This window comes from Sphingomonas sp., assembly GCF_025353885.1.
Classification (GTDB): domain Bacteria; phylum Pseudomonadota; class Alphaproteobacteria; order Sphingomonadales; family Sphingomonadaceae; genus Sphingomonas_O.
The window spans coordinates 1-57,671 of sequence record NZ_JANXNX010000011.1 but is presented as its reverse complement, the minus strand read 5'-3'; the positions used below and the strand labels follow the sequence as shown (position 1 = coordinate 57,671).

Annotated in this window: 51 protein-coding genes and 1 pseudogene (1 of these 52 running past the window's edge); 25 read left to right on the top strand and 27 right to left on the bottom strand. The window is 62.8% G+C overall.

The window, feature by feature from the left end; translation table 11 throughout:
• Window positions 1–901, top strand: partial view of a deoxyhypusine synthase gene (locus Q0R02_RS01605; protein ID WP_293880216.1) — the 3' portion only. Its footprint begins 152 nt before the window's first position; only the last 901 of its 1,053 coding nucleotides appear in the window; the start codon falls outside the window, past its left edge; its stop codon occupies window positions 899–901.
• A 9-nt stretch (window positions 902–910) separates the two neighbouring features.
• Here Q0R02_RS01605 and Q0R02_RS01600 read toward each other — a convergent pair whose 3' ends face one another.
• The 7 genes from Q0R02_RS01600 to Q0R02_RS01570 are packed head-to-tail and all read right to left on the bottom strand — an operon-like array spanning window position 911 to window position 9,553.
• Window positions 911–2,080 (bottom strand): class I SAM-dependent RNA methyltransferase, encoded by a 1,170-nt coding sequence (locus tag Q0R02_RS01600; RefSeq protein WP_293880214.1) that lies wholly within the window; start codon window positions 2,078–2,080, stop codon window positions 911–913.
• On the bottom strand, window positions 2,077–3,417 hold the full coding sequence (locus tag Q0R02_RS01595; protein WP_293880212.1) for an NAD(P)H-hydrate dehydratase: 1,341 nt from the start codon (window positions 3,415–3,417) through the stop codon (window positions 2,077–2,079). Before Q0R02_RS01595 ends, Q0R02_RS01600 begins: the two co-directional genes overlap by 4 nt.
• Window position 3,418: 1 nt before the next feature.
• Complete coding sequence (locus Q0R02_RS01590; RefSeq protein WP_293880210.1) at window positions 3,419–3,754, bottom strand: hypothetical protein; 336 nt, start codon at window positions 3,752–3,754, stop codon at window positions 3,419–3,421.
• Entirely contained in the window at window positions 3,735–5,456 is a 1,722-nt protein-coding gene (ilvD, locus tag Q0R02_RS01585; protein ID WP_293880208.1) for a dihydroxy-acid dehydratase, read from the bottom strand. The genes Q0R02_RS01590 and ilvD overlap by 20 nt, the downstream gene beginning before the upstream one ends.
• 56 nt (window positions 5,457–5,512) lie before the next feature.
• A complete protein-coding gene (locus Q0R02_RS01580) occupies window positions 5,513–6,289 on the bottom strand; it encodes a 4-(cytidine 5'-diphospho)-2-C-methyl-D-erythritol kinase (protein WP_367271406.1) in 777 nt (258 codons plus the stop codon).
• A gap of 2 nt (window positions 6,290–6,291) precedes the next feature.
• Window positions 6,292–7,914: a tetratricopeptide repeat protein gene (locus tag Q0R02_RS01575; protein ID WP_293880206.1), complete on the bottom strand. Its 1,623-nt coding sequence runs from the start codon at window positions 7,912–7,914 to the stop codon at window positions 6,292–6,294.
• Window positions 7,889–9,553 carry an electron transfer flavoprotein-ubiquinone oxidoreductase gene (locus Q0R02_RS01570; protein ID WP_293880204.1) on the bottom strand — a complete coding sequence of 555 codons (1,665 nt, stop codon included), beginning with the start codon at window positions 9,551–9,553 and terminating at the stop codon, window positions 7,889–7,891. Before Q0R02_RS01570 ends, Q0R02_RS01575 begins: the two co-directional genes overlap by 26 nt.
• A 145-nt stretch (window positions 9,554–9,698) precedes the next feature.
• Between Q0R02_RS01570 and Q0R02_RS01565 the strand changes: the two genes are divergently transcribed.
• The 5 genes from Q0R02_RS01565 to Q0R02_RS01545 all read left to right on the top strand — a co-directional run bounded on the left by Q0R02_RS01565 (window position 9,699) and on the right by Q0R02_RS01545 (window position 14,523).
• Window positions 9,699–10,382 (top strand): uracil-DNA glycosylase family protein, encoded by a 684-nt coding sequence (locus Q0R02_RS01565; RefSeq protein ID WP_293880202.1) that lies wholly within the window; start codon window positions 9,699–9,701, stop codon window positions 10,380–10,382.
• Window positions 10,379–12,100 carry a lytic transglycosylase domain-containing protein gene (locus Q0R02_RS01560; protein ID WP_293880200.1) on the top strand — a complete coding sequence of 574 codons (1,722 nt, stop codon included), beginning with the start codon at window positions 10,379–10,381 and terminating at the stop codon, window positions 12,098–12,100. The genes Q0R02_RS01565 and Q0R02_RS01560 overlap by 4 nt, the downstream gene beginning before the upstream one ends.
• Window positions 12,097–12,621 (top strand): molybdenum cofactor biosynthesis protein B, encoded by a 525-nt coding sequence (gene moaB / locus Q0R02_RS01555; RefSeq protein ID WP_293880198.1) that lies wholly within the window; start codon window positions 12,097–12,099, stop codon window positions 12,619–12,621. Before Q0R02_RS01560 ends, moaB begins: the two co-directional genes overlap by 4 nt.
• Before the next feature lie 44 nt (window positions 12,622–12,665).
• Window positions 12,666–13,739, top strand: coding sequence for a PA0069 family radical SAM protein (locus Q0R02_RS01550; protein ID WP_293880197.1), 1,074 nt, complete (start codon window positions 12,666–12,668; stop codon window positions 13,737–13,739).
• Between the two features lie 91 nt (window positions 13,740–13,830).
• A complete protein-coding gene (locus Q0R02_RS01545) occupies window positions 13,831–14,523 on the top strand; it encodes a glutathione binding-like protein (RefSeq protein ID WP_293880196.1) in 693 nt (230 codons plus the stop codon).
• A gap of 16 nt (window positions 14,524–14,539) precedes the next feature.
• Here Q0R02_RS01545 and dnaE read toward each other — a convergent pair whose 3' ends face one another.
• The 4 genes from dnaE to aspS are packed head-to-tail and all read right to left on the bottom strand — an operon-like array spanning window position 14,540 to window position 20,564.
• Window positions 14,540–18,016: a DNA polymerase III subunit alpha gene (gene dnaE, locus Q0R02_RS01540; RefSeq protein ID WP_293880195.1), complete on the bottom strand. Its 3,477-nt coding sequence runs from the start codon at window positions 18,014–18,016 to the stop codon at window positions 14,540–14,542.
• Window positions 18,017–18,045: 29 nt separating this feature from the next.
• On the bottom strand, window positions 18,046–18,282 hold the full coding sequence (locus Q0R02_RS01535; protein ID WP_293880193.1) for a hypothetical protein: 237 nt from the start codon (window positions 18,280–18,282) through the stop codon (window positions 18,046–18,048).
• Entirely contained in the window at window positions 18,279–18,755 is a 477-nt protein-coding gene (locus tag Q0R02_RS01530) for a glutathione peroxidase (RefSeq protein WP_293880191.1), read from the bottom strand. The genes Q0R02_RS01535 and Q0R02_RS01530 overlap by 4 nt, the downstream gene beginning before the upstream one ends.
• A 24-nt stretch (window positions 18,756–18,779) precedes the next feature.
• The gene (gene aspS, locus Q0R02_RS01525; RefSeq protein WP_293880189.1) at window positions 18,780–20,564 is read right to left on the bottom strand and encodes an aspartate--tRNA ligase; all 1,785 of its coding nucleotides are present in this window, start codon (window positions 20,562–20,564) and stop codon (window positions 18,780–18,782) included.
• Between the two features lie 64 nt (window positions 20,565–20,628).
• Between aspS and rnd the strand changes: the two genes are divergently transcribed.
• Window positions 20,629–21,816, top strand: a complete 1,188-nt coding sequence (gene rnd / locus Q0R02_RS01520) for a ribonuclease D (RefSeq protein ID WP_293880187.1) — start codon at window positions 20,629–20,631, stop codon at window positions 21,814–21,816.
• Here rnd and Q0R02_RS01515 read toward each other — a convergent pair.
• Genes Q0R02_RS01515 through Q0R02_RS01500 form a run of 4 tightly spaced genes read right to left on the bottom strand, consistent with a single transcriptional unit; the run spans window position 21,813 to window position 27,273 of the window.
• Window positions 21,813–23,264: a Ppx/GppA family phosphatase gene (locus Q0R02_RS01515; protein WP_293880186.1), complete on the bottom strand. Its 1,452-nt coding sequence runs from the start codon at window positions 23,262–23,264 to the stop codon at window positions 21,813–21,815. The genes rnd and Q0R02_RS01515 overlap by 4 nt on opposite strands.
• Window positions 23,265–25,409: an RNA degradosome polyphosphate kinase gene (locus Q0R02_RS01510; RefSeq protein ID WP_293880185.1), complete on the bottom strand. Its 2,145-nt coding sequence runs from the start codon at window positions 25,407–25,409 to the stop codon at window positions 23,265–23,267. It abuts the gene before it with no gap.
• Between the two features lie 11 nt (window positions 25,410–25,420).
• Window positions 25,421–26,032: a chromosomal replication initiator DnaA gene (locus tag Q0R02_RS01505; RefSeq protein WP_293880184.1), complete on the bottom strand. Its 612-nt coding sequence runs from the start codon at window positions 26,030–26,032 to the stop codon at window positions 25,421–25,423.
• Complete coding sequence (locus Q0R02_RS01500; RefSeq protein WP_293880183.1) at window positions 26,029–27,273, bottom strand: heavy-metal-associated domain-containing protein; 1,245 nt, start codon at window positions 27,271–27,273, stop codon at window positions 26,029–26,031. The genes Q0R02_RS01505 and Q0R02_RS01500 overlap by 4 nt, the downstream gene beginning before the upstream one ends.
• A 61-nt stretch (window positions 27,274–27,334) precedes the next feature.
• On the opposite strand from Q0R02_RS01500, the gene purM reads away from it, so the two are divergent.
• Both purM and purN read left to right on the top strand, forming a co-directional pair.
• Window positions 27,335–28,420: a phosphoribosylformylglycinamidine cyclo-ligase gene (purM, locus tag Q0R02_RS01495; RefSeq protein ID WP_293880182.1), complete on the top strand. Its 1,086-nt coding sequence runs from the start codon at window positions 27,335–27,337 to the stop codon at window positions 28,418–28,420.
• Window positions 28,413–29,018 (top strand): annotated as a pseudogene (gene purN / locus Q0R02_RS01490) (phosphoribosylglycinamide formyltransferase); the annotation flags it as partial. The gene purM and the pseudogene purN, both read left to right, overlap by 8 nt.
• Window positions 29,019–29,079: 61 nt before the next feature.
• Here the strand turns inward: purN and ndk are convergent.
• Together ndk and Q0R02_RS01480 are read right to left on the bottom strand one after the other, a co-directional pair.
• Window positions 29,080–29,502 carry a nucleoside-diphosphate kinase gene (gene ndk, locus Q0R02_RS01485; RefSeq protein WP_293880181.1) on the bottom strand — a complete coding sequence of 141 codons (423 nt, stop codon included), beginning with the start codon at window positions 29,500–29,502 and terminating at the stop codon, window positions 29,080–29,082.
• 77 nt (window positions 29,503–29,579) lie between these two features.
• Window positions 29,580–31,043 (bottom strand): leucyl aminopeptidase, encoded by a 1,464-nt coding sequence (locus Q0R02_RS01480; protein ID WP_293880180.1) that lies wholly within the window; start codon window positions 31,041–31,043, stop codon window positions 29,580–29,582.
• A 175-nt stretch (window positions 31,044–31,218) separates the two neighbouring features.
• Here Q0R02_RS01480 and Q0R02_RS01475 point away from each other — a divergent pair, with 175 nt between their 5' ends.
• The 4 genes from Q0R02_RS01475 to rsmA all read left to right on the top strand — a co-directional run bounded on the left by Q0R02_RS01475 (window position 31,219) and on the right by rsmA (window position 36,722).
• Window positions 31,219–33,468 carry an LPS assembly protein LptD gene (locus Q0R02_RS01475; RefSeq protein ID WP_293880179.1) on the top strand — a complete coding sequence of 750 codons (2,250 nt, stop codon included), beginning with the start codon at window positions 31,219–31,221 and terminating at the stop codon, window positions 33,466–33,468.
• 71 nt (window positions 33,469–33,539) lie between these two features.
• Window positions 33,540–34,886 (top strand): peptidylprolyl isomerase, encoded by a 1,347-nt coding sequence (locus Q0R02_RS01470; RefSeq protein WP_293880178.1) that lies wholly within the window; start codon window positions 33,540–33,542, stop codon window positions 34,884–34,886.
• A gap of 1 nt (window position 34,887) precedes the next feature.
• Window positions 34,888–35,904 carry a 4-hydroxythreonine-4-phosphate dehydrogenase PdxA gene (gene pdxA, locus Q0R02_RS01465; protein WP_293880177.1) on the top strand — a complete coding sequence of 339 codons (1,017 nt, stop codon included), beginning with the start codon at window positions 34,888–34,890 and terminating at the stop codon, window positions 35,902–35,904.
• Window positions 35,901–36,722, top strand: a complete 822-nt coding sequence (gene rsmA, locus Q0R02_RS01460; RefSeq protein ID WP_293880176.1) for a 16S rRNA (adenine(1518)-N(6)/adenine(1519)-N(6))-dimethyltransferase RsmA — start codon at window positions 35,901–35,903, stop codon at window positions 36,720–36,722. The genes pdxA and rsmA overlap by 4 nt, the downstream gene beginning before the upstream one ends.
• Here rsmA and Q0R02_RS01455 read toward each other — a convergent pair.
• The 3 genes from Q0R02_RS01455 to guaB all read right to left on the bottom strand — a co-directional run bounded on the left by Q0R02_RS01455 (window position 36,715) and on the right by guaB (window position 40,042).
• Window positions 36,715–37,218 (bottom strand): hypothetical protein, encoded by a 504-nt coding sequence (locus Q0R02_RS01455; RefSeq protein ID WP_293880175.1) that lies wholly within the window; start codon window positions 37,216–37,218, stop codon window positions 36,715–36,717. The two genes, rsmA and Q0R02_RS01455, sit on opposite strands and share 8 nt — an antisense overlap.
• Before the next feature lie 31 nt (window positions 37,219–37,249).
• On the bottom strand, window positions 37,250–38,413 hold the full coding sequence (locus tag Q0R02_RS01450) for an RsmB/NOP family class I SAM-dependent RNA methyltransferase (RefSeq protein WP_293880174.1): 1,164 nt from the start codon (window positions 38,411–38,413) through the stop codon (window positions 37,250–37,252).
• A gap of 171 nt (window positions 38,414–38,584) precedes the next feature.
• Entirely contained in the window at window positions 38,585–40,042 is a 1,458-nt protein-coding gene (gene guaB, locus Q0R02_RS01445) for an IMP dehydrogenase (protein WP_293880224.1), read from the bottom strand.
• Window positions 40,043–40,206: 164 nt separating this feature from the next.
• Between guaB and Q0R02_RS01440 the strand changes: the two genes are divergently transcribed.
• From Q0R02_RS01440 to Q0R02_RS01430, 3 genes are all read left to right on the top strand, one after another.
• Window positions 40,207–40,671, top strand: coding sequence for a PAS domain-containing protein (locus Q0R02_RS01440; protein ID WP_293880173.1), 465 nt, complete (start codon window positions 40,207–40,209; stop codon window positions 40,669–40,671).
• Between the two features lie 69 nt (window positions 40,672–40,740).
• Window positions 40,741–41,706, top strand: coding sequence for an SPFH domain-containing protein (locus Q0R02_RS01435; RefSeq protein ID WP_293880172.1), 966 nt, complete (start codon window positions 40,741–40,743; stop codon window positions 41,704–41,706).
• Entirely contained in the window at window positions 41,703–42,137 is a 435-nt protein-coding gene (locus Q0R02_RS01430) for an NfeD family protein (RefSeq protein WP_293880171.1), read from the top strand. Before Q0R02_RS01435 ends, Q0R02_RS01430 begins: the two co-directional genes overlap by 4 nt.
• 44 nt (window positions 42,138–42,181) lie before the next feature.
• Here Q0R02_RS01430 and Q0R02_RS01425 read toward each other — a convergent pair whose 3' ends face one another.
• Both Q0R02_RS01425 and Q0R02_RS01420 read right to left on the bottom strand, forming a co-directional pair.
• A complete protein-coding gene (locus Q0R02_RS01425) occupies window positions 42,182–42,499 on the bottom strand; it encodes a hypothetical protein (protein WP_293880170.1) in 318 nt (105 codons plus the stop codon).
• A 24-nt stretch (window positions 42,500–42,523) separates the two neighbouring features.
• Entirely contained in the window at window positions 42,524–44,122 is a 1,599-nt protein-coding gene (locus Q0R02_RS01420) for a phosphoenolpyruvate carboxykinase (protein ID WP_293880169.1), read from the bottom strand.
• 232 nt (window positions 44,123–44,354) lie between these two features.
• On the opposite strand from Q0R02_RS01420, the gene Q0R02_RS01415 reads away from it, so the two are divergent.
• The 7 genes from Q0R02_RS01415 to Q0R02_RS01385 are packed head-to-tail and all read left to right on the top strand — an operon-like array spanning window position 44,355 to window position 49,516.
• The gene (locus Q0R02_RS01415; RefSeq protein ID WP_293880168.1) at window positions 44,355–45,062 is read left to right on the top strand and encodes a response regulator transcription factor; all 708 of its coding nucleotides are present in this window, start codon (window positions 44,355–44,357) and stop codon (window positions 45,060–45,062) included.
• Window positions 45,031–46,599 carry a HAMP domain-containing sensor histidine kinase gene (locus Q0R02_RS01410; RefSeq protein WP_293880167.1) on the top strand — a complete coding sequence of 523 codons (1,569 nt, stop codon included), beginning with the start codon at window positions 45,031–45,033 and terminating at the stop codon, window positions 46,597–46,599. The genes Q0R02_RS01415 and Q0R02_RS01410 overlap by 32 nt, the downstream gene beginning before the upstream one ends.
• Before the next feature lie 19 nt (window positions 46,600–46,618).
• Window positions 46,619–47,068, top strand: a complete 450-nt coding sequence (locus Q0R02_RS01405; RefSeq protein ID WP_293880222.1) for an HPr kinase/phosphorylase — start codon at window positions 46,619–46,621, stop codon at window positions 47,066–47,068.
• Entirely contained in the window at window positions 47,065–48,045 is a 981-nt protein-coding gene (rapZ, locus tag Q0R02_RS01400; protein WP_293880166.1) for an RNase adapter RapZ, read from the top strand. The genes Q0R02_RS01405 and rapZ overlap by 4 nt, the downstream gene beginning before the upstream one ends.
• The gene (locus Q0R02_RS01395) at window positions 48,042–48,449 is read left to right on the top strand and encodes a PTS sugar transporter subunit IIA (protein WP_293880165.1); all 408 of its coding nucleotides are present in this window, start codon (window positions 48,042–48,044) and stop codon (window positions 48,447–48,449) included. Before rapZ ends, Q0R02_RS01395 begins: the two co-directional genes overlap by 4 nt.
• The gene (locus Q0R02_RS01390) at window positions 48,446–48,712 is read left to right on the top strand and encodes an HPr family phosphocarrier protein (protein ID WP_293880164.1); all 267 of its coding nucleotides are present in this window, start codon (window positions 48,446–48,448) and stop codon (window positions 48,710–48,712) included. The genes Q0R02_RS01395 and Q0R02_RS01390 overlap by 4 nt, the downstream gene beginning before the upstream one ends.
• Before the next feature lie 3 nt (window positions 48,713–48,715).
• Window positions 48,716–49,516, top strand: a complete 801-nt coding sequence (locus Q0R02_RS01385; RefSeq protein ID WP_293880163.1) for an RNA methyltransferase — start codon at window positions 48,716–48,718, stop codon at window positions 49,514–49,516.
• Between the two features lie 365 nt (window positions 49,517–49,881).
• On the opposite strand, the gene Q0R02_RS01380 is transcribed toward Q0R02_RS01385, so the two are convergent.
• From Q0R02_RS01380 to recR, 3 genes are all read right to left on the bottom strand, one after another.
• Window positions 49,882–51,258, bottom strand: coding sequence for a DNA recombination protein RmuC (locus Q0R02_RS01380; protein WP_293880162.1), 1,377 nt, complete (start codon window positions 51,256–51,258; stop codon window positions 49,882–49,884).
• A 69-nt stretch (window positions 51,259–51,327) separates the two neighbouring features.
• On the bottom strand, window positions 51,328–51,852 hold the full coding sequence (gene def, locus Q0R02_RS01375; protein ID WP_293880161.1) for a peptide deformylase: 525 nt from the start codon (window positions 51,850–51,852) through the stop codon (window positions 51,328–51,330).
• A gap of 42 nt (window positions 51,853–51,894) precedes the next feature.
• Window positions 51,895–52,491 carry a recombination mediator RecR gene (recR, locus tag Q0R02_RS01370; RefSeq protein ID WP_293880160.1) on the bottom strand — a complete coding sequence of 199 codons (597 nt, stop codon included), beginning with the start codon at window positions 52,489–52,491 and terminating at the stop codon, window positions 51,895–51,897.
• Window positions 52,492–52,544: 53 nt separating this feature from the next.
• Between recR and fmt the strand changes: the two genes are divergently transcribed.
• Both fmt and truA read left to right on the top strand, forming a co-directional pair.
• Window positions 52,545–53,450 carry a methionyl-tRNA formyltransferase gene (fmt, locus tag Q0R02_RS01365; protein ID WP_293880159.1) on the top strand — a complete coding sequence of 302 codons (906 nt, stop codon included), beginning with the start codon at window positions 52,545–52,547 and terminating at the stop codon, window positions 53,448–53,450.
• On the top strand, window positions 53,447–54,220 hold the full coding sequence (truA, locus tag Q0R02_RS01360) for a tRNA pseudouridine(38-40) synthase TruA (protein WP_293880158.1): 774 nt from the start codon (window positions 53,447–53,449) through the stop codon (window positions 54,218–54,220). The genes fmt and truA overlap by 4 nt, the downstream gene beginning before the upstream one ends.
• Here truA and Q0R02_RS01355 read toward each other — a convergent pair.
• Together Q0R02_RS01355 and xrtA are read right to left on the bottom strand one after the other, a co-directional pair.
• Window positions 54,194–56,086: an XrtA/PEP-CTERM system amidotransferase gene (locus Q0R02_RS01355; RefSeq protein ID WP_293880157.1), complete on the bottom strand. Its 1,893-nt coding sequence runs from the start codon at window positions 56,084–56,086 to the stop codon at window positions 54,194–54,196. The genes truA and Q0R02_RS01355 overlap by 27 nt on opposite strands.
• A 2-nt stretch (window positions 56,087–56,088) precedes the next feature.
• Window positions 56,089–57,671, bottom strand: a 1,583-nt coding sequence (gene xrtA / locus Q0R02_RS01350) for an exosortase A (RefSeq protein WP_293880156.1), incomplete at its 5' end; no start/stop codon positions are given.

Genomic DNA, 57,671 nt, shown 5'->3' with positions numbered 1-57,671 from the left:
CATCTATAACCAGATGCTCGAAGATCCCGATTGCACGATCTTCCTGGTCATCGCTGGTTCGACCAGCGCGGGCGGTTGCATGGACCTGTATGCCGAATTGCTGCGGTCGAACATGATCGACGGCGTCGTGGCGACGGGCGCGACCATCGTCGACATGGATTTCTTTGAGGGTCTTGGCCACAAGCATTACCAGGCACTCGATGTTCCAGACGACGACACGCTGCGTTCGCTGCTGATCGACCGGATCTACGACACCTATATCGACGAAGAGCAGTTGCAGGATTGTGATCACACGATCCTCGAGATCGCCAATTCGCTTGAAGCCAAGCCCTATTCGAGCCGCGCGTTCATTCGTGAGATGGGCAAGTATCTGAGCGAGCATGGCAAGAAGGACAACAGTCTGGTCAAGCTGGCTTATGAGCATGACGTGCCGATCTTTTGCCCGGCATTCGTGGATTCCTCCGCAGGCTTCGGCCTGGTCAAGCATCAGGTCGACCGCGCGAAAGAGGGCAAGCCGTACATGGTCCTCGATGCCATCGCCGATTTCCGCGAACTGACCGACATCAAGGTGAAGGCGGGGACCACGGGCTTGCTGATGATCGGTGGCGGCGTTCCCAAGAACTTTGTGCAGGATACGGTAGTTTGTGCCGAAATCCTGGGTCATGACGACGTCGCGGTGCATAAATATGCAGTCCAGATCACCGTCGCCGACGTTCGCGATGGCGCGTGTTCGTCGTCCACGCTTCAGGAAGCCGCAAGCTGGGGCAAGGTCAACACCGGGATCGAGCAGATGGTCTTTGCCGAAGCCGGATCGGTGATGCCGCTGCTAGCGTCGGATGCCTACCACCGTGGCGCGTGGAAAAACCGGGTGAAGCGCAAATGGGGCGCTATTTTCGATTGAGACGGGATTTTACCGCCTGAACGACGCCGCCAGCTCGACGTGAGTCGACCAGCGAAACTGCCCGACAGGCAGGATCCATTCGAGCTCATAACCCCCCGCGATCAGAACGGCGGCGTCGCGGGCGAAGCTGGACGGGTTGCAGGAGACATAGGCGATGTGTGGCACGGCCGATGTCGCCAGGCTGACGACCTGCTCGCGCGCGCCTGCTCGCGGCGGATCCAGGACCACAGCCTCGAACCGGGCCAGTTCGGATACGTCGAGCGGACGGCGGAACAGGTCGCGGTGTTCAACGGTCACGCGGCGGGTGGCGGCGAGTGCGAGAATGGCGTCGCGGGCGCCCTCCACGGCATGGACCGCTCCGGACAGCGACAGTGCGAACGTGCCGAGCCCGCTAAACAGGTCGGCGGTGACGGTCGCTGGTCCAATGATTTCGCGAACGGCGGCAACGAGTGCGGCCTCGCCATCGGCTGTCGCCTGCAGGAACGCGCCATCGGGCAAGCCAACGGGAACGCCCCCGAGCGTGATTGTGACATCACCGGGGATATAACGCGGTGACGGGCCATAGCCCTCGTCGATGGACAGGCGGGCCAGTTTCCGGGCGCGGCCAAAGTCGGTCAAGGCTTCGACGGCTTCGAGGCCCTCGACCGTAACTCCTTCGATCAACAGATCCACGCCCTGGTCGGCGCGCGTCATCGACACTTTGGCGCGGGCCTTGTCGGCCATGATTTTGCCGAGCAGCGTGCGAAGCGGGGCGACGAGCGCGAACAATTCGGGCAGCACGACATGGCATTCGCGCAGGTCGACGATGCGGTGGCTGGAGGCTTCGTTGAAGCCGATGATGACGCTGCGCCCACGCCGTTCGGCTTGGAAGGTCGCACGGCGGCGCGCGCGCGGTGGGGAGAGATGAACGGCGCGCATCTCAGGAATCGCCAGTCCCTGCGTCTGAAGCGCATGCGTGATTCGGTCGCGCAGATAGTCGGCATAGGTTGCATCGTCGGCGTGTTGCAACTGGCAGCCGCCGCAGTGTGGAAAGTGCCGACACGGCGGGGCCTGATGATGCGGCCCTGCGACGATGGTCCCGCCCGCCCCGACGACATCGCCGGGGACGGCGAACGGCGCATGCTGGCCGTCGGCGGTAACGCCCTCCCCCCGTGCTGCGATCCGGACGATGATGCTCACAGGCAGGCGGGCAGTTGCGCGAGCAAGTCGTCGGCGATCAACGCGGGACCGGCGCGGCGCGCAGCCTCGCCATGCAGCCAGACGGCGGCGCAGGCGGCCTGGTGCGGGGCAAGGCCGCGGGCGAGCATGGCACCGGCGATCCCGGCAAGCACGTCGCCAGTGCCAGCGGTGGACAGCCAGGCACTGGCCGGGGGGCAAAGCGTCGCCTGCCCGCCCGGTGAGGCGATGACGGTGTCGGCCCCCTTGAACACAATGGTTGCGCCGGACCGGTTGGCGGCGGCGCGGGCCTGGGCGATCTTGCTGCCATCAATGACGCCGAACGTACGGAAAAATTCTCCGGCATGGGGGGTCATGATGGTGGGGGCGGCGCGCTGCGGCAGGTCCGGGCCGAGCGCATCGCCGTCGAGGACCAGCGGATGTGGGCACGACAGCGCACGGTCGAGGACACCGCTGGCGTCGTTGCCGAGGCCCGGTCCGATTACGATTGCGCCGAGCCGTTTGTCCTCCAGCGCGACACTGAGCTGATCGAGACCGCGGCGAACAATCGCGTGGGGCAGTTGACCTCCAATGCCGATGCCGACCACGTAACCGGCCCCGCTGCGGGCGGCGGCTGTCGCGGATAGGGCGGCGGCTCCTGGCATGGCCCCGCCGACGACGACGACCATGCCGCGCGTATATTTATGATCGGTCGCTCCGGGCGGGGGCAAGTCGGGGCGAGCAAGGATATCGACCTTGCTGACACAGGGGATTCCGATGTCGGCAATGCGGACCTGACCGCAGAAAGATGCGCCCGTTTGCAGCAGATGGGCAGGCTTGGCAGCCCCGAGTGCCAACGTAAGATCGGCCCGGGTCGCGCCGAAGTCGCCGCCATCGTCGGTGCCGACGCCACTTGGCAGGTCGACGGCAATGACGAAGCCGGCATATTTTGCCAGTCGATGGAGCGATCCGGCGACTTCGGGCGACAGGGCCCGGGTCAGGCCGGTGCCGAACAATGCGTCGACCAGCACCGGTGCGGGCAGCGCATGATCGAGCGCGCCGACCGGCCCATCCCACATCGAGCGAGCCGCGATCGCCAGCTCGGTGCGCGGAGGGCAGATGGCCGCAATAGCGACTTCCAACCCCCAGGCCGACAACAAGCGGGCCGCGACATAGCCGTCTCCTCCGTTGTTGCCCGGACCGCACAGGATCAGCACGCTCTGGCCACCCGAAAACCGCCAGATCGCCTCCGCCAGCGCATAGCCGGCATTGTTCATCAGCGTCTGCAGGGGCACCCCGGATGCGCTCTCGGCGGCGCGCATTTCGGCGGCGGTCAGGACCGGGCCGGACAGCGGTCGCACGTTACTTGCGCGCCGGGAGACGATAGCGGTCGTTGCCTATCGAGACTTCGAGGCGACCGTCGGCGAGCGGATGGCCACTGGCCACATCGGCCCCGTCAGCGGCGCTGAGCGTGCCGTCGCTGGCAACGTCGAGACGGCGGAACCCGCCATTAGGGTGGCGCAACATCAGGCGCGTTGCGTCGGCGCTGTGCTCTACGGCGCAGTCGCGGGCGAATTCGGGAGCACCGCCAATCGCGCATTCAATCCGGTCAGCCTCGGGCACATCGATGGTCGCGGTGCGATGGCAACCGCCCAGCATCAGGACGAGCAGTGCGGCCCTAGATATCCGCATAGACATGACGTTCGGATTTTGCGCCTGGGTGGGTGACGGCACCCTGCCAGGCCGGACCAACGTTTTGCGCATAACGCCAGAGCGCACCCGATTGATAGTCGTTGACCCGGGGTCGCCAGGCATCCTTGCGCGTGGCGAGCACGGCCTTGTCCACCAGCAGGTCGATCGTGCCCAACTCGGCATCGATGGCGATCATGTCGCCGTCCTCTACCAGTGCGATCGGGCCACCGTCTGCCGCTTCGGGACCGACATGGCCGATACAAAAACCGCGCGTGCCGCCCGAAAAACGACCATCGGTAATCAGCGCCACCGATTCACCCATGCCGAGACCATAAAGCGCTGCCGTGGTGGACAGCATTTCGCGCATCCCCGGTCCGCCCTTTGGTCCTTCGTAGCGGATAACGATGACTTCGCCTTCCCTGATCAGGCGGGCCTCGACGGCGGCGAAACAGTCTTCCTCGCAATCGAAGACGCGCGCCGGACCGGTGAATTGCAGGCGGTGCATCCCCGCGACCTTCACGATGGCGCCATCGGGCGCGAGCGATCCGCGCAGGCCAACCACACCGCCGGTCGGACTGAGTGGCGTTCTGACGTCATAAATGACCTTCTGGTCGGGGTTCCACGTCACATTGTCGATATTCTCGCCCAGCGTGTGTCCGGTCACGGTCATGCAGTTGCCGTCGAGAAATCCGCCCGCCAGTAGCGTCTTCATCGCCATGTAGATGCCGCCCGCCTCGTTCATGTCCTTTGCAACATAACGTCCACCGGGCTTCAGGTCGGCGATATAGGGGGTCGTCTTGAACACTTCGGCGACATCGAACAGGTCGAACTCGATTCCCGCCTCATGCGCCATTGCGGGCAGGTGAAGCGCTCCGTTCGTCGACCCGCCGGTCGCGGCGACCACGCGCGCGGCGTTTATGAAAGCCTCACGCGTACAGATGTCGCGCGGGCGGATATTGCGCGCGAGCAATTCCATGACCTGTTCGCCCGCCGCATGGGCGATCTGGTCGCGGGTCGTAAAGGGCGCGGGCACCATGTTGCTGTTGGGAAGCGACAGGCCGATGGCCTCGGCGACGCAGGCCATCGTGTTCGCGGTAAACTGACCTCCGCAGGCGCCGTGTCCGGGACACGCGACCTTTTCTAGCTCGGTCAGGTCGGCGAGCGGGCATGATCCGGCGGCATATTTGCCGACCGCTTCGAAGACGTCGACCACGGTGACGTCACGGTCATGGTAGCGGCCCGGCAGGATCGACCCGCCATAGACGAAGATGCTCGGCACGTTCAGGCGAAGCATTGCCATCATCATGCCGGGCAGCGACTTGTCGCACCCGGCAAAGGTCACCAGCGCGTCATAACAATGCCCGCGCACCGACAGTTCGACCGAGTCGGCAATGACCTCTCGGCTGACCAGCGAAGATTTCATGCCCTGATGGCCCATGGCGATGCCGTCGGTCACCGTTATCGTGTTGAACCGCCGGGGCATACCGCCACCGGCTTCGACGCCGCCACGGCAGATGTCGGCCTGCGCGTTCAGGGTCGTGTTGCACGGTGCGCTGTCGTTTCCGGCGCTGGCGATGCCAACGAACGGACGGGATATGGCTTCCTCGTCGAGGCCCATCGCGTAATAATACGACCGGTGCGGCGCGCGTTCGGGACCAACCGACACGTGGCGGCTGGGGAGGCGGGATTTGTCGAAGATATGGGTCATGGTGCCGGACGCCTTGCCGGTCGCGGCCCCGGGAATCAAGCCGAGGCAGAAAATCGTTATCGCAGCGTACTGGCCATCGCCCAATATCGCGGCAACACTGCGGCATGGGCGGCATCGCGCGCGGCGATCGAATCGAACAGCGCAAAACAGGTCGCGCCCGATCCCGACATGCGCGCCATCGTTGCGCCAGGCTGCCCCGCAAGCCAGTCGATGATGGTGGCTATTTCCGGAATGAGTGCGCGCGCCGTTGACTCCAGATCGTTCCGTCCAGCCTGCCATTCGGCCAGCGCGCCCCGGTCCTGGCCGTCCCACCCGGCGAACACCTGCGCGGTCGAAAGCGGGATCCGGGGATTGACGAGCAGGATGGGTGTCCCGGCAACCTGCACGACTGCGGTGAAGGTGTCTCCCACCCCCTCTGCCCGCATGGTCTGGGAGACGACACACGCCGGGACGTCGGCACCAAGGGCACGCTGATCCGGGAGAGGAGGCAGCGGGATGTCCCAAAGTTGCGACAACAGGCGCAACGCCGCCGCCGCATCGGCCGAACCGCCGCCAATGCCACTGGCAATCGGCAGGTTCTTGGTCAGTCTGATCGCCGCCCCGCGACCCTGGCCCATCAGGTCTGCCGCGCGCAGGACCAGATTGCCCTCGACCTCCAGTCCCGCTGCAAAGGGACCGTCGATCGTCAGCGACATCGCGTTCGCCGTCGTCACTTCGACACGGTCGCCATGCGCGCAGAATGCAAAGACGGTCTCAAGATCGTGATAGCCATCATCCCGCCGCCGCCGCACGTGGAGCGCAAGATTGACCTTCGCATAGGCAGTATCGCTGATTATCAGGGTAACCCCCGCGCAATTTTCTGGTCAAGGCGCGCGGCCATGTCGCCGTCGGCCTGGAGCCGTGCCGCCGCCCATGAATAACGGGCGTCGATGCGGCGACCGTCGTGCCAATAGGCATCGCCCAGATGCTCGCCGATCTCTGGCTCCGCATTGTCCAGTGTGACCGCGCGTTCCAGCCCGACGATCGCCAGGTCGTTGTAGCCGAGCCGATAATTGGCCCAGCCAAGCGAATCCATTATCGCCGCGCTGTCCGGCTTGATCTGTGCTGCTGCCGACAGAAATCCCAAGGCGCGCTCGGCGTCCTCACCGTGGACGACAAGCCCGTAGCCGAGCTCGTTCAGGAGCGCGGGCTCGCCGGGCATTAGGGTGAGCGCCTGTTCCAGATAAGGCCGCGCCGCCGTCCAGTCTCCCGCTCGGTCGAGCGCATTGCCGATCGCGAACATCAACGTGCCGCGGGCTTTCGGTTCCTTGCTCGCAGCCAGGACTTGCTGAAATATGTTGGCAGCCTGTTTGAAGTTTCCTCGCCGCGCTTCGATGTCGCCGACGCGGGCGAGGTCGTTGATCGACCCCCTCGCCCGCTCCCGCGCCTCGGCAACGGCCTGGTCGACCTCTCCCATCGCTTCCAGAAGATCGATGCGGAGCGAAGTGGCGTCGTTCCCGTAAACCGGATCTCCCGCGACCCGGTCGGCCAGCGCAAGTGCGGCTCTCTTGTCCTTTCCAAGGGCAAGTGCGCCCGCCGCGATGAGAGCGATGCGTGGGTTCTGCGGGTCCGCAAATTCTGCGAGGCGAGCCAGCGTCACAGCGGCCCTGCCCGACCCCTGCGTGATCAGATCTCCCGCCATACGCGACAACAGGAACGCGGTGCCGCTGGCCGGGATTTCGGTGGCGATGTCGAGCTTGTGTTTCTGGGCGATCAGTCCCCGCGCGATAACCGTCGATCGGTCATCGGCAATGAGCAGGCGGTTTGCAGCATCACGCTGGCGACGCTTTGCCAAAGTGGCCGCCGCCGTCAGCCGCAGCGATTGAGATCGATACGGGTCATGCCGCCACAATGTCTGGACGAGGGTGCTGCCGCCATCCACGTCACCGCGAGCAAGCATCAGCAGCGCATGGTTTTCCTGGACATAGGCATCGTTGGCGGTCAGCGCACGGTTGGCGGCGCCCGGGGCGGCAGCAATCGGGTCGGCGGCAACCCCGGCCAGCGTCAGCCAATCGGCGAGGATCGGCACCATGAAGGCAAACTCGGTCGACCGCGAAATCATGTCCAGGCGCGCGCGGGCGGCCTGCCAGTCACGATCGCGCAACGCCGCAATATAGAGCACCAGGCGGCCATCGGCGGGCACGAAGTCCAACCGCTCGAGCGATTGGGCCGCGCGCAGGGCCAGTCGGTAGTCGCCGCTAATGATCGCCTGTCGATAGGCGTGGAGCGCGACGGTCTTTTGATCGGGCGCCGCTGTCAGCGCGTCGTTGTAGAGGTGCACGGTTTCGCTGCCGCCAGCAACCCGGGCCCGGGCGTATAGGCCGAGCGCGGAAGGGTTGCCCCGACCGGCCAACGCCTCGACCGGACCGAAACCGGCCAGCAACAGGGCCAGGCTACATATTCGGGTAGTTCGGGCCACCGCCGCCCTCCGGCGTCACCCAGACGATGTTCTGCATCGGGTCCTTGATGTCGCACGTTTTGCAATGGACGCAGTTCTGCGCGTTGATTTGAAGCCTCGGATCGCCGACGTCCTGCCCGACGATCTCATAGACGCCGGCGGGACAATAGCGCTGTTCCGGACTGTCATACAGCGCCAGGTTGACGGTGATCGGGACGTCGGGATCCTTCAGTGTTAGATGGACCGGCTGATCTTCCTCGTGATTGGTGTTCGAAATAAAGACGGATGACAGTTTGTCGAAGCTCAGCACGCCGTCGGGCTTTGGATATTTAATCGGCTTGACCAGATCCTTGCGCCACAGGCTGTCGTTGTCCCGGTGATGCTTCATCGTGAAGGGCAGACCAATCTTCAGCGTGCGCATCCACATGTCCATGCCGGCCAGAACCGTCCCGATGGTTCCGCCGAATTTGGCGACGAGTGGCTCGGTGTTGATGACCTTTTTCAATTCGCTCGCGATCCAACTGTTGCGGACGGCGGGTTCGTAGTCGCTCAATTCGTCGGAAGTGCGGCCGGCCTTGATTGCAGCGGCGGCGCTTTCGGCGGCCAGCATCGCCGACTTCATCGCCGTATGGCTGCCCTTGATCCGCGGCACGTTCACGAACCCTGCCGAGCAGCCGATCAGCGCACCGCCCGGGAAGGCCAGTTTCGGGACCGACTGCCAGCCACCCTCGTTGATGGCACGCGCACCATAGGAGACACGGCGGCCTCCTTTAAGGATAGCAGCAATCTCCGGATGATGTTTCCAGCGCTGAAACTCCTCGAATGGAGACAGATGCGGGTTGGAATAATCGAGCGCGACGACGAAGCCCAGTGCGACCTGGTGGTTAGCTTGGTGATACAGGAACCCGCCGCCCCACGCATCGTCAAGCGGCCAGCCCTGGGTGTGCACGACGCGCCCGGGAACGTGCAGAGCGGGGTCGATGTCCCACAGCTCTTTCAAACCGATACCATAGACTTGTGGCTCACAATTGGCTTCAAGATCAAACTTTGCCTTCAGCTGGCGCGTCAAATGTCCTCGCGCGCCCTCTGCAAAGAAAGTGTATTTCGCGTGGAGCTCGAGCCCGGGCTGGTAGTCGGATTTGTGCGACCCGTCGCGAGCGACACCCATCTCTCCGGTCGCGACGCCTTTGATCGAGCCGTCATCGCTGTAGAGGACTTCCGCAGCAGGGAAGCCCGGGAAAATTTCGACCCCCAGTCCCTCAGCCTGTTCAGCCAGCCAGCGACACAAATTGCCGAGACTGCCGGTATAGGTGCCCTTGTTGTTCATGAACGGTGGCATCATCAGATGCGGCAGGGCATATTTCTTGCGGGCCGTCAGCACCCAGTGCCAGTTGTCCGTAACCGGGACGTCGGCCAGCGAGCACCCCATTGTCCGCCAGTCGGGGAGCAGTTCGTCGAGCGCGCGGGGATCGACGACCGCGCCTGACAGGATGTGCGCGCCGACCTCCGATCCCTTTTCCAGAATGCAGACAGCCAGGTCGCTGTCCAATTGTTTGAGCCGGATTGCAGCGGCCAGGCCCGCCGGGCCACCGCCGACGATGACGACGTCATAGGGCATCGATTCACGATCGACTGCGTTCTCGGTTTCCTGCTCGCTCATCACACTTCCTTATCTCATCCGGCACTTCGGCGCGCGCGGAAAACGGACTGTCTGCATCTTCGGTCACAAAGATTGACCGCGAGGTCAACATCCCGCTTGATCTTGGCAGATGGGGCTCACAACCGAAACTACGACTGGCGATCACGTGTCGAGTGCGATGCGGTGGTGGCGCGATGCCGGTGTTGACGTCATGATCGACGAAAAACCACGCAATTGGCTCGCTGCCGCCGTAGCGGCACCTGACCGCCCGCCGGTGGTCGTCACCACCCGGGTTGAAAAACCAAAATCTCTCGAAACACTGGTCGACTGGCTGATGACGAGCAACAATGTTCCCGAAATTGGTCCGGTCGCGCGGCGGGTTCGACCGGCTGGAAATGCGTCAAGTGGGCTGATGGTGCTAACCGGGGTTCCCGAAATCGCCGATGTCGAATCGGGCTTGTATTTCGCCGGAGCGCTGTCGCCGCTATTCGAAAAGATGCTGGGTTCACTCGGTCGTGACCGCGATACAATCTATCTCGCGAGTGTCTCGCCGGGCCGTCCGCCAAGCGGTCGGCTGAGCGATGCGGCGGTCAAGTCCTTGTCCGAACTGGCGCGCGACCATGTCAGGTTCGTGGCACCCCAACAGCTTTGGGTGGTTGGATCGGCGGCGAGTTGTGCAATCCTCGGGATGACCGACGTGCAGGCAAGCGGAAGTTTACAGACTGTTAACCTTGATGGTGTCATGGTCGACGTCATTGCAACGGCCCATCCGCGCATCCTCGATACCCGCGAGAAAAAGAAGCGGGCGTGGGACAGTATGAAGCTATTGGTTGAAAAGGACGTTTTGTGAAATTTGGTCTGGCTCTGGCGACAGTTCTTCTGGCAGCGAGCGGTATTTCAGGCGTCGCACAGGCATCTACCGCATCAACTGCCAACGTCGTGCTGCCGGTCCAGCTTGGACCAAATGCCCGCGCGCAATATCAGGAAATATTCGCTGCAATCGATGCGCAGGCCTGGTCGGACGCAGGCTTGAAACTGGATGCAATGCCGGCAGGGCCGCTTCACCCGGTCGCACGCGCGTTGATCTATCTGGGCAAGGGTTCGCCAAGGATCGAAGGTCCCGCCTTATCCGCACTGGCAACCCAGGCACCCGAGCTTCCGCAGTCGGTGGCGCTGGTGCGTCTGGCGTCGTCGCGTGGCGCGGACGCCGTGCCCGCGCTTCCCGAGGTGCGGCAACTCTACTGGCTGGGCACCGCGCCCCGCCGTTCGCGCGTGTCGGCAACAACCGGTGACCCGCAAGCGGCTTGGCTCGCCGCGCAGATTCTGCCGCTGATCAAGGAAGATCGGCCCATCGAGGCCGAGGCGCTGCTGGTGATGAACGAGGACAAGCTGTCCCCTGCCGCCGTCACCGAATGGCGGCAACGCGTGGCGTGGTCGTATTTCCTAACCGGTGACGACAAGAACGCTCGCGCCCTGGCAACGCGCGCCAGTGCCGGAACGGGAGACTGGGCGGCGCAAGGGCAGTGGGTCGCGGGGCTCGCAGCTTGGCGGCAAAAGGATTTTACCGGCGCTTCGGACGCGTTCTCCGCTCAAACGCGGATGTCGTCCGATCCAGAGATGGTGGCGGCGGGTCATTATTGGGCGGCGCGGGCCGACATGGCCGCGCATCAGCCTGACCGTGTGCAGCCGCACCTTCGGGCAGCGGCGCGGCTCGATGAGACATTCTATGGCCTGCTGGCACAGGCGGCGATGGGACTCGCTCGGGCCAAGGACGACGATGGCAGCGCGACAATCCGCGCTGTTGCCGATCATCCCAACATCCGCGCCGCCCTGGCGCTTGCTGAAATCGGACAGCTCGACCGGGCCGACGAACTGATCCGCTGGCAGGCACGCATTGGCGTCCCTATCGAACATGCGACGCTGACCCTGATTGCCGGCAAGCTGAACCTGCCCGCGACGCAATTGTGGCTGGCTCATAATGGCCCGACGGGTGCACGGACCACGGCGGAGGGCCGTTATCCTGCCCCCAACAGTTGGGTGCCGCAGGGCGGTTGGCGCGTGGACAAATCGCTGGTCTTTGCCCATGCGCTCCAGGAATCGAACTTTCGTGTTAATGCGACAAGTGCTGCCGGAGCGCGTGGCCTGATGCAGGTCATGCCCGCCACCGCGCAAATCATGGCACGCAACAAGGGCGAGACCGTCATGGGGTCGCTCGCATCGCCGTCGGTCAACATGGAATATGGCCAGACCTATATCGAGAAGCTGCGGGACATGAGCGTCACCGGTGGGCTGCTGCCGAAAGTGATCGCCGCCTACAACTGCGGTCCGGGTCCACTCGACCGCTGGAACGCGCGCGGCGAGGCACTCAATCGCGATCCGTTGCTTTACATCGAATCGATTTCTTACTGGGAGACGCGCGGGTATGTGACGACCGTCATGCGCAACTACTGGATGTATCAACAACAGGCGGGCAAGAAGACCGCGAGCCGCGATGCGCTGGTACAGGGCTTGTGGCCGAAATTCCCCGGCGCCGTGCAGGTCGCGAGTGCCGAGCGGGCCGGCCATTGATCGACGAGGCTGCGACGTTCCTGCCGGTCCGGATTGCGGTTCTGACGGTTTCCGATTCGCGCAGCGCAGTCGACGACCGGTCGGGCGACAAGCTGGTCACGCTGCTGACTGACGCGGGCCACGTCCTTGCCGAGCGCGCGATTGTGCGTGACGACGTCGATGCGATCGTTGCCCGGCTGCACGCATGGATTGACCAGGAAGAAGTCGACTGCATCGTTTCCACCGGCGGCACCGGGGTGACGGGGCGTGATGTCACGCCTGATGCACTGGCGCGACTGGGTGGCAAGGATATTCCGGGCTTCGGCGAACTCTTCCGCTGGTTGTCATTTGCCAAGATTGGCACGTCCACCATCCAATCGCGGGCCTGCGCGGTTGTAGTCCGCGGCACCTATGTCTTTGCGCTGCCGGGTTCCACCGGCGCAGTCGAAGACGGCTGGACAGGCATTCTCAGCACGCAGCTTGATAGCCGCCACCGGCCCTGTAACTTCGTCGAACTGATGCCGCGCCTGCGCGAAAGATAGCTTTCGCACTGGACAGGATTGTCATCCTGTTCCATGTATGTTCCATGCAAAAGCCAAAACGCACGGTGCGGGGGGCGACACTAAATTCCGCCAGTGGGCGTTTCAATGTGCCTGTGCGCGAAGACAATGACGATTGGCTGGACGATCGGGAAGCTCTGGACGGTGCCCCTCCCCCACTGCGCACCACGGTCACCGTCGAGCGTCCCAAAACGATCATCTCGTTTAATGCATCCCCGGATGTTCCGTTCGATCGCTCACTCAATGCTTATCGCGGCTGCGAACATGGTTGCATTTATTGCTTTGCGCGGCCGACTCATGCGTTTCATGACTTGTCGCCGGGCCTCGACTTTGAGAGCAAGCTTTTTGCCAAGCCCGATGCCGCTGCGTTACTGCGCGTCCAGCTTACGAAGCCCGGTTACCATGTTGCGCCGATCGCGATGGGCACCAATACCGATCCCTATCAACCGATCGAGCGCCAATGGCGGATTACGCGTGAGTGCATTGCGGTCCTTGCCGAAACCCGGCACCCGCTGATGATTACGACCAAGTCGGACCGGGTGCTCGACGACCTCGGGGTGCTCGCAGAGATGGCTTCGGAAGGGCTGGTATCGGTGATGATGTCAATCACGTCGCTTGACCCGCGAATTGCCATGACGGTCGAGCCGCGTGCCCCCACTCCGCGCCGCCGCCTGATCGCGGTGGAAAAGCTGGCTGCTGTCGGAGTATCGGTGCAAGTGTCAATCTCGCCGGTCATCCCGGCCATCACAGATGGCGAAATGGAACATATTCTGGCGGCTGCGGCCGATGCCGGAGCCATGCGGGCATCGTTCATCCCGGTGCGCCTGCCGTTCGAGGTTGCCCCCCTGTTCCGGGCATGGCTAGACGAATACTTCCCCGACCGGGCAGGCAAGGTGATGACGATGATCCAGTCAATCCGAGGTGGGCGCGACAACGATCCAGGTTTTGGCACAAGGATGCGGGGATCGGGGCCGTGGTACGACCTGATGCTCACGCGCTTCAGGATAGGCTGCAAGCGGCATGGATTGAATAGCGACCGCGTCCGTTTGCGGACCGACCTGTTCCGTCCGCCGATGGGCGCGCAGATGCGGCTTTTCTGAACTTTCTCGTTTAAGTAATCTGCTTCTCCCTGTTTCGCGGCGCGCCCGTGCCTATCTTTGCAACACCTCCGCAACAAACAAGGAAACCGGGATGATCGAACTACACAGTTGGCCCACGCCGAATGGGCTGAAGATTTCGCTGTTTCTGGAAGATGCAGGTGTCGAGAACACGATATTTCCGGTCAACATCGGCAAGGGCGAGCAATTCGATCCACCCTTCCTGAAGATTTCCCCCAACAATCGCATTCCGGCGATTATCGATACTGCACCCGCCGATGGCGGCGCGCCGATCACTCTGTTCGAATCGGGCGCGATCCTGCTATATCTGGCCGAGAAAACCGGTCAATTCCTGTCGCGCGACATCCGGCAGCGGACCACCACGCTGGAATGGCTGTTCTGGCAGGTTGGCGGCCTTGGCCCGATGGCGGGGCAGAACGGCCATTTCAATGTCTATGCGCCAGAAAAAGTGCCTTACGCCATCGAGCGTTATGTCAACGAAACCAAGAGGTTATACGGTGTTCTGGACAAACAACTCGATGGCAGGGACTATGTCGCCGGCGACTATTCGATTGCCGACATGGCCATTTATCCGTGGATCGTACCGCATGAGAACCACAAGCAGAACCTGGCCGACCATCCCCATCTGAAACGCTGGTTCGACAGGGTCGGCGCGCGCCCTGCCGTGCTGAAGGTCTATGCCGGCAAGGAGGCAGCCTATGGGGCGAGGACCACGCCCATGACCGACGAGGAACGCGCAATATTGTTCGGCAGCAGGCCCAAATAACCGATCGTGGCGCTGGTCAGGAAACCAGCGCCAGCTTCGGCGATATCGCCTGTGTGAGGCTGATTGCATCGATGCCGTCGAGCGCCCCGATCCGGTCGGCCAGTTCGCCGTCGATTAGGAAATCACGACCCAGCAACAGTTGTGCCTCGGCGCCTGTGGGCAGCGCAACGGTCACAAACACTTCGCTGCGCCCGCCACGCGAGCCTGTCAGCAGCGACGCGAGCGCCGTTATCCCCGCGCTGTCATGCACGCGCACATCCGCTTTCAATCGCGCGTTCCCCGCCAGTCCCTCCAATGGCTGGATACGCCGGACCGTTACGCGGGGTGTTTCCTCGCCGGGCTTGCGATCAAGCTCGACGGTGAACAAGCCGCAGCCGCCGTTGCGCGCCGCTTCCTCGATATTCTTCGACACATCGTCATCGAAACACGTTGCCACGAACTGGCCCGAAGCATCGGACATCGTCGCCATTAGATAGCGTCGGCCGCGCGCCGAGGTCCGATATTTAACCTCTTCGACCAGCGCCGCCATGACCGCTGTCGCCCGCGAGCCATCGCCGGGTGCAGGCTGCGCGCACAGCGCCGAATAGCTGCGCGCACCGTGGGTCGCCGCGACGTGTGAATATCGGTCTGCCGGATGCGCCGAGAAATAATAACCAAAGGCGTCCTTTTCGGCGGTCATCCTGTCTGACAATGTCCAATTGGCCGTCCGCGGAATCTGGATCGCGGCCATGGTTTCCACGACGCCACCGAACAGCCCGCCCTGCCCGCTCGACCGACCGCTCTCAGCAGAATTTGCCACAGCGAGGATGTTTTCGGCAACGGCAAAAGCCCCGGCACGATTTTCGGTGAGCGCGTCGAACGCCCCGCCACCCGCCAGACTTTCAAGCTGACGGCGATTGATCAGTCGCGGATTTATCCGGTGCGCCAGGTCGTCGAGGCTCTTAAACGGCCCGTTCTCCGCCCGCTCCTCGCAAAGCTGTTCCATCGCCCCTTCGCCAACGCCCTTCAACGCGCCAAGTGCGAACCGCACGACCAGCCCGTCGTCATCCGATTCCACCGTGAAGTCAGCGCCGCTGGCGTTGATACAGGGTGCCAGCGCGCGCACGCCCATGCGGCGCATGTCATCGGCAAAAATCGCCAGCTTATCGGTGTTGCTAAGGTCATAGGCCATCGAAGCCGCGAAAAAGTCCTGCGGGTAGTGTGCTTTGAGCCACGCCGTCTGATACGAAAGTACGGCATAGGCGGCGGCGTGACTTTTGTTAAAACCATAGCCCGCAAACTTGTCGATCAGGTCGAACAGTTCGTTGGCTTTGGGCGGTGCAATGTCATTGGCGGCACACCCCGAAACGAAGCGCGCACGCTGATCGTCCATTTCCTTCTGGATCTTCTTGCCCATCGCGCGGCGCAATAGATCTGCTTCGCCAAGCGAATACCCGGCCAGCACCTGGGCCGCCTGCATCACTTGTTCCTGATAAACGATGATGCCGTAAGTTTCGGACAGGATCGTTTCCAGCAGAGGATGCGGATATTCGATGATGACACGGCCGTTCTTGCGGTCGGCAAACAGCGGAATATTATCCATTGGCCCCGGGCGATAGAGCGCACCGATGGCGATGATGTCGCCGAAATTGCTGGGCCTGACCGACGACAGCGCGCGTCGCATTCCTTCGGATTCGAGCTGGAAGACGCCGACCGTGTCCCCTTTTTGCAGCAAGGCATAAACCGACTCATCGTCCCATCCCAGGGTATCCAGGTTGGGACGGTGGCCGTCGCGTTCCTCGATCATGTCAAGCGCGCGTTGCAGCACCGACAGTGTCTTCAGCCCGAGAAAATCGAATTTCACCAGTCCCGCCGCCTCGACATATTTCATATCAAACTGCGTCACGGGCATGTCGGAACGCGGGTCACGATACAGCGGAACTAGTTGGTCCAGCGGCCTGTCGCCGATGACGACACCCGCCGCATGGGTCGAGGAATGGCGCGGCAACCCCTCCAGCTTCATGGCCAGGTCGAACAGTCGGCGCACGTCGGTATTGGACTTATACTCGGCCGCCAGTTCAGACACGCCGTTCAACGCGCGTTGCAACGTCCACGGATCGGTCGGATGATTTGGCACGGCCTTGGCTAGGCGATCGACCTGGCCATAGCTCATCTGGAGGACGCGCCCGGTATCCTTCAGCACAGCGCGCGCCTTCAGCCGTCCAAACGTGATGATCTGCGCCACTTGCCCGCGGCCATATTTGCGCTGGACATAGCGAATAACTTCCTCGCGCCGCGTCTCGCAAAAGTCGATGTCGAAATCGGGCATCGACACGCGGTCGGGATTCAGGAAACGCTCGAACAACAGGCCGAGCTTCAGGGGATCGAGGTCGGTGATGGTGAGCGCCCAGGCGACGACCGACCCGGCACCCGAACCGCGCCCCGGCCCGACGGGAATATTATTGTCCTTCGCCCATTTGATAAAATCGGCGACGATCAGGAAATAACCGGAAAATCCCATGTTGGTAATGACGTTCAGTTCGAAGTCGAGCCGCTTGCGATAGACCTCCGCGTCGGTCACGGGGACCAGCGCCAGTCGCACATCGAGCCCGGCATGGGCATCGCGGATCAATTGCGCCGTCTCGGCTTGCGGGTCGCCCGCCAGACTTGGCAGGATGGGCTTGCGCGTGGGCGCGTCGACCGCGCACCGCTGTGCCAGTACCAATGTGTTGGCCAGCGCCTCGGGCAAATCGTCGAACAGCTTGCGCATGTCGTGGGCGGGCTTGATCCAGGCGTCCGGCGAACTCTTGGCGCGATCATCGCTATCGACGTAGGCCGAGGCGGCGATGCAGAGCATCACATCGTGCGCGTTGTGAAAGCTCGCCTCGCCATAGCAAGACGGGTTGGTGGCGACGAGTGGCAGGTCTCGACCATCGGCAAGCGCAATCAGATGAGGCTCGGCTGCACCTTCGACCGCATCAAGACGACGGGCAAGTTCGACGTAGAGCCGCCCTGGGAACAAAGCCGTCAGCCGGTTGACATAGACGCTGGCCGAATCGTGCTGGCCAGCGGCGAGTAGCTTAGCCAGCGCCCCCTCGGCACCGGCAGTCAGCGCAATCAGGCCATCGGCATGAAGCGCGAGCTTGTCGAAAACGACATGGGCCTGCTCCTCGATCGGCCTTCCCAGGTGAGCCTCTGACACCAGCGCGCAAAGATTATTGTAGCCAGTCTCATCCTGAGCATAAAGCGCCAGCCAGTCGTAGGCTGGTGGCGCGCCCTGAGGCAGGTCAGGCCGTGCGACGCAGAGCAATGTGCCGATAATCGGCTGAACCCCCGCCGCACGACATGCATCGGTGAAGGGCATGACGCCGTAAAGGCCGTTGCGGTCACAGATTGCCACTGCCGGAAAACCGAGTTCGCGCGCGCGCTTCGCGATTTCCTTGGGATCGATGGCCCCTTCGAGCATGGTGTAGGCGGAGAAGACACGAAGGGGAACGAACTGCGCGTGGGCCATCGCCCGTGTTAACGCTTATCTGTCACGCATCAAACCGGAAAGTCGTCGCGCGCCGCCAGTTCGACGATCTGCGCGACATTAATCGTCCCTTGCGCGCCTCCATCGATGACCATGCGCGCACGTTCATGGGCCGTCATTCCGGCGACCTTCGCAACCATCTCGGCAAGAGTGCCCGTATCCCGCTCGTGGAAATCATACGACATCTCGGAACCCGAATCATCGCGTTCGATCAGCTTGGCAGGGGCGGACCAGTCAGGCGTTTTCACGACAGCAATTTCTCGATCTCAGGCGCGAGGGCGGCGGGCTTTTCGGTAGGGGCGTGACGCGATACGACATTGCCCTGTCTGTCGATCAGGAACTTGGTGAAATTCCATTTGATCGATTCAAGACTCAGCAAGCCCGGTTTGGCGTGCTTCAAAAATTTGTAGAACGGGTCAGCACCGTCGCCGTTGACTTCAACCTTGGCCAGGACCGGGAACGACACGTCATAGGTCAGCGCGCAGAAACTGGCGATCTCCGCCGCGTCGCCCGGCTCCTGTCCGCCAAATTGGTTGCATGGAAAACCAAGGACAGTCAGCCCGCGCGGGCCATATTCGCTCTGCAGCGCTTCCAGCCCCTCGTATTGCGGCGTAAACCCGCATTTGGACGCCACGTTCACGACAAGGATGGGGCCGGTCATCTCGGACAGGGCCAGATCGCTGCCGTCCGCACGCTTAACAACGAAGTCGTGGCTGTTCATCGGCATGCTGTCCTAACGACTCGATCAATCCTTGGGGCCATCAATCAACCGGATCGATAATTCCCGCAACTGTTTCGCGGTCGCGGGCGCGGGTGCGCCCATCATCACGTCCTCAGCCTTCTGGTTCATCGGGAAGACGATCACCTCGCGGATATTCGGCTCGTTCGCCAGCATCATGACGATGCGGTCGATGCCCGGGGCCGAACCGCCATGCGGAGGCGCGCCGAGCTTAAATGCGTTGATGATCCCGGCGAAATTGGTGTCGACCTCGGCCTGCGAATAACCTGCAATCTCGAACGCCTTGTACATAATGTCAGGACGATGATTCCGGATCGCGCCCGACGACAGTTCGATACCGTTGCAGACGATGTCGTACTGGAACGCCAGGATGTCGAGCGGGTCCATGGTCTCCAGCGCCGTCAGTTCGCCCTGCGGCATCGAGAACGGATTGTGGCTGAAATCGAGTTTCCTGGCATCCTCGTCGTACTCATACATCGGGAAATCCACGATCCAGCAGAAGCGGAACTCACCCTGCGGGATCAGGCCGAGTTGCTGGCCGACGCGGGTGCGCGCGGCTCCGGCGAGTTTGGCAGCGGTCAGTTCGGGACCAGCGGCAAAGAAAATGCCATCGTCAGGCCCAAGCCCGAGTTCAGCTACCAGCTTGCGCGTTGCCTCCTCGCCATGGTTCTTGGCGATCGGGCCACCCAGTTCGCCATTCTTCTGGGTGATATAGCCAAGGCCAGCAAAACCCTCACCCTGCGCCCAGCTGTTCATTTCGTCGAAGAACTTGCGGCTTTTTTCAGCCGTATTCGGTGCGGGGATGGCACGAACGCGGCCACCCTCTGCGACGATCGATTCAAAACGACCGAACCCGGACGTAGCAAAATGGTCCGAAACGTCGGTGATGATCAGCGGATTACGGAGATCGGGTTTGTCCGACCCGTATTTCAGCATTGATTCGCGATAAGGGATGCGCGGGAATGGCGCGGGGCTAACCTTGCGGCCATTGGCAAATTCCTCGAACACGCCGTGCAGCACTGGCTCGATCGCCGCAAACACATCGTCCTGCGTTACAAAGCTCATCTCGAAGTCGAGCTGGTAGAATTCGCCCGGCGAACGGTCGGCACGCGCGTCTTCATCCCGGAAACAGGGCGCAATCTGAAAATACCGGTCGAAACCCGCAACCATCAACAGTTGCTTGAAAATCTGCGGCGCCTGCGGAAGCGCGTAGAATTTTCCCGGATGGACACGGCTTGGCACCAGGTAATCGCGCGCGCCCTCCGGACTGGAGGCAGTCAGGATCGGTGTCTGAAATTCGGTAAAGCCCTGGTCGATCATGCGTTTGCGGATCGAGGAAATGACGTTCGAACGCAGGACGATATTGGCGTGCAGGCGTTCACGACGTAGGTCTAGATACCTGTATTTCAGGCGAATTTCTTCCGGGTATTCAGCGTCCCCAAACACCGGCATCGGCAGTTCGGCGGCGGCCGACTGAACCGACACGTCATCGGCCCGCACCTCAATTTCGCCCGATGGCAGGTTGGCATTCACCGTTTCCTGCGAACGCGCCACAACCTTGCCCGTAATGGTGACGACCGACTCCGCGCGCAACTTGTCAAGCACGGCATGAGCCGGGGAATCGGTGTCGGTGACGATCTGTGTGATGCCGTAGTGATCGCGAATATCGACGAAGAGCAAATTGCCATGGTCGCGCTTGCGGTGGATCCAGCCCGACAAACGGACGGTGTCACCGACATCGGCGGCGCGCAACTGAGCGCAAGTATGGGTGCGATAGGCGTGGAGTGTCATGGCGCTGGCTAACACAGGCCAAGCCCCGGTTTGTCAAGGCGCGGCTTGCCGCTATGGATGCGCAATGAAGATTCACTCGCTCATTACAGACACCGCCACCCTCACCGAATTCTGCATCCGAATGGCCAAGTCGCGCTTCATCGCGGTCGACACGGAATTCATGCGGGAAAATACATTCTGGCCGGACCTGTGTCTGATCCAGGTCGCCGACGAACATGAGGCTGCTGCGATCGATCCAAAGGCGGACGGCATCGACATGCGGCCCTTGCTCGACCTCATGACCGAAAACGCTGAGGTACTGAAAGTCTTTCATGCCGGTGGCCAAGACATTGAAATCGTTCACAATCTGACTGGCAAGACGCCCTATCCGCTCTTCGATACTCAAATTGCAGCGATGGCGCTCGGCCAAGGGGAACAGGTCGGTTATTCGAATCTGGTCGATCAATGGATCGGCATCACGCTCGACAAAGGCGCGCGGTTTACGGATTGGGGTCGCCGTCCGCTCGACAAGCGGCAGATCGACTATGCCATCGGGGACGTGACCCATCTTGCGCGCATATTCCCGATGATGCTCGACAAGCTGATGAAGACCGGCCGCGGGGACTGGCTCGACCAGGAGATGGAGCGGCTTGCCGACCCGTCCAACTATGTGACCGAACCGGGTGACGCGTGGAAGCGCGTGAAAATTGCGAGTCGCAAGCCGGAGGTGCTAGGGCGATTGCGCGCGCTGGCGGGGTGGCGCGAGCACGAAGCGCGCAACAAGAACCTGCCGCGCGGCCGGGTTGTCAAGGACGAGACGCTCGGTGATCTCGCCATGCACCCGCCCCGGACACAGGGCGATCTGGCAAAGGTGCGCGGACTTTCGACGTCGTGGGCGAGCAACGATATCGGCGCGCGGATGCTGGCTGCGCTGGAACACGCCCAGCCGATGCCCGCGGACCTCATGCCGGTGCGCGACGATCGCAAGCCCGGACTGGGCAAGGATGGTGCGCTGGTGGCTGACCTGCTGAAACTCCTGCTGAAGATCCGTGCCAAGGAAACCAGCGTCGCGGCGCGCTTGCTGGCGCGGAACGAGGAACTGGATCTGCTGGCAGCGGGCGTGCGGACCGATCTCGCAATATTGAAAGGCTGGCGGTTTGATCAATTTGGTCGCGACGCGCTCGACCTTGTCGAAGGGCGACTGGCCTTTGCGGTCGTCAACGGCCGGATGAAGATGACGCGGACCGAGGAAATTGTCCTGTCCAAAAACTAGGCCAGCCGCGCGGTCTTCCGCAGCGCGGTTGCAAGCTGGCGGTGACGCCGTTCGACCACTTCGCCGTAAAGACCCGACTTTACGTCATCCAGCTTCAGCCACAGGCTCTCCTCGTCGAGCCCGAGATGGCTGTCGGTCAGCGGACCTGCCACGCCTCCGCTCAGCCGTTGGCCAAATCGCATGGCCAGCCCCCACCGGATCGCCATTGCTATCTCGGTGGACGAAGCCAGCAAGCTGGGCACCGGGGCCATGCCGCCGCCGCCAAAACTGCTGAACAACGCCTGCGCCACCATCGCCCGTCCGCGGGTATCGATGCCGACCCAGTTACCGTGCAACGCGATTTCAAGACCGCGCTCAGCGCGGAAATCGGGATTAGCCGCCCAGGCAACGTCACTCAGCAGGCAGGCGGCGTGTCGAAGACGGGTGTCGCTTTCGCTCTCTTCGGCGAACAGTGGCGCGATCCACTCATGCAGGACGTCGCCATGTTCGGCGAAACGGCCCTGTCGCGCACCCGATTCGCGCGCAGCCGCGATCAGTGGGTCTTCGGCACGCTGCTCTTCCGAGAGCCCCTCATACAACAGGCCTTCGCGAAGCCCCGCCGCCGACACGATCAGGACGCTGCTTTCGAGCAGTCTCCCCAGGATCGCCAGCAACGCCGCCGAATCGACCAGCGCGGGCACGCGGCTCGACTGGATTGCACTGATTGCCTTTAACCGCTTGCGCCCGATCTGCGCCAGCACCCGCACCATGCGCGCCGCCGCTGCCGATGGCATGGCATAGCCGTGAAGAATGGGTAGCGGCCACAACGACAGGTGCATGTGCAACCGTGCAAGCGCGCGCCACGAACCGCCGACCAGATAGAAGGGCAAATCTTTCTCGATCACCCAACCGCTTTTCTTGAGCAATTTGCGGACATGCCGGTCGAGAGCGCCCCGACCCGAAGCGCGGATACTGGCGAGGCGCAGCACACCAAGCGGCATCGATACCCGCGCCAGGACCTTGCCGCCGCCGACCCGGACCAGTTCCAGACTGCCCCCGCCCAAATCGCCGACAATGCCCTCGGCGTGCGGCATCGCCGAAATCACGCCGTATCCCGATGCTTCGGCCTCGGCTTCTCCGCTCAACAATTCGACGTCCAGACCGAGTGCTGAGACTTCTTCGATAAATTGCGGGCCATTGACGGCGTCGCGCACTGCAGCAGTCGCGACCGTCCGCGTGGACGTCGCACCCATGGCGGTCGTCAGTTCCTTGAACCGCTCAAGCGCGCGCAGGGCCGTCGCCATAGGACGGGCACCAAGCAGGCCCGTTTCAGCGAGGCCATTACCCAGCCCCGCCATAATCTTTTCATTGAACAGGATCGCTGGTGCCCGAACCGGGCCATCATAGACGACCAGACGGATCGAATTCGACCCGATATCGATTATCGCCCGCCTTGGACCGTCGCGCATTCAGCGGCGCCCAAGGCTGAGATGCGGGACTGAGCCCGCCGACTCCAGCGCGGCGCCCCGACCGGATAGTGACGGGTTAGTCATGAAATACCAATGCAGGTTGAAAGGTTTGGTCCCGGTCGCCATCTTTCGGTAGCCACCGTCGCTGTTAAGCTCCCAACTTTGTTCGGTATCGATCAAATTGGCAACCATCACCTGGTCCAACACTTGGTCGTGGACCGTGGGATTGGTGATGGGCAGCATATATTCGACACGCCGGTCGAAGTTCCGCGGCATCCAGTCCGCCGACGAAATATAAACCTTCGCCCCGTCGTTGGGCAACGCGCGCCCGTTGCCGAATGCCCAAATCCGGCTGTGTTCCAGAAAACGCCCGACGATCGACTTGACGCGAATAGTTTCGGACAGCCCCGGCACGCCGGGTCGCAGGCAGCAAATCCCTCGAACGATAAGTTCGACGACGACCCCCGCCGCGCTCGCTTCGTAAAGCTTGTCGATGATCGCGGGGTCAACCAGCGAGTTCATCTTCGCCCACACCGCCCCGGACTGACCGTTCCGCGCATTGGCGATCTCGACGTCGATCAGGTCAACCAGGGCCGCGCGCAAATGGACGGGACTGAGTGTCAATCGTTCTAGCGCCGCGGGTTCGACGTAGCCGGTGATATAGTTGAACATCTGGGCGGCATCGCGCGCGATTCCGGGATCGGCGGTGAAGAAGCTCAGGTCGGTGTAAACCCGCGCGGTAACCGGGTGATAATTGCCGGTGCCGAAGTGGCAATAACTGCGAAACCCCTCGGCCTCGCGGCGGACCACCATCGAAACCTTCGCGTGGGTTTTCCATTCGATGAAGCCATAGACGACCTGGACACCCGATCGTTCGAGCTGGGACGCCCAGAGCAAATTCTGCTCCTCATCGAAGCGGGCCTTTAATTCGACGACCGCGGTCACCGATTTGCCTGCCTCGGCCGCATCACACAGCGCGCGGATCACCGTCGGCTGCTTGCCAGCACGATACAGCGTCTGCTTGATCGCCACGACATCGGGGTCGGCCGCTGCCTGATTGAGGAACGCCAATACGACGTCGAAGGATTCATAGGGGTGATGGACAACGATGTCCTTGGCCCGGATCGCCGCAAAACAGTCGCCGCCGTGTTCGCGGATGCGTTCGGGAAAGCGCGCGACATAGGCCGGAAATTTCAAATCGGGCCGGTCTTCGTCGGTCAGGCTTTCCAGCGCGCCGATCCCTAGGAACCCCGCCGTCTCTGTAAAGATGCCATCGACCCCGCCAAGCGTTTCCTTGATCGCGGCTTCCAGTTCGGGCGGTATGCCGGTTTCGAACTCCAGCCGAATAACGCGACCGCGCCGACGACGCTTGATAGCACTGCGAAAATAGCGGACCAGGTCCTCGGCCTCTTCCTCGACCTCGATATCGCTGTCCCGAATAATCCGAAAAGCCCCCGCCCCCAGCACCTTGTAGCCCGGAAACATGATACCGGTGAACCGACGCAGGATGCTTTCGAGAGCGATGTAGCAAGCCGGTTCACCAGGGATTCGCACGAATCGGGGGACGGTCGGCGGGATCATGACCAGTTCGCGCACCGGTTCGCGGTCCGACTGGCGCAGCAGGTCGAAGATTACGCTCAGGCCCTGATTAGGGATAAACGGAAAAGGGTGGGCGGGGTCGAGCGCCTGTGGCGTCAGGACCGGAAAAATCTGTTCGCGGAAATAGCGCTCCAGCCACGCGACCTGGTCCCCGACGACCTCGTCGAAGTCGAGGACGCGGACGCCGGCGTCTTCAAGTTCTTCGCGAATGCTACTCCAGACAATCTGTTGACGACCCATCAGGCCATCTGCATCGGCGCTGATTGCGGCCAGTTGCTGCCCGATCGTCAGTCCGTCTACCGAAACATGTTCGATACCCTGAAGCTGCTGACCTTTCAGTCCGGCAACGCGGACCATGAAGAATTCGTCGAGATTGTTGCCTGATATGGACAGGAACCGCAGCCGTTCAATCAGCGGGTGTGCGCGATTTTCGGATTCGTCCAGAACGCGGCGGTTAAACGCCAGCCAACTGAGTTCGCGATTAAAATAGCGTGATTCAGATACGGAAGTGGACCCGTCGATCGGATTATTCGTGATGGTCTGCATATGACATTCCCCTAGCCTGCCGCGGCGGAAGCGTCGATGCTTGACAGCACCGCGCGTGCCAACGGCACGGTGATGGCCCGATGAGACGCCAGCGAAGCCGCATCGAGCGCATCGACCAGTGCGATGACCGCATGATGACTGCGTTCGACGCGCGGCGTCAGATAGGGGACGACGCCGTGTTGCGGGATCAGGCCACGACGTTCCAACAGCATCGTGATCAAGCGGTCGATCAACGCCTCGTCCGGATCACCGATAGCCACATGCGGTGTTGCCGCCAGACGCGAGCGCAGGTCGATCAGCTTCACCTGCCATTCCGGAGGCGCAGCGTCGGCAACCAGGACAAGCGCCCGCCGCGTGCGTTGCGCTTCATTCCACGCGTGAAAGATTTCGGTCTCGTCGCGGTCCTGGGCGTTGTCGATCAGCGTCCCGCCGGTCTGTGCCGCAATGACGCGACCCAGCAGGCTGCGGCCCGACTTGCGCGGCCCTGTCAGGATCGTGGCGCAGACGGGCCAGGTTCCGCGTGAATGGAGATGGCGGACAGCATCCGCATTCGACGGCGAGACGATGAACGCGTTTTCCGTCTCCGCTGCCGGCCAGTCGAGCGGCAGGGCGATCTGGTTCATGGTGCCGATGAAGGGTCTGCTGGTGCCAAACGTCGGATACGGAGGGTACCGCTGCCTTCGTCCACCCGGAACCCGCGCGCCGCCAATCCCAATCTCAATGTCGCCATATCACCGACAAAGGAGACGCGCATTACCGAAGTGCCGCCCAGCGCAAGACTGGTCGTATCGGTAGATTTCACTCCCGGGACGCCGCGCACCGACCCTTCGATACCCGTTACCGAGCTGACGTCAGGGGTATCGAATTGGACGGTGTAGGTCCTGACCTCGCCGCCCGCAATTGCTGTGCTGCTGTTGTCGGGTCCGGTCTCGATCGGCGCAATATCTGCTTCGTTGGCGATCAGCGCACTGACATCCACCGGCGTCTCGATAATCAGCGACGGATCGGGGCGCAACATGCCCATCGACAACGCATCGGCATAGGCCTGGTCGATCCGGCGGACGCCCTCGTCGAGCATCTGTGGCAGGCCATCGCTCGATTCGACGCGCAACGTGAAAGCGGAAAGTTCGATATTATCCGGGCCATGACGGGCACTGAAATGGCCGACAACCGGGCCGCCCGGCCAAAGTCGCTCAAGCCGGACCTGCGGCATCAATACATCTGCGGCGCCATATTGATCGAGCAATATCCGCCACCATTTCCGTGAAGGGCGCTGCGCTTGCCCGGCGGTTAGCAACAGTGGGTCGGAACCGGTGCCACTCGGGCGGACATAATCGATGGGACTGGCGCCCGCGCGAAACCGCGCCCACGCCTTTTGCCATTCTGAACGGGTCTCGAGACTGCGGGGCGCGCCACCCGACCATTCGACGGGGATGACCAGCAGCGGCGGAGAGCGGACAATCTGGCCACTGACGCCAAGTATCTGGCCCGCCCGCGCACGGTCGAACAAAACGCCTAATTTCGCGACATAGCGATTTGGGCCGATCTGTTCATCGTCAACGACAATGCCCGCAACGATCGAATCGAGGTCCGAATCGCTCAAGCCCGGCGCGCCACTCGCTCCGCCATGCATCTTGGCCCATAACATCTGCCAACCCTTGCGCTGGGCGAGACGCCATCCGCCGAGTCGCGCCGCATCGGCGGTTTTCGCCGCGACATCGACGTCGATCCCAGTGACTTCGAAGCTGCCCGATGAGTCGATGGGCGCGACACCGCGGTCGCCGCCTTCCATCTGGGCGAACACCGCTGCGGCCAGCCCAAGCAGGCCGAGCGTCAGGACGACAGGTAACGGTGTAATCTTCACCGGCGGTCTTTTGACGGGTCAGACGTGGAAATCCAAGCGCGATGTCGCTAGGCGCATATAAATGGCGGGATATACATACGAACAAGCTGGCGTTTCGATCGCCGCGGGCAATGCTCTGGTGCGGGCGATCGGCCCGTTGGCCAAGTCCACGAAACGACCCGGAGCCAATGCGGAGCTAGGTGGTTTCGGGGGATTCTTTGACCTGAAAGCAGCAGGTTACAGCGATCCATTGCTGGTGGCTGCCAACGATGGTGTTGGCACCAAGCTTCGTCTCGCAATCGAACACGACCGGCACGACGGTGTCGGCATCGACCTGGTCGCGATGTGCGCTAATGACTTGATCGTGCAGGGTGCCGAACCGCTGTTCTTCCTGGACTATTACGCCACGGGCAAACTCGATTCGGCAGTGGCGGAGCGTGTAATCGCCGGAATCGCCGAAGGCTGCCGCATTGCGGGCTGTGCATTGATCGGTGGTGAAACGGCAGAAATGCCCGGAATGTATTCGGGCGGTGACTACGACCTTGCCGGGTTTTGCGTTGGCGCGGTCGAACGCTCCCAAGTGCTGACGGGTAACAAGGTAAAGACTGGCGACCTCATCATCGGTCTGGCTTCGTCGGGCGTTCATTCCAACGGATTTTCGCTGGTGCGCAGGCTGGCGGCCGACCGTAGCTGGAAGCTGGAGCGCCCTGCCCTGTTCGACCAGGAAAATATCCTGATCGATCTGTTGATGGAGCCAACGCGGATCTACGTGAAGTCTCTGCTGCCGCTCGTGCGTGCGGGCAAGATCGCGGCCATGGCGCATATAACCGGCGGCGGGCTGCTCGAGAATATTCCCCGCGTGATGTCAGACGGCCTGCACGCCCATGTGGACGCCGATGCATGGGAACAGCCGCGTTTGATGGCGTTCCTGCAGGCGCAAGGCGCGATCGAACCCGAGGAAATGGCGCGCACTTTCAATTGTGGAGTCGGAATGGCCCTCGTCGTTGCAGCCGAAGATGCCGAGGATGTACTCCGGTCGTTGAACGAAGCAGGCGAAACGGCCTTCCCGATCGGCAGGATAGAATCGGGCGACAAGGGTTGCACGGTTTACGGATCGGTCGAAACATGGAGCGCACGCGCCGACTGGACCGCCACACATAATGGATAAGCAGGCCAGTGATCGGGCGCGGATCGGTGTCCTGATCTCGGGGCGCGGCTCGAACATGGCGGCATTGATTTATGCCGCGAAGGCGAGCGATTGCCCGTTTGAGATCGCTGTGGTTATCGCCAACGACCCCCATGCTGCGGGACTAACGCTGGCGGCAGCAGAGGGCGTGCCGGTCGTCGCGCTCGATTATCGCGGCCTGAAGCGCGCCGATTTCGACGCGCTGCTGCATGCCGAACTCCGGGCAGCGCGTTGCGCCTATGTCGTCCTGGCCGGCTATATGCGGCTATTGTCGGACGGTTTTGTGGAGAGTTGGGCTGGCCGAATGCTCAATATCCACCCTTCGTTACTCCCGAAATACAAAGGGCTGGATACGCACCTTCGCGCTATCGAAGCTGGAGATCGGGTGTCTGGTTGCTCGGTCCATGTCGTTACCGCCGAACTGGATGGCGGAGAAGTGCTCGGGCAGACCGAAGTCGCCATTCTACGGGATGACACCGAAGCCACGCTGGCTGCCCGCATCTTGATTGCCGAGCATCAACTATATGCGCGGACGTTGGCAAAATTCGTGACGCGCGAGGTGCGACCTGATGCGTTGCTGGAAATCGCTGCCGACTTTTGACATTCGGGGACGCCAGAGGCGCCCCCAAACCAGACACTAATCAGCCGATGATTTCTTCCGGCTTGAAGAAATACGCGATCTCGATCGCAGCATTCTCGTCGCTGTCCGAACCGTGGACAGTGTTCGCCTCGATTGATTCGGCCAGTTCCTTGCGGATCGTACCAGCATCGGCGTTGGCCGGGTTGGTCGCGCCCATGATGTTGCGGTTGCGTTGCATGGCATTCTCGCCTTCCAGAACCTGCACGACGACCGGCCCCGAGATCATGAACTCGACCAGTTCACCGAAGAACGAGCGTTCCCGATGAACTTCGTAAAAGCCCTCGGCCTGTTCGCGCGTCATGTGAATTCGCTTCGAGGCGACGACGCGCAGGCCGGCTTCCTCGAGCATCTTGACGACGGCCCCGGTGATGTTGCGGCGCGTCGCGTCGGGTTTGATGATCGAAAAAGTGCGTGTACCGGCCATGACTGGTGCGGCTCCGTAATTGAGGGGTGGGAACGGCAGCGCCACTAGGCTGCTAAGCGTCGAGGCGCAACCGGGCCTCAGCCAACGCGTTCGTGATTGTCGGCAATATAGCGGTCGAGCAGGCGCACGCCGTAGCCGGTCGCTCCCTTGTCCCACACCGCACCGGGCTTGGACGACCAGACCATGCCGGCGATATCGAGATGCGCCCACTTCACGCCCTGATCGACGAAGCGCTTTAGGAATTGCGCCGCGGTGATCGAGCCACCTTCGCGCGGGCCGATGTTCTTCATATCGGCGATCGGGCTATCGATCAGCTTGTTATAGGCATCCCCCATTGGCAATCGCCACAGCGGATCTCCCGTCGACGCACCGGCTGCGGATAACTGTGCCGCCAGCCCATCGTCATTGGCGAACATCCCGCCATATTCATGCCCCAGCGCGACGATCATGGCTCCGGTCAGCGTGGCAAGGTCGATCATCACCTTCGGGCTGAACCGCTGCTGCGCCCATGTCATCGCGTCACACAGGACCAGCCGTCCCTCGGCGTCGGTATTGATGACCTCAATCGTCTGTCCCGACATCGACGTGACCACGTCGCCGGGACGCTGGGCATTACCGTCGGGCATGTTCTCGACCAGCCCGCAGATGCCGACGACATGTGCCTTGGCTTTGCGCGTCGCGAGCGCAAGCATCGCCCCGGCAACGGCACCCGCCCCGCCCATGTCCCACTTCATGTCCTCCATGCCCGCCGCACCCTTGATCGATATGCCGCCAGTGTCGAAGGTCACGCCCTTGCCGATAAAGACGACCGGTGTCGCCTCCGTGCCGGCGGTACCGTCCCACTTCATGACGAGCAGTCGTGCTTCCCGGCGCGACCCCTGCGACACGCCGAGCAACGCCCCCATGCCTGCCGCGCGCATCGCATCCTCGTCCAACACTTCGATCTGAACGCCGACTTCAGCCAGTTTCTGGCATCGATCGACGAAAGATTCAGGGTAAATGATGTTGGCTGGCTCGGTCACCAGCTCACGCGTGAACGAAACGCCCTCCACCACCGCACGCGCCGCTGCCCAGGCGGTATCCAGGCCCGGTTCGGCATTGACGATGATGACTTCATCCAGTGTCGGCTTCTGCTTGTCCGACAGCTTCGTGCGATATTTGTCATAGCGCCAGCCCCGCATCTGGACAGCCGCCGCCAGTCGAGCCGCCGACGCTGCCGGTGCCCCCGCCGCATCGATTACCAGCGTTTTCGCGCCGGACATCAGCAACCGGGCGCACAATGCGCTTCCCGCTTTTTCGAAATCCTCGGGCGTGCCCGCCCCAATCCCCGCCAGCAGCACGCGCGCGGGTCCATCGCCTGAGGCAGAAATATATTCGGTCAGCGTGCCCGCATCGCCGTCGAACCGTCCCAGCGTTGCCGCTGCTTGCAAGCTGTCCGCCGCCTTATGCCCGGCAACAGCGGCAGCAATGCCATTTTTCGGCACCAGCAGGGCAAGGTCGGTGGAATAGTTCGGTCGGGTTGAAACAAAGGACACGCGCATTGATGGCTCGCTCGATAAAAGACTCAGGGGAAACCGGCTGTTACGCCCAAGCCCGGGTTCGTGCAAAGCGCACCGCGGAAGTTTTGAAAGCGCGTGATTGCGGACCGTGCGCGGCAATGCGATAGGCGATAAGCAGGCCAAGCCGTATCGGGTCTGTTGTGCAAAAAGGCTTTCCGTGACGCGCTATACCGTTTTTCTCCTGGCATCGGTGCCGTTTGCCTTTCTCACAGCGGGTGTGGCCGGGGCTCAGACAGGCGCTGCTCCCCCGGCGAAGGTGCCCGTGGTCGCCCCCCCGGCCGTTGTACCCACCCTGGGGTCAAAGCCCGACCAGCAGGTCGATTTCGCCGCTGACCAACTCGATTATCAGAACGACACCGACATCGTGACCGCGGCAGGGGATGTCCGCATGGCGAGCGAGGGCAACCGCGTTCGCGCCGACCGGATCGTGTGGAACCGGAAGTCCGGCGAAGTGCGTGCCTATGGCAATGTCGTGGTCGTTAACCCCGGCGGCGACACTGCCTATGGCGACGACGTCCAGTTGACCGACACGCTGAAGGACGGCGTCGTCAACAATCTGCTGCTGGTGCTGGCCGATGGCGGACGACTGGCCGCACGCCGGGGGACGCGCACGAACGGGGTCACCACGCTGGAAAATGCCGCCTATTCGCCCTGCCCGGTGGTTGATGCCGGTGGGTGCCCGCGCAAGCCGTCGTGGCAGATTTCAGCGGTTCGGATTATTCATGATCCCGCCGGAAAGCGGATGACGTTTAAAGGTGCCCGCCTGGAGATGTTCGGTGTTCCGCTGATCGTGTTACCGACGCTCACCCAACCGCTGGGTGACGAAGGGGCCGGCGGCTTCCTGTTTCCCGACCTGCAATACACGCGCACCAACGGGATGGAGCTTTCGCTTCCCTACTACCTGAAGTTCGGGACGAACCGCGACCTGACCGTGACCACGCATGCCTATTCGGCAGTGCTACCAGCAATCGAGACCGAGTATCGTTCGCTGACCTCCAGCGGTGCCTATCGGATCTCGACGTTTGCGACCTATGGCTCGCGCATTCCGGTGACGGGCACCAATAGCCGTTCGCAAAAGGATTTTCGCGGATATATCGATGCATCGGGCCGGTTCCAGCTAGACCCCGACTGGAGCATCACCGGATCGATGCGCCTGGTGTCCGATCGCACTTTCCTGCGCCGTTACGACCGCTCGTTCGAGGATCGTTTGCGTTCGATGGTCAATGTCGAACGCATCGATGACAAATCTTATCTGTCGATTTCCGGCGTGGCCGTCCAAACATTGCGGGTGCTGGATTCTCAGGGCCAGATACCGGTCGCGCTTCCCCTGATCGACTATCGCCGACGGATCGCCGACCCGGTTCTCGGGGGCAATTTCGACCTGCAACTCAATGCATTGGCACTCACGCGGACCTCGGGACAGGATACGCAACGGGCCTTTGCCGGGGTGCGGTGGGATTTGCGCAAGCTGACGACGATGGGTCAGGAAGTGCTGTTTACCGCCTATGCGCGTGGCGATATGTATCACAGCGCCCAGAACGCGGCGACCCGGACGGTCCTCTATCGCGGTGAGCCCGGGTTCCAGGGCCGTGGTATCGCGGCTTTGGCCGCCGAAGTCCGCTGGCCGTTCGTTGGCGCGTTTATGGGCGGAACTCAGCGTATTACCCCACGATTCCAGGTGGTGGCCTCCCCGTCGACTCCCAATCTGCGCATACCGAACGAGGACGCCCGTTCGGTCGACCTTGAGGACAGCAACCTGTTCGCGCTCAATAGATTCCCCGGGTACGACCGCTGGGAGGGGGGCAGCCGCGTCACCTACGGATTGGACTATGCCTTTGACCGTCCGGGACTGTCGGTATTGGCTAATGTTGGCCAAAGTTATCGCTTTAGCTCGCAGAACCGAAATTTCCCCGATGGGACCGGCCTGACCAACCAGACTTCGGACATCGTCGGTCGCACGACGGTCAAATTTCGCCGATTTGTTGAACTGACTCATCGATATCGTATCGACAAGGACAACTTTGCGCTTCGTCGCAACGAATTCGACGCCACTGTTGGCAGCCAGGCGACATATTTTACGGTCGGCTACCTGAAATTCAATCGCAACATCGATCCCACCATCGAGGATCTTCGCGACCGTGAGGAAGTCAGGCTTGGTGGCCGGGTTCAAATCGGCCGTTATTTCTCGATCTTCGGAGCGACGACCATCGACCTGACCAATGCTGCGGAGGATGCGACCAGCACGGCGGACGGTTATGCGCCTGTCCGCCACCGGCTGGGTATTGCCTATACCGACGACTGCCTTGACATCGGGATAACATGGCGGCGCGACTATGACACGACCGGCGATGCCCGCAGCGGGAACAGCTTTCTGCTCAGGCTGGCATTTCGGGGACTTGGCCGCTAAGCCTGCGTTCACCATCGCGGGGGCATCACCTTCGTGACAAGTTCGATCTGTACGGATGATAAGCATTGATCATGAAACTCAAGGGTGCCCAGCCCGTTTCGCGCATGACCGCGGTGCTGGCTAGCGGCCTGCTGGCCGTTGCGGCAGCAGCACAAACCGCGCCTCCGGCGACCTCCGACACCGGCCTCAATCTGCCGAAGGATCTGACCACGTTCGGAAAGATGGACCCGCATCTCCGCAAGGCGACAGCGATCATTAACGGGACGATCATCACCGGAACGGACATCGACCAGCGGCTTGCGCTCGTGGTTCTGGCTAACGGCGGGAAGATCGCGGACGAGGAACGCGAGCGGTTGCGCTTGCAGGTCTTGCGCAACATCATCGACGAAACCTTGCAGATCCAGGAAGCCAAGGCGCACGACATCACCGTCACGCAGCCCGAGATCGACCAGAGCTATGCGCGCGTCGCCGAAAGATTCAAGCGGACGCCCGCCACCATGGGGGCCTATCTACGCGAACAAGGTTCGTCGGAACGCTCGATCAAGCGCCAGATTCAGGGCGAGCTGGCATGGAGCCGCCTGCTCCGGCGTCGGGTCGAACCATTCGTCAACGTCAGCGAGGATGAGGTCCAGTCGATCATGGACCGCCTGCAGGCTTCGAAGGGCCAGCAGGAATATCATATCGGCGAAATATACCTGTCGGCAACCCCGCAGAATTCGCAGGAAGTCCTCGCCAACGGTCGCAAAATCATCGACCAGATTCGTCAGGGCGGTTCGTTTGCCGCCTATGCACGCCAGTTCTCCGAAGCCTCTACGGCGGCAGTCGGCGGCGATCTGGGGTGGGTGCGCGGACCACAATTGCCCGAGGCACTGTCACAGACCGCAGCCGAGATTGCGGTTGGCCAGATTGCCGGGCCGGTTGCGGTTCCCGGCGGTTATTCAATCGTTTACATGGTAGACAAACGTCAGGTGCTGATGGCCGATCCGCGTGATGCTGTCCTGAACCTTCGCCAGATGTCGCTGAAATTCGCGCCGGGTGCCAGCAGAGCCGCGGTCACGGCTCAGGCCGAATCATTCGGCAAGGCCACGCAGGCGATGGCAGGCTGTGGCAAGACTGCCGAGGTTGCTGCTGCACACGGTGCCGAAGTTGTCGACAACGACCAGGTCAAAGTGCGCGATCTGCCGCCGCAGCTTCAGGAAATGCTGTTGAAATTATCGATCGGGCAGGCGACGCCGCCGTTCGGGTCACCGACCGAGGGGGTTCGTGTCCTGGTCCTCTGTGGTCGTGACGAGGCCGCGAGCGCCAATGCTCCGACCTTCGATCAGGTCATGTCGCAAATTGAGGAAAACCGGGTGAACCAGCGCGCCCAGCGTTACCTGCGCGACCTTCGACGCGACGCCGTTATCGACTATCGCTGACATGACCGAAACGGTCAGTCCGATGGTCGTTGCGCTGGGTGACCCGGCGGGCATTGGGCCTGAAATTGCGGCCAAGGCATGGGCCTCCCGGGACATGAGCCGTCTCGCTCCTTTCTTTGTCGTTGGCGACCGCAGGTCAATCGACGCGGTGTGGCAGGGCCCGATCGAGCGTATCCGCGACCCGCGCGAAGCCGTCGGCGTGTTTTTTCGTGCGATACCCCTGCTCCAGGTCGAGGATGCCGGGGTCATCGATCCGGGCAAGCCCAGTTTCGAGGGTGCCCGGTGCGCCTTGGCATCGCTTGAAATTGCCGCCGGAATTGCCCGCTCGGGCGCCGCGCGCGCGCTAATCACTGCGCCGGTCTCAAAGACGCAGTTGTATTCAGTGGGCTTCACGCATCCCGGACAAACCGAATTCATCGCTGAACAATGCGGCGTGTCGCGCGACAACGCCGTCATGCTGCTGGCAGGGCCGACATTGAAGGTCGTTCCAGTCACCACGCATTTGCCGCTTGCCGACGTTTCCGCGAACCTTTCCATCGAGATGATCGTGGCCAAGGCACGTGCGACGGCCAAGGGATTGCAGCGCAATTTCGGAATCGAACAGCCCCGGCTGGCTTTTGCCGGGTTCAACCCGCACGCTGGCGAGAATGGGGCGCTGGGGCGCGAGGAGATCGACTTTATCGCACCCGCTATCGAGATATTGCGTGGCGAGGGCATTGATGCTGTCGGCCCGATCGCGGCAGATGCGATGTTCCATGCGCGCGCCCGGGCGGGCTATGACGTGGCGATCTGCATGTATCACGACCAAGCGCTGATCCCCCTTAAAACGCTGCATTTCGATGATGGCGTCAATATGACGTTGGGCCTTCCCATCGTGAGGACCGCTCCCGATCATGGGACGGCATTCGGGATCGCCGGGAAGGATCAGGCTAATCCGGGCGCGATGATCGCGGCAATCCGGATGGCCGCTGCGGCGACCGTGGCACGCGCGGCCCAGGCTTGCGCGCAAGCGGCTTGACCACCGACCGACCGCCCCTGCGCGAGGTCATTGCCCGTCATGGGCTGACCGCGAGCAAGGCGCTCGGCCAGAACTTTCTGCTGGACGGCCAGTTGTTGAAGCGGATTGCAGAGGTCCCGGGCGACCTGACCGGCCAATCGGTTTACGAGGTTGGCCCCGGCCCCGGCGGCCTGACCCGCGCGCTGCTCGACACCGGGGCCAACGTCACAGCGGTCGAGCGCGATCGACGGTGCCTGCCTGCTCTTGCTGAACTGGGCGAAAGCGCGGGCGGGCGACTGCGGGTGATCGATGCCGATGCGATGGCCATCGACCTGGATTCGGTGCTGGAAAGGGGCGGCCACATCGTCGCCAACCTTCCCTATAATGTCGGCACGGCGCTGTTGGTGAAATGGCTGACGGTGCCAGAATGGCCACCGCGCTGGGGCTCGCTGACGTTGATGTTCCAGCAGGAGGTTGCCGAGCGGATCGTCGCCCCGACCGGTGGCGACGCTTTCGGTCGGCTGACGGTGCTGTCGCAGTGGCGGAGTTCGGCACAGATTGCGATGCGGGTTCACCGGTCCGCGTTCACCCCGCCGCCCAAGGTGATGTCGGCGGTTGTGCATCTAGTTCACACCCCGCAGCCCAAGGGCGTTAGCATTGGCCAAGTCGAGCAACTGACCGCGGCAGCCTTTGGTCAGCGGCGTAAGATGTTGAGACAAAGTGTAAAATCGGTGCCGGGCGCACTGGAGGCGCTGGCGACACTTGGTTTGGACTCGGCGCGACGGGCCGAGACTCTGAGCGTTCAGGAATTCATCGCGATCGCGCGTCTGATCAGTTAGCGACGGGCGCCGTGGGCGTCGCGGCAGCGGTCACGGCCCGGGGTGGCGCACCGCGCGCGATGACGGCGGCAAGCGCTGCCTCCTGGGGGCAGGTTACGACGCATAACGCCTTGACTTTAGCCAGGTTTTCGCGTGCCTTGGTCACGGCACCCTTGGCCACCATGGCCTCGCCCTGCCCGGCCAGCGCGGCCACGTCATTGGGTTCGAGCGCCAGCGCCTCGCGGTACAAACGGATCGCTTTGCCGTCCAGATCCTGCCGAACGGCGACCTTTGCCAAAGCGATAAAAGCGGCCCGATTACGCGGATCCACCGCCAAAGCGGTCTCCAATGCGTCATTCGCAGCGTTTAATTGCCCCGCCGCCGCCGCTTCCTCACCCTGTTTCAGCAACATCAGCGACCGCATGTCGATCACGGCATCGGGCCGCGCGCTGTGGCTCACGCTCGATACCGTCGCGAACAGGACTGCCAGGGCAATCGCGGGAGGCGTAAGGCGCATCAGTGTCTCCAAAACCATCTAGCCACCGGGACTAGCACGCACGAATCAACCTTGCGAAGAAAAATCCGTCGGTGCCGTCGCGCGCCGGTGTCAGGATACGTCCGGGGCCCGACGCGCTGCCAATCTCGAGCGATTCGGCGGTGAAGTCGGGGTTGTGCATCAGGAAATCCTCGACCTGCCCCCAGCCCTCCCGCTCGATCAGCGAACACACCGCATAAACCAGCGCGCCGCCCGGCCGCACCAGCGGCGTCGCCAGGTCGAGGACATGGCGCTGCACATCGAGCACATCGCGCAGGCGGTCGGGCGTGATTCGCCAGCGGGCTTCCGGGTTGCGCCGCAGGGTGCCGCTGCCGGTGCAAGGCGCATCGACCAGCACGACGTCGGCTTTGTCGGCCAGATTGCCGAGCATCGCGGCTTCACGGCCACCATCGAGCAGGCGCACCTCGACGGTCACGCCCGCGCGTGCGGCGCGCGGCGACAGGCGCGACAGGCGCGTGCGGTCGGTATCGCACGCCACCAGCCGTCCGGTGTTCTCCATGTCGGCACCCAGCGCGAGCGTCTTGCCCCCGCCCCCGGCGCACAGGTCGATGACGGTCATGCCAGGCTGCGCCCGGCAGGCGGCAATGACGAACTGGCTGCCCGCGTCCTGAACGTCGATCAAGCCGTCGCGCATGGCGTCATCGGTCTCGATCGCGACGGGTGGATCGATTCGCAAGCCATTGGGAAGCCCGGGGATCGGCACGGCGTCAGGATAGAGCGCCATCATCGCGTCGGGCGAAGTTTGCAGCACGTTTACCCGCAGGTCGAGCGGGGCGCGGGCCAGCAGCGCTTCATGTTCAGCAGCATCGATCCGCCCACCGAGCCAGTCGGGCATCGGCACCGGCTGCAACGCGTTTTCGGCGCGGCCGATCTTTGGCGGGCCGTAAGGCGAACCGTCAAAGGCGGCGGCGATTTCAGGGTCGATCTGCGCCAGCCCGAGCATCGCGCGGCGACCGGTTTCGGGCGGTTCGCCGAACGCCCGGATCGCACGGTAGATCAGGTCACGAATGCCACGCCGGTCGCCCGATCCGGCAAAGCGGCGGGTCTTGAACCATTCGGCGATGATCGTGTCGGCAGGCGCGCCGTTGCGCTGGGCGGAGCCGACGATCTTGTCGAGGAGTTCGATCGCCATCTGGACGCGGGCTGCTGGGGTCATTTGTCGAGGGCCTAAATTATGCGGTGATTGTTGCACCTGTGGAGTGCGGATTGATCTGTATCCATCGTCACCCCGGCGCAAGCCGGGGCCTATACGGCTTTCGGAACCGGCGCATTTCTTTCTGACATCCGTATAGGCCCCGGCCTGCGCCGGGGTGACGGCTTTGCGCGCTTACTGCGTCGGGTAATTTGGGGCTTCACGCGTGATGTTCACATCATGCACATGGCTCTCGCGCAAACCGGCATTGGTGATCCGCACGAACTTCGCGCGCTGTTGCAGGTCGGGGATCGTCCGCGAGCCGGTATAACCCATCGCCGCTTTCACACCGCCGACAAGCTGGTGGATCACATCCCTGGCCGGGCCCTTGAACGCGACCTGGCCCTCGATCCCCTCGGGGACCAGCTTCAGTTGGTCGGTGATGTCCTGCTGGAAATAGCGATCCGCCGAACCGCGCGCCATCGCGCCGACCGAACCCATGCCGCGATAGGATTTATACTGGCGGCCCTGATAAAGGAACGTGTCGCCGGGAGCCTCTGCGGTGCCCGCCAGCAGTGATCCGACCATGACGGTGGATGCTCCGGCGGCCAGCGCCTTGGCGATGTCTCCCGACGTGCGCAGGCCGCCGTCGGCGATGATCGGGATACCGGATTTGGCGGCTTCCTCGGCGCTTTCCATGATGGCGGTCAACTGAGGGACGCCGACGCCGGCGATGACGCGGGTGGTGCAGATCGACCCCGGCCCGATACCGACCTTGATACAGTCGGCCCCGGCATCGATCAGCGCGCGGGTCGCGCCGCCGGTGGCGACATTGCCAGCGATGATCTGGACCGAATTGCTGAGCTTGCGAATGCGTTCGACGGCCTGTGCCACCATCAGCGAGTGGCCGTGCGCGGTATCGACGACAATGACGTCGCAGTCGGCGTCGATCAGGGCTTCGGTCCGCTCGAACCCCTTGTCGCCCGTTGTGGTGGCGGCGGCAACGCGCAGGCGACCGGTGCCGTCCTTGGTCGCGTTCGGGTAGGTGACGGCCTTTTCGATGTCCTTGACGGTGATCAGGCCGACGCAGTGATAGTTTTCGTCAACGACCAGCAATTTTTCGATACGACGCTGGTGAAGCAGATATTGCGCGTCCTTTTCGGTCACGCCGGCCTTGACCGTGGCCAGGTTCTGGCTGGTCATCAGCTCGGCCACGGGCTGATTCGGGTTGCCCGCGAAACGGACATCACGGTTGGTCAGGATGCCGACGAGACGGCCCGAAGCCTCGACCACGGGGATCCCCGAAATCTTGTGATAAGTCATCAGTGCGCGGGCTTCGGCCAGGGTGCCGTCGGGCGCGATCGTGATCGGGTTGACGACCATGCCGCTTTCGAAACGCTTGACCTGACGGACGGCGTCGACCTGTTCCTCGATCGTAAGGTTGCGGTGAAGCACGCCGATGCCACCAAGCTGCGCCATGACGATCGCCATGTCGGCCTCGGTCACGGTGTCCATCGCCGACGACAGGACGGGAATGTTGAGCGAGATCGACTTGGTCAGTTGCGTGCGCGTATCCGCCTGGCTGGGCAGGACGTCGGACGCCCCGGGCTGGAGCAGAACGTCGTCGAATGTAAGCCCGAGGGGGATTTCAATGGCCAAGCTGGCACCTTCATGGGTGAGTCGTGGCGGCCCATGTAACCGCACCGGCGGATCGGCGCTAGGGTTGGGGGCTGACGCGCGTATGTCGTCAATAGGATTGACTGCCGCGACTTAAAGGCGGATTGGTCCGATTTCGTGACGAGGGGGGCTTCCTTGCGATGCTGACCGATCTTTCGCCGCCGGCGCACAGCTGGCCGTTGTTCGAACGCCACCGGCAGTTCGATGCGGGGCATGACTTTGGCTGGTCGCAGTCCACATCGATCGACCTGTTGGCAGGGCAAGCAGCTTTGGCGCGGCAGGGAATCGGCACCTGGGAATGCGATTTGTCGCACAACGCGCTGACCTGGTCGACACAAGTATATGATCTGTTCGGCATGCCGCACGGAAAACCCGCGGGTCGCAAGCTGACGGTGTCGCTTTATCGTGAGGATTCGCGCGTCAAGATGGAGCGGCTGCGCGCCTATGCCATCAAGCACAGCCGTGGATTTACGCTGGATGCAGAGATCGTGCCGGCCAACGGCGGGCGGCGCTGGATACGGCTGGTCGCCGCGCCGGTCTGTGTCGATGGCACACCCGTCCGTCTGCAAGGGTTCAAGCGCGACGTCAGTCACGAGTATCGCTGATTGTGCTTGGAGGTTTGTGCGTCGCTGGGTCATAACGGTGCGAATTCTGAAAGCTGGGGAGCTGACTGCATGGAAGCCGCATTTATCGTTCTTGCCGTATTGGCCATCGTCTATGTGATCATGGGCGTGAAAATGGTCACGCAAGGGTATCAGTACACGATCGAGCGTTTCGGCAAGTTCACCGCCGTCGCCCCGCCCGGCCTGACCCTGATCATGCCCTTTGTCGATCGCGTCGGTCGCAAGGTCAACATGATGGAACAGGTACTGGACATTCCGGGGCAGGAGATCATCACCAAGGACAATGCGATGGTCGCGGTCGATGGCGTGGTGTTCTTTCAGGTGCTGGACGCGGCCAAGGCGGCCTATGAGGTCAGCGATCTTTACCGGGCGATCATGCAGTTATCGACGACCAACCTGCGCACGGTGATGGGGTCGATGGACCTGGATGAAACCTTATCGAAGCGCGACGAGATCAACGCGCGGTTGCTGGTGGTGGTGGATTCGGCGACCGAGGCCTGGGGCGTGAAGATCACGCGCGTCGAGTTGAAGGACATTCGCCCGCCCGCCGACATCGTCAACGCGATGACGCGCCAGATGAAGGCCGAACGTGAAAAGCGCGCGTCGATCCTGGAATCAGAGGGCGCGCGTCAAAACTCGATCAACCGCGCCGAGGGTGAGAAACAATCGCAGATCCTGGAGGCCGAAGGGCGTCGCGAGGCTGCGTTCCGGGACGCCGAGGCGCGCGAACGGGCCGCGCAGGCCGAGGCGACCGCGACCAAGCTGGTGTCCGATGCGATCGAGGGCGGCAGCGCACAGGCGATCAACTATTTCATCGCGCAGAAATATGTCGAAGCGGTCGCACTGTTCGCGACGTCGCCCAATGCCAAGACGATCCTGTTCCCGGTCGAGGCGACGCAGCTGATCGGGACGCTGGGCGGGATCGGTGAACTGGCGCGTGACGCCTTTAAGGACAAACCGGTGCCCGCACCTGTCGCGCCGCGCCGCCCGGGTCCTTTCGAGACACCGGCGGAATGACCGGCATCGCCGACCATTGGCTGTGGTTGATCGCCGCGGCGGTGCTGGGCATTGGCGAGATCGTCATCCCGGGCGCGTTCCTGATGTGGATCGGGATCGCGGCGCTGATCACGGGTCTTGCCACGCTGGCACTGCCACTGGGCGTCGAGCTGCAACTGGCGATATTCGCGGTGATGGCGGTCGTGTCGGTCTATGCCGGGCGGCGGGTGCTGGTCCGCAATCCGATCGTGTCGGCGGACCCCTTGCTCAATGACCGCGGCGCGCGGATGATCGGGGAAATCGTGACCGCCGTCGCGCCGGTCGATCCTTTGGGTGGCCGGGTCAAGGTCGGTGACGGCGAATGGTCGGCGCGCGGGGCGACGGCTGCGGTCGGCGAGCGACTGCGCGTCGTCGGGATCGAACGCGGGGTTCTGCTGGTCGAGCGGGTTTGAGTTTTCCTTAGTCACCCCGGCGCAGGCCGGGGTGACGGGACTAATTACTTTTTGAAAAACCCGCCGATCATGTTGGTAATGTCGTTGACCGGGCTGCCGTCGCCATCGCGGTCGAGCATCCCGGCGACGCTGGCCAGGGCACCCTCCCCGCCCAGGTGACCGACGAGCTGCTGGAGCGTGTCGGCGGGCAGGCCGGTGCTGGCGGCGGCGGCTGTTACCGTATCGCCCTCTTGCGGATGGGCAGCGCCCAGCGCTGCGATCGCCGATTGGACCTGTTCGGGGGACAGACCGACTTTCGCTGCGAGATTGTCGAGGACGGGATTACCGCCGATCGAGCCGAGAATTCCGTCGAGCATGCCCATATAAATATCCTTTACTGATGAAGATCAGGCGGCCTTCGGGGCGGCCTGGCGAACGCCCTCGTCGACATGGCTCTCGAACTGAGCGAAATTGTCGATGAACTGGCCGACCAGCTTTTGCGCGGTCCGGTCATAGTCTTCCTTGTCCGCCCAGGTGCTGCGCGGGTCGAGGATGCCGCTGTCGACACCTGCGACCGCGACCGGGACCTGAAATCCGAAATTCGGGTCGGTGCGAAACTCGCCCTCATTGATGCTGCCGTCGAGCGCGGCATTCAGCAGCGCGCGCGTCGCCTTGATCGGCATACGGCGACCGACGCCGTGCTTGCCGCCGGTCCACCCGGTGTTGACCAGCCAGCACGACACACCGCCCTTGGCGATGCGCGACTTCAGCAGATTGCCGTAAACGCTGGGGTGGCGTGGCATGAAGGGAGCGCCAAAGCAGGTCGAGAAAGTCGCCTCCGGCTCGGTCACGCCTATTTCGGTCCCGGCAACACGCGCGGTATAACCCGACAGGAAGTGATACATCGCCTGATCCGGCGTCAGCTTCGCAATCGGAGGCAGGACGCCATAAGCATCGGCGGTCAACATCACGATGTTCTGCGGCACCGGCCCCATGTTGTCGGCAGAGGCATTCGAAATGAAGTCGATCGGATACGAACCGCGGCTGTTTTCGGCCAGTGTGTTGTCGTCGAAATCGAGCTGGCGGGTGTCCCTGTCGATCACGACGTTTTCCAAAATCGTTCCGAACCGCTTTGACGTGGCAAAGATTTCGGGCTCGGCCTCGGCGGACAAGCGGATCATCTTGGCATAACAGCCGCCCTCGAAATTGAAGACGGCGGTATCGGACCAGCCATGCTCGTCGTCACCGATCAGCGTCCGGCTGGCGTCGGCGGACAGCGTCGTCTTGCCGGTGCCCGACAGGCCGAAGAAGACCGCGGTGTCACCCTTCGCGCCAATGTTGGCCGAACAGTGCATCGGCATGATACCCTCGACCGGCAGCTTGTAGTTCAGGATACCGAACACCGACTTCTTCATTTCGCCGGAATACGCAGTGCCACCGATCAGGATCAGTTTTTCGGTGAAGTTGACCGCAATCACGGTTTCGCTGCGGCTGCCGTGGCGCGCGGGATCGGCGCGGAAGCTCGGCAAGTCGATGATCGTGAATTCAGGAATAAAGTTTGCAAGCTGTGCCGTTTCGGGACGCACGAGCAGCGTGCGGATGAACAGGCTGTGCCACGCCAGTTCGGTGATGATCCGGACATTGACGCGATATTCGGGCTGCGATCCGCCGAACAGATCCTGGACGTAAAGCGATTCTTTTTCAGCCAACGCGCTGTAGAAGTCGGCCTTCAGCGCGGTGAAATGATCGGGCGTCATCCCCTTGTTGGTCTTGCCCCACCAGATCGTGTTTTCAGTGGTCGCGTCGCGCACGATGAACTTGTCGTTGGCGGAGCGCCCGGTGTGCTTGCCGGTTTCGACGACCAGTGGCCCTTCGACGGCCAGCAATCCCTCGCCACGGCGGATGGCATGTTCGACCAGCGGCGCGGTGATCAGGTTCCAGTTCAGTAGGGCACGGGTCGTGATCCCCTGCGCGGCGAGATCGAACGTTGGAATGCGATCAGTCACTATACTCTCTTTCGTCGAACAGATTGGGGTATCCCGGTTTCGGGCCGACCCTGACAAGACGGACCCGCGCTTATACCCGGGGATGAAACCCGTCAAACGGGGCGAACGCGCAGCGAAACCATACTGGTTCAACGATCATACACCGGTTCTGGTCCCGCCCCGGCCCGCATCTCGACGTGAACGGGGGCGCGGCGGTTGCCCAGGCGTGGGCGATGGCTTATCACGCGCCCCAATGACCGCGACCATCGCCCTGATCGATGACGATCGCAACATCCTGACATCGGTCGGCATCGCCCTGCAGGCCGAGGGTTTTACGACGCGACTTTACACCGATGGCGAGACTGCGCTGAAAGCGCTGCTGGACAATCCCCCCGACCTTGCCGTCAGCGACATCAAGATGCCGCGCCTCGACGGGCTGGAAATGCTGCGTCGCCTGCGCGAGAAGTCGTCGCTGCCGGTCATCTTCCTGACGTCGAAGGATGATGAACTGGACGAGGCGCTGGGGCTGGCGCTGGGTGCGGACGACTATATCGCCAAGCCGTTTTCGCAGCGCCTGCTGATCGCCCGCATCCGCGCGATCCTGCGCCGGGTCGATTTGTCCAAGGCCGACCCGACCGAGCAATCCGGCCCCATTCCCGATCCCATCGTCCGTGGCCGACTGGAGCTGGACCCCGCCCGCCACCGCGTTCACTGGGCGGGCGCGAATGTCACGCTGACCGTAACCGAATTCATGATCCTGGAAGCCCTGGCGCAGCGACCTGACGTGGTGAAGAGCCGCAGCCAGTTGATGGATGTCGCCTATCAGGACGACACTTATGTCGACGATCGCACGATCGACAGCCATATCAAGCGACTGCGGCGCAAGTTCCGCGCGGTCGACTCCCAGTTCGATGCAATCGAGACGCTGTATGGCGCAGGTTATCGCTTTTCCGACGGGTGACGCCCCGGATCGTGCGTCACGCTGGGTCGGCCGTGGTTCGCTCACGCTGCGCATTTTGGCGGTCAATCTGCTGGTGCTGGTGCTGATCGGGGGCAGTGTCTTGTATCTGGACGGGTTCAGGACCCGGCTGATTGCCGAGCGCCGGGGCCAGGAGGAAAGCGAGATCAGGATCGTCGCGGTCGTGCTGGCCAACGCACCCCCGGCGAGCAGGACGTCGATCCTCGACGCCATCGCGCTGACCTCGCGCGATCGCCTTCGCTATTATGATGCGCGCGGGGCGATGGTCTATGACAGCTGGCACGGCAAGCCACGCAGCTTTCGACTGGTCGATCCGCAAAAGGAACCGTGGGACAAGCATTTCGCCCGCTGGATGGACGCGCTGGTCGACCGGGCGGTGGGCGCGACGATCCCGCCGCCGTTCGTCGACCAGGGGTCGCTGCCCGCTGCCAATTGGCACGAGCTGGGCGATGTGATGGCGGGGGTGGCTTTACGTTCGGAGGTTCGGCTGGCCCCCGACCGGACGCTGTTGATCAGCGCGGCGACGAGGGTTGGGAAGCCCGCCGCCGGTTATCTGCTGAGTGTCGAGAACGCGCGTGACGTGACCCGGCTGGTCCGCGCCGAACGATTGCGGCTGGGTTGGGTCACGACGGTGGCACTATTGCTGTCGGCCGCACTTTCGTTTTTTCTGGCGCGCACCATCGTTCGGCCGCTGCGGCGATTGGCGCGGGCGGCGGTCCGCGTCCGGCTGGGGCGCGCGCGCGATGTGGTCGTCCCTCGCCTGCCCGGTCGCAGCGATGAAATCGGCCTGCTGGCCCGCGCGGTTTCGGACATGACCCAGGCGTTGCGTCAGCGGATCGATGCTATCGAACGGTTTGCCGGCGATATCTCGCACGAGCTCAAAAATCCGCTGGCATCGCTGTCGTCGGCGGTCGAGAGCCTTAACCGGGTCGACGACCCCGTATTGCAGAAACAATTGACCGACATCATCGCGCAGGACGTGCGGCGGTTGGACCGGTTGATCACCGATATTTCCGACATTTCGCGGCTTGATGCCGAATTGACGCGGACCAGGTTCGAACGCGTGGACTTGGGCGAACTGATCGAACAGTTGTTGAGCGAGCACGGCATCCGATCGCCGGGGCAGACGCGCATTGCCTTTGCACGCCCCGGTCGCGACACGGCCGTCGTCATGGGCGAGCCCGACCGGCTGCAGCGCGTGTTCCGCAACCTGATCGACAATGCCGTGTCGTTTTCCCCGCCCGGTGGGGTCGTGCGAATCGGTGCGACGCGCGCGGGAGAAGACGTGATCGTGACGGTCGAGGACGATGGCCCCGGGGTGGCCGTCGGCGCGCGAACGATTGCCTTTGAACGGTTCCATACCGACCGGCCCGACGGCGACGGTTTCGGCAATCATTCGGGGTTGGGCCTCGCCATCGCCAAGACCATCGTTGACGGGCATAATGGCACCATCGCGATCGAGGATCGCGATTCGGGAGCCAGTGGGGCGCGGTTCGTGATCCGCCTGCCCGCTGCATGAGGGAGCATCGTTGCACGCCATGACGATGGGGTCGTCCGAAACCTTGCATGCGTCGTGCGTGGCGATCACCGGGCGTGCGGTCCTGATCGAAGGGCCGTCGGGCGCGGGCAAGTCCGACCTTGCGCTGCGCCTGATCGACCGTGGCGCGGTGCTGGTCAGTGACGACTATACCTTGACCGAGCCGATCGGCGACCGATTGCAGGCGAGCGCACCATCGACCATCGCCGGAAAGTTCGAAGTTCGCGCCCTGGGCATCCAGACCATGCCCTATGCCGACCGGGTGCCGGTGGCGCTGCTGGTCGACATCGGTGGCATCGTGGAACGCATGCCCCAGGAGAACGTGGTGCGGACCATCGCCGGGATCGCGATACCGACGGTTGTGCTGGCGGCGCTGGAGGCATCGGCCCCCATCAAGGTCGAAATCGCGCTTGCCCGCTATGGGCTGAAACTGGACGGCGCGCGGTCATGACGCGTCCGGGTCGCATCCTGCTGGTGACCGGAATGTCGGGCGCGGGCAAGTCCACCGCGTTGAAATCGCTCGAGGATATCGGTTGGGAGACCGTTGACAACCTGCCGTTGCGCCTGCTGGGTCTGTTGCTTGGCACCACGCCGCCCGAGGGCGCCAGCGACAGTCGCCCGCTGGCGTTGGGGATCGACAGCCGAACGCGCGGGTTTGACGCCGAAGCGATCGTCACGCGGATCAAGGTCATGCGCCAGGCGGGCGACGACATCGCCACGCTGTTTCTCGACTGTTCGGGTTCCGAGCTGGAACGACGCTATGCCGAGACCCGGCGACGGCATCCGCTGGCGCTCGACAGGCCCGCCGCCGATGGCATTGCGCGGGAACGGGAGTTGCTCAGCCCCTTGCGGCGCTGGGCCGAGCATCTGATCGACACGACCACGAACACCAGCAACGACCTGCGCCTGGAAGTTCGCGAACGATTCGATGCTGAGAGCATAACGGCCCCGACCCTGACGATCATGTCGTTCGGATTCTCGCGCGGGGTGCCGCGGAATGCCGACCTGATGTTCGATATGCGATTTTTGCGTAACCCCCATTGGGACTCCGAACTGCGGCCGCTGAGCGGGCTGGATCCGGCGGTGGCCGATTATGTGGCGCAGGACCCGGCCTATGAGGAAGCCGTCAGCCGCATCGAGGACCTGCTGCTGTTCCTGATCCCGCGCTATCATGCCGACGCCAAGGCCTATGTCACGATCGCGTTCGGTTGCACCGGGGGACGGCATCGCAGCGTCCATGTCGCGGAACGCGTGGCTGCGCGGTTGCGCAACGCAGCATTTTCGCCCACGGTCCTGCATCGCGACTTGCGAAGTCGACCCGACGATTCAACCGAGGGCCGGCCCGAAGCAAGCGGCGCAGGGAATGAAATGGGCCGCATGACGTCAAAAGGCGTGAGCGGGCCAAAAAGCGAGATTGGGTCGTCATGATCGGTTTGGTATTGGTAACGCACGGCAGGCTGGCCACGGAATTCGTCGTGGCGATGGAGCATGTCGTAGGACCGCAGCGCGCAATCGCGACGATCTGCATCGGTCCCGACGACGATATGGAATTGCGGCGAACCGATATCGCCCTGGCTATTGCGGACGTGGACAGCGGTCGCGGCGTCATTGTCCTGACCGACCTGTTCGGTGGCACGCCGTCTAATTTGGCGATTTCGCTTATGCATCCGGGTAAGGTAGAAGTCATCGCAGGGATCAACCTGCCGATGCTGATCCGCCTGGAGGGGGCCCGTCGTACGATGAATGTCCGTGATGCCGTTGCCGCCGCGCGCGAAGCCGGGCGCAAATATATCTCCGTCGCCTCCGAAGTGCTGGGCGAGCAGGCGGCGTGATCCAAAAAACCGTGCTCATCACCAACAAGCGCGGGCTGCATGCGCGGGCCAGCGCCAAGTTCGTGACGCTTGCCAGCGGACTGCCGGCCAAGGTCGAAGTCGAGAAGGACGGGTCGAGCGTGGTTGGCACGTCGATCATGGGCCTGATGATGCTGGGCGCGGCGATGGGCGACAGCGTGACGATCAGCGCGAGCGGCGATGGTGCCGAACAGGCGGTGACGGCTTTGGTCGAGCTCGTGGAGAACAAGTTCGGGGAGGAATAGACCTTGGCCCGCGAGATCACGGGGTTCTCCAATCCCATCGTAAAACGCGTGCGTTCGTTGCGCGACAAGAAGCACCGTAAAGCCGAGGGGCGCTTTCTTGCCGAGGGTCTACGGATATTGACCGAGGCGCTGGACGCCGGGGTTACCCCTGAAATGCTGTGGCATTCCCCCGAAAGCGCGAACCATCCGCTTGTAGTGCGTCTGACGGAGGCGACCGAGGCCGCCGGTGGGGAGGTCGTGGTGACCCATCCCGACATTCTCTCGAAACTGTCGGGCAAGGATAATCCCGGCAGCGTCATCGGTGTCTATCATGAACGCCTGACGCCCCTCGATCAGGTCGATCGCAGCACCGCGAATATCTGGATCGTGGCACAGGCTTTGCGTGATCCGGGCAATCTCGGGACGATGTTGCGCACCGGCGATGCGGTCGGCGCGGGTGGGTTGATTCTGATCGACGATTGCACCGACCCGTTTTCGGTCGAGGCTGTGCGCGCGAGCATGGGCGCGATCTTTACACAAAGCGTGACCATGGCGTCATGGGCTGACTTCGTGGCGTGGTTGCGCGCCGGGCCGGGGCAGTTGGTTGGGACCAGCCTGAACACCGACGTCGATTACCAGGCGGTCCGTTACGATGCGCCGACGTTCATATTGGTTGGCAACGAGGCGCAGGGATTACCGGCTGACTATCAAGCCGAGTGCGACCTGCTCGTAAAGATGCCGATGCTGGGCAAGGCCGACAGTTTGAATGCCGCAGTTGCGACGGCGGTGATGGCGTATGAGGTGATCAACCAGGGGCGCCGCTAAGTGGGGGAACCGAAGCTCCCCCACCCATCCTAACGACGTGTCTGCAAGCCAACAACTTCGAGAAACCTTCGCAACGATTGCGCGGCCTCAATCCTTGTAAGCCAAGAGCCTCGCGAGACGACCATTCGATCATCAGTTTGGCTACAGCCATGCCAACGCCAAGACGAGTCTGGGCGCTGGTGCACATCAAAAAGAAGATTATCCATACGGACCTCCTTCTTATTTGAGCTGCGTCGCCTTTGTCAGTTTCCACTTGTTTGTGCGGACCACGCGTCCTTCGGGACATTCTAAGTCATGCAAATTACGAAACAGAAATTATTAGGGCTAGCCGTTTCTCGATACAGCGGATTTGGTCGCGATGTCCATCAAGTTTCTTCGTCACCAATCGCAGCAAGCTTGACCAATGGGCGGGTACTTTGCTCGATCATATGTGGTGACTCTATGGCTTTGCCCGAAGTTTCAATGTTGAGTGCTTCGAACTTCCGCGCCTGGGTTAAAACCTGCGACTCAAGACTTCCCACGAAAGAGTTATATGCCCCAACTGCCGTGTCGAGATTCTTTCCGACGCGCGCGACATGACCGCCCATGACGCTGAGGCGCGCGTAAAGGTCCTTGCCGAGTTCGGCAATTTCGCGTGCTTGTCCGGCGAGCTTTTCTTGGCGCCAAACGGCTGCGACCGTGCGGGCGATGGCGATGAGGTTCGTCGGTGTGGCAAGCAGCACGCGCTTTTCAAAGGCAAAGTCCCAGAGGGTGGGGTCATGTTCGAGGGCGGCGGACAGGAAATGTTCGCCGGGCACGAACATGATGACGTAATCGGGAGCGTCGGCGAACTGGCTCCAATAGGCCTTGTTGCCCAAACTGTTCACATGGGCGCGCATCGAGGCGGTGTGGGCGGTGAGCGCAAGCTGTCGTTCGCCTTCGTCTACGGCTCCGAAGGCGTCCTGGTACGCGTTGAGCGACACCTTGGCGTCGATGACCAGCGACTGCCCGCCGGGAACGTTGATGATGACGTCGGGGCGCAGGCGACCGCCTTCCTCGCCGGTGATGCTCACTTCGGTCTGAAAGTCGGCGTGTTCGGACAGGCCGCAGCTTTCGAGGACGTTGCGGAGTTGTTGTTCGCCCCAGCGCCCGCGCGCCTTCGGAGCATTGCGAAGCGCATTGACCAGCTTTGCCGCCTCGCCCGACACCCGCTCGGTGCCGACGCGCATCGCCTCGATCTGGCCCTTCAGGTCGCCGAAAGCGTCGCGACGTTCGGCCTCGACCTTGGCGACGCCGGCTTCGTAGCGAGCAAGCTTTTCGGTAACGGGCGCCAGCAATGCGGCAAGCCCCTGCCCCGTTGTGGCTTCGGACTGTTTGAACCGGGCGTCGGCGCGCTCGAGAAACTGTTTTTGAGCATTTTCGAGCAGCTTCGCGCCCGTCTCCGCGAACTGTGCACCAAGGGCTTCCTTGTCGGCGAGCAAGCGATCTTGGGATGCTTGCCACGTCGCTTCACGCTCGAGTGCGCGGGCTTCGAGGGCGGCTTCGCGTTCGCTTGATCGCGCCCGCAGATCGGTAAGGTCGCGCAAATGCCGGTCGCGCTCGGTTTCAACCGCCTGGTGCATCTGGCGAACCTGTTCGACCTGCCCGGCATGAACCTGCGCGGCGGCGAGTTGTTCGCGCACCTTTCCTGCCGTGCGGCCACCCAGCAGCCAGCCGATCGCCAGTCCCGCCAGCACGGCAACAATCATGATTTCGGTCGTCATCGTCGCGCTGTCCCGTCATATTCGTTTCGGGAACATAGGACGAACGACGGATCGATAACAGGCCTAATTTCAGGCGGCTTTGCGGAACTTCAAGAGCTTCTTCAGCACCATCTCGCGCTTCAGGCGGCTGAGGTGGTCGATGAACAACACTCCTTCCAGATGATCCATCTCGTGCTGCAAACACGTCGCCAGCATCCCGTCGATGCGCTCGTCATGCTGGTTGCCATCGAGGTCCGTCCAGGTCGCACGGACCGAGGATGGGCGTTCGACCTCGGCATATTGATCGGGGACCGACAGGCAACCCTCGTTATACACGGTGTAATTCTCGTCCTCGTTATGGATTTCGGGATTGATGAAGACGCGGGGGTCGCGGATGCCCCTGCCCTCCTCGTCCTCCTGTTCCTGAAGGTCGATCACCAGCAGGCGACTTGGCACCCCGACCTGCACCGCGGCCAGGCCGATGCCGGGGGCGTCGTACATCGTCTCCAGCATGTCGGTCACCAGCGTGCGAATGCCGTCGTCCACGACTTCGACGGGGGTCGAGATTACGCGCAGCCGGGGGTCCGGGGCTTCTATGATTGAAAGGATCGCCATGCTTCTCAGGTAGGAATTGTCGCTTCCTGCGTCAACACTCGCCTAGGAAACGGGTCGCCGCGCGCGCAACGCCTGCGCCAGCGTACCATCGTCGAGATAGTCGAGCTCGCCCCCGACCGGCAGGCCATGGGCAAGCTGGGTCAGGCGGATGGGGAAGTTCTCAAGCCGGTCAGCGATGTAGTGCGCGGTCGTCTGGCCCTCAAGCGTGGCATTCATCGCCAGCACGACCTCATCGACGCCGCCCTGCGAGATGCGCGTGACGAGGCGATCGATCGTCAGGTCTTCGGGCCGAACGCCGTCGAGCGCCGACAGCCGCCCGCCAAGGACGTGGAAACGTCCCGGAAACAGCCGCGAACGCTCAAGCGCCCACAGGTCGGCGACATCCTCTACAACCGCGATCGAGCGGTCGTCACGGCGGGGGTCGGCGCAGATCGAGCAGGGATCGCGCGTATCGACGTTGCCGCACACCGAACACGTCGACAGCCGTTCGTTGACCGATTCAAGCGCACGCAGCAGCGGGATCAGCGCTCCCTCGCGCTTTTTCAACAAATGCAGCACCGCGCGGCGTGCCGACCGCGGACCGAATCCCGGAAGCCGTGCCAGAGCCTGCGACAGCGCGTCGATTTCGGTTGATGCCATGTTCCGACAGATAGGGGGTTGCGCGCACGCTTGCCAAGCGGTTGAGACGGGGGATGCGGATTACATTCATGGGAACTCCCGATTTTGCCGTCCCAACACTCGGCGCGCTGGTCGCGGCGGGGCATGACGTGGTGGCGGTCTATACCCAGCCGCCGCGTCCTGCAGGGCGGGGCAAGACGTTGACGCCCTCTCCAGTCCAGCGGCGTGCCGAGGAACTGGGGTTGCCGGTGCGCTATCCGGTTTCGTTGAAGGGTGCCGAGGCGCAGGAGGAGTTCGCGGGGTTCGGGGCTGATATGGCGGTGGTGGCGGCCTATGGGCTGATCCTGCCGCGCGCGGTGCTGGATGCGCCGCGCCTTGGGTGTGTCAACGTCCATGCGTCGCTGCTGCCGCGCTGGCGGGGGGCGGCGCCGATCCATCGTGCCATCCTTGCTGGCGACCAGCGGACAGGGGTGACCATCATGCAGATGGAGGCGGGGCTGGATACCGGGCCAATGCTGGCCACCGTCGAAACCGATGTCGCGCGAAAAAACGTGGGCGAATTGACCAGCGAACTGGCCGACCTAGGGGCGGATTTGCTGGTGGCCGTACTGGGCGACCTCGATGCCTACCCACCGCTGGTTCAGCCCGGCGAAGGCGTGACCTATGCGGCAAAGATCGACAAGACCGAGGCGCGGATCGATTTCATGGCGAGCGCGACGCAGACCGAACGGCAGGTGCGCGCCTTTGCCCCGACCCCGGGCGCGTTCTTTGAAGTCGCGGGGGACCGTGTCCGCATCCTGAGCGCCGAACCGCTGAGGACGGGGGCCGCCCGGCCGGGGCTGGTGATCGACGAAGCGCTGACCATTGCCTGCAATCCGGGAGCGATTCGCCCGACGCTGGTCCAACGGGCGGGACGCGGCGCAATGAAGCCCGCCGACCTGCTGCGCGGATTCGTGATCCCGGTCGGCACGCAGCTTTGACGCAGCGGTTCCGGATCACGGTGGAATTCGACGGCCAGCCCTTCATGGGATGGCAGCGGCAACCACACGGAGCCACGGTGCAAAGCGCGCTTGAGGATGCCTGTGCGGCGATCTTGAAGGAACCGACCGTCGTCCACGCCGCGGGACGGACCGATGCCGGAGTCCATGGCCTCGGGATGGTCGCGCATATCGATGTCGACCGGGTCATGACGCCCTTTGCCTTGATGGAGGCGATCAACGCCGGGCTGCACGACGTACCGGTCGCGGTGATCGCCTGTGCCGAAGTCGCAGCAGACTTTCACGCGCGGTTTTCGTGTCTCGCCCGGCATTATGAGTATCGCATCGTCAATCGCCGCGCGCCGCTGACTTTGGGTGCGGGGCGTGAGTGGCGGATACGACGGCAACTCGACAGCGATGCGATGCACACAGCGGCGCAGATACTGGTCGGCCATCATGACTTCACGACGTTCAGATCAGTGCATTGTCAGTCGGCAAACCCGGTGAAGACGCTGGATCGGCTGGATGTCGCGCGGGTCGGTGAGCGGATCGTTGTTCAGGCGTCGGCCCGGTCGTTTCTGCATCATCAGGTCCGTTCGATGGTCGGCTGCCTGTCGCTGGTCGGGTTGGGACGATGGTCGGCGGAGGACTTGCGGGCTGCGCTGGAGGCAAGCGACCGGACACGGTTGGGGCTGAACGCGCCGCCCGACGGGCTGTATTTCGTGCGCGCGGATTATCCGAATGGCTTAAAGACCGAACACCCCGGCCAATGATTTCTCCAGCATGACGAGTTGCCATAGCAGCCGCCCATGATCGCGCGCGCCGCTGGCATGGTCGGTGCCGACCCTGGCCAGCACGACCGGGTCGAACCATCCGGTGTCGGCAAATGCGGTCGTCGTGATCCGGGTCGCCTCCCCCGCCAGCGCGCCCCTGAACCATCCCGAAATCGGGGTCACAAAGCCCATCTTGGGCCGATATAAGATGTCGTCGGGCAGGTATTTCTGCATGGCTTTCTTCATCAGCCATTTGCCGGTGCCACGTCGCAACCGCATCGATACGGGCAAGGTCGCGCCGAATTCGACCAAGCGATGGTCGAGCAACGGTTCGCGCGCTTCCAAACTGACCGCCATGCTGGTGCGGTCGACCTTGGTCAGGATGTCGCCGGGCAGCCAAATTTTCAGGTCGGCATATTGCGCGCGATCGAGGGCGTCACGCGCCGGAGCATTGCGCATGGCCTTGACGATGCGATCTTCGGCGCGATGGCCCTGCAACGCCGCCTTGAAGCTGGGCGAAAACAGGGCGACGCGCATCTCGGGGCCGGTGACGCCAACGGCACGGGCATAGGCTTCGTCGCCGTCACGAGCGAGCGCCTCGAACGTCGACTTGGCACGGAATTTTTGCGGTGCCCAGTCGGCCTTTGGATAGTAGCGCGCAAGTTTGCCGAATATCGAGCGGCGCAGATCGACGGGGAGCAGGTGACGGGCCCGTTCCTCGGCGGATTGAAACTTGTAGCGGCGGTATCCGGCAAACACCTCGTCAGCGCCGTCGCCGGACAGGGCGACCGTGACGGTCTCTCGCGCAAGCTGGCAGACGCGCCAAGTGGGCAAGGCCGAGGCGTCGGCAAAGGGTTCATCGAATGCCGTCGCCAGCGCGTCGATTGCAGGAAAATCATCGGCGGCGACGATGCGTTTGCGATGTTCGGTGGCAAAGCGCCGGGCGATCAGGTCGGCGTAACGGGTTTCGTCATGCGCGGCTGAATCGAACCCGATCGAGCAGGTCTGGACGGCAGCGGGACTGGCTTCGGCCATCAGCGCCACGACACTCGATGAATCGACGCCCCCCGACAGAAATGCTCCGAGTGGCACATCGGCGACCATCCTTGACGTCACGCCGTCGCGCAGATGCGTGCGCATCTGCTCCTCCAGGTCGCGGGCCGATCCGGTCGCACGGTGTGAAAAGTCGACATCCCACCAGATGACCGGCGCGGGTTCGGGCTGGCCGCGTTCCAGTAGCAGGTAGCTGCCGGCGGGGAGTTTCTTGACGCCCGCGACGATGCAGGCGTCGTCGGGGACATAGCCGAGCGCGAAATAATCCTCGATCGCCTGGAGCGACGGTTCGCGGCGCACGGCGGGGTTGGCCAGCAGCCCCTTCAGTTCGGAGGCAAAGGCCATGCTTCCGTCGGCGAGGCGCGTATAGTGCAGCGGTTTTACGCCGAGCCGGTCGCGGGCCATGAATAAAGCCTGGCGATCCGCATCGAACAGCGCAAAGGCAAACATGCCGTTGAGGCGGGGCAGCAGACCCGGCCCCCATGCGCGCCAACCGTGGATCAGGACTTCGGTATCGCTGTCGGTGCGAAATTCCGCCCCGCCGACTTCGAGTTCGCGGCGGACTTCACGAAAATTATAGATTTCGCCGTTGTACGTAACCGCGATACGTTCGTCGGGGCCCAGCATCGGCTGCGCACCGCCGCCGAGGTCGATGATCGACAGTCGCCGGTGACCCAGCCCGACGCCTTGCGCGACCCACACCCCCGACCCGTCGGGGCCGCGATGCGCCTGCACGTCGGTCATGGCACGGACGCGGGCGGGATCGACCGGCTTGGGGGTCTGAAGGTGGAACAGGCCGGCAATGCCGCACATGGTTAGTGGCTCCGGGCGATGGCGAAGAGGCGCTCGGCTTGCGCTTGTGGCGGGCCGAATGCTTGCAGGAAGCGGTCGATGGTGGGACGCGCGGGTTGGCCGGGGCGATCGGCGGTCGAGACGATGACGACCGCCGCACCCTGATCACCACCGATCAGTCGCGCGCGCAGCGTCCGCAGTTTTACCGTCATGCCACTCCCCGTCGATCCGCCGCCCAGCACGTAGAAGGTCAGGGCCTCGCGCGCCAGCGGTCCGGGGGCCATCAGCCGTTCGCCCTTGCCGCCGGGTGGCGGGGCCGCGCTCGCCGCCCATTTCCACTTGCTGTCGGGGTCGGCTGCTCCCTGTCCAAATCCGACGATCTCGCGCCCCTCCTCCTGCCAGCCGTAAAGCGCGATGGCGAGATCAACCGTCTGGCCTCTGGCGTCGCGGTATCGCCCGTAAAGCCGGTGATCGGCACCATCGAAGCGCGCAACCCAGGGAAAACCGACATTGTTCGGGACCAGGGACCAGCCCACCACCGCCGGGAGGGTGATGGCGTGGGGCAGTGGCGCGCGGCCAGCGGCGATCACGGTCCCATTCCAGAGCAATGGCAGGAGGACGACGCCGATGGTGGCGAGCGCGGTCGGAACCAGTGGCCGCGCCCGGTGTGGCCGTGCCGTGAAACCGGGCAGCCAAGGATCACCAAGCTTGCGGTCGAAAAAACGCCAAGACACCAGCATGACCAGGATCATGACCGCGGCGAAAAAGAACCAGCCATAGATGATATGGTCGAACCCGGTCGCGGCCTCCACCGATGTCAGGTGCGCCGCGTAAATGGTTGCAAACGCGCGGACGCCGTTGGCCACGATCGGTGCGGCGACGCACAATGCCATGAAAGCCACCCGCCGACGCCAGTTGGTGAAGCAGACATTGGCGACGAGCGCACCGTAAGCGACCATCGCCACGAGAAACTTCACGCCCGAACAAGCCTCCGCAACCTCGAACCAGCCGTTGGGAATGGTGATGAAGACGCCGTCGATATGCGCGGGCACCCGCGCAAGGTGGAGCAGGCCCATCGACATGGCGGCCGTGACAGTCTGCAGCGGCGGGACGAACACGTCACCGAACGGGATCAGGAACACCAGATAGAACAGTGGAAACAACATGGCGCGGGTCGCAGCCGGGCCGAGGACGGTCAGCACCGTCGCCTGCACCATGGCAACCAGGGCCGCGTGGCGAATGAGCGAGGCTCCGCTCGCTTGCCCGGTCAGCCAGCCAATGGCGGCGATGGCGACCAGGGCCAGACCGGGCAACCATGCGCCCGGCGTTACCGGCGCAACCTCATGGCGGCGCTGCCAGATCAGCCATCCGGTGATCGGCAGGATGAACAGGCAGTGCTGGTAGGTCGAACTGTTCCACCACTGCGTCGTCATCCCGGAAACGTCGTGCGCGAACAACAGCAGCATTGCCGCTAGCGTGACGCCAAGCGCGGCCAACGGTGCGCGCCATGCCCTTACATCTGCCTCGGTCATCCCGCGATAATTCCCGCCAGCGGGGCGAGTTGCGCATCCCACCGATATTCCGCCTGCATTTGCCTCCGGGCGCT

Bases quoted from the DNA above. Each gene is read 5' to 3' on its own strand.
- Q0R02_RS01590 (WP_293880210.1), bottom strand. From the start codon at position 3,754: ATGTCTATGCGGATATCTAGGGCCGCACTGCTCGTCCTGATGCTGGGC.
- ilvD (WP_293880208.1), bottom strand. From the start codon at position 5,456: ATGACCCATATCTTCGACAAATCCCGCCTCCCCAGCCGCCACGTGTCG.
- Q0R02_RS01570 (WP_293880204.1), bottom strand. From the start codon at position 9,553: ATGAGCGAGCAGGAAACCGAGAACGCAGTCGATCGTGAATCGATGCCC.
- Q0R02_RS01550 (WP_293880197.1), top strand. From the start codon at position 12,666: ATGCAAAAGCCAAAACGCACGGTGCGGGGGGCGACACTAAATTCCGCC.
- Q0R02_RS01545 (WP_293880196.1), top strand. From the start codon at position 13,831: ATGATCGAACTACACAGTTGGCCCACGCCGAATGGGCTGAAGATTTCG.
- dnaE (WP_293880195.1), bottom strand. From the start codon at position 18,016: ATGGCCCACGCGCAGTTCGTTCCCCTTCGTGTCTTCTCCGCCTACACC.
- Q0R02_RS01530 (WP_293880191.1), bottom strand. From the start codon at position 18,755: ATGAACAGCCACGACTTCGTTGTTAAGCGTGCGGACGGCAGCGATCTG.
- aspS (WP_293880189.1), bottom strand. From the start codon at position 20,564: ATGACACTCCACGCCTATCGCACCCATACTTGCGCTCAGTTGCGCGCC.
- rnd (WP_293880187.1), top strand. From the start codon at position 20,629: ATGAAGATTCACTCGCTCATTACAGACACCGCCACCCTCACCGAATTC.
- Q0R02_RS01515 (WP_293880186.1), bottom strand. From the start codon at position 23,264: ATGCGCGACGGTCCAAGGCGGGCGATAATCGATATCGGGTCGAATTCG.
- Q0R02_RS01510 (WP_293880185.1), bottom strand. From the start codon at position 25,409: ATGCAGACCATCACGAATAATCCGATCGACGGGTCCACTTCCGTATCT.
- Q0R02_RS01505 (WP_293880184.1), bottom strand. From the start codon at position 26,032: ATGAACCAGATCGCCCTGCCGCTCGACTGGCCGGCAGCGGAGACGGAA.
- purM (WP_293880182.1), top strand. From the start codon at position 27,335: ATGGCGGGATATACATACGAACAAGCTGGCGTTTCGATCGCCGCGGGC.
- ndk (WP_293880181.1), bottom strand. From the start codon at position 29,502: ATGGCCGGTACACGCACTTTTTCGATCATCAAACCCGACGCGACGCGC.
- Q0R02_RS01480 (WP_293880180.1), bottom strand. From the start codon at position 31,043: ATGCGCGTGTCCTTTGTTTCAACCCGACCGAACTATTCCACCGACCTT.
- Q0R02_RS01470 (WP_293880178.1), top strand. From the start codon at position 33,540: ATGAAACTCAAGGGTGCCCAGCCCGTTTCGCGCATGACCGCGGTGCTG.
- pdxA (WP_293880177.1), top strand. From the start codon at position 34,888: ATGACCGAAACGGTCAGTCCGATGGTCGTTGCGCTGGGTGACCCGGCG.
- Q0R02_RS01455 (WP_293880175.1), bottom strand. From the start codon at position 37,218: ATGCGCCTTACGCCTCCCGCGATTGCCCTGGCAGTCCTGTTCGCGACG.
- Q0R02_RS01450 (WP_293880174.1), bottom strand. From the start codon at position 38,413: ATGACCCCAGCAGCCCGCGTCCAGATGGCGATCGAACTCCTCGACAAG.
- Q0R02_RS01440 (WP_293880173.1), top strand. From the start codon at position 40,207: ATGCTGACCGATCTTTCGCCGCCGGCGCACAGCTGGCCGTTGTTCGAA.
- Q0R02_RS01435 (WP_293880172.1), top strand. From the start codon at position 40,741: ATGGAAGCCGCATTTATCGTTCTTGCCGTATTGGCCATCGTCTATGTG.
- Q0R02_RS01430 (WP_293880171.1), top strand. From the start codon at position 41,703: ATGACCGGCATCGCCGACCATTGGCTGTGGTTGATCGCCGCGGCGGTG.
- Q0R02_RS01425 (WP_293880170.1), bottom strand. From the start codon at position 42,499: ATGGGCATGCTCGACGGAATTCTCGGCTCGATCGGCGGTAATCCCGTC.
- Q0R02_RS01415 (WP_293880168.1), top strand. From the start codon at position 44,355: ATGACCGCGACCATCGCCCTGATCGATGACGATCGCAACATCCTGACA.
- Q0R02_RS01410 (WP_293880167.1), top strand. From the start codon at position 45,031: ATGGCGCAGGTTATCGCTTTTCCGACGGGTGACGCCCCGGATCGTGCG.
- Q0R02_RS01405 (WP_293880222.1), top strand. From the start codon at position 46,619: ATGACGATGGGGTCGTCCGAAACCTTGCATGCGTCGTGCGTGGCGATC.
- rapZ (WP_293880166.1), top strand. From the start codon at position 47,065: ATGACGCGTCCGGGTCGCATCCTGCTGGTGACCGGAATGTCGGGCGCG.
- Q0R02_RS01395 (WP_293880165.1), top strand. From the start codon at position 48,042: ATGATCGGTTTGGTATTGGTAACGCACGGCAGGCTGGCCACGGAATTC.
- Q0R02_RS01380 (WP_293880162.1), bottom strand. From the start codon at position 51,258: ATGACGACCGAAATCATGATTGTTGCCGTGCTGGCGGGACTGGCGATC.
- def (WP_293880161.1), bottom strand. From the start codon at position 51,852: ATGGCGATCCTTTCAATCATAGAAGCCCCGGACCCCCGGCTGCGCGTA.
- recR (WP_293880160.1), bottom strand. From the start codon at position 52,491: ATGGCATCAACCGAAATCGACGCGCTGTCGCAGGCTCTGGCACGGCTT.
- fmt (WP_293880159.1), top strand. From the start codon at position 52,545: ATGCGGATTACATTCATGGGAACTCCCGATTTTGCCGTCCCAACACTC.
- Q0R02_RS01355 (WP_293880157.1), bottom strand. From the start codon at position 56,086: ATGTGCGGCATTGCCGGCCTGTTCCACCTTCAGACCCCCAAGCCGGTC.